This window comes from Gilliamella sp. B3892 (assembly GCF_026536305.1).
Classification (GTDB): Bacteria; Pseudomonadota; Gammaproteobacteria; order Enterobacterales; family Orbaceae; genus Gilliamella.
In genome coordinates, this window is the sequence record NZ_JAFNOK010000015.1 from 1 (window position 1) to 43,123 (window position 43,123).

The following is a 43,123-nucleotide window of genomic DNA, read 5'->3' on the forward strand; positions in this document are numbered from 1 at the left end:
TTAAAGTTGTTTTACCGTGGTCAACGTGGCCGATTGTACCAACGTTAACGTGGGGTTTTGTACGTTCAAATTTTTCTTTAGACATCTTAATGTTCCTTTATTAAATCACTTCCCTTTATCTTAAAAGGGAAGTGTTACTTTATTTATGTAAAAATTATTTCGCTTTACGAGCTTCAATAATTGCTGTTGCAATATTTGTTGGTGCTTCATTGTACTTCAAGAACTCCATTGAGTAAGAAGCACGACCTTGTGTTTGAGAACGTAGGTCTGTTGCATAACCAAACATTTCAGAAAGTGGAACTTGTGCTTTAACTGTTTTACCAGTTGCAGTATCTTCCATACCTTCGATCATACCGCGACGACGGTTTAAGTCACCGATAACATCACCCATATAATCTTCAGGGGTTTCAACTTCTACTTTCATAATCGGTTCTAAAAGCACAGGTTTAGCTTTCATAAAGCCTTCTTTAAATGCCATTGAACCGGCAATTTTAAATGCCATTTCTGATGAGTCAACATCATGGTAAGAACCATCAAAGATAGTGACTTCAACATCAACAATTGGGTAACCAGCAAGAACACCGTTTTTCATTTGTTCTTGACAGCCTTTATCAACTGCCGGGATGTATTCTTTAGGAACTACACCACCAACAATTTCATTGTTGAATTTGTAACCTTCGCCACCAGCTTCCAATGGTTTGATTTTTAACCATACATGACCATATTGACCACGACCACCAGACTGACGAACAAATTTACCTTCTTGTTCAACTTCGTTGCGAATTGTTTCACGGTATGCTACTTGTGGTTTACCAACATTTGCTTCTACTTTAAATTCACGTTTCATACGGTCAACGATGATTTCTAAGTGAAGCTCACCCATACCAGAAATAATAGTTTGTCCAGATTCTTCATCAGTGTGAACACGGAATGAAGGATCTTCTTGTGCTAAACGACCTAAAGCAAGACCCATTTTTTCTTGGTCAGCTTTAGTTTTAGGTTCAACTGCAACAGAGATAACTGGTTCAGGGAACTCCATTCTTTCAAGAATGATTGGTGCGCTTTCAGCACAAAGTGTATCACCAGTCGTTACATCTTTAAGACCGATTGCAGCAGCGATGTCGCCGGCACGAACTTCTTTAATTTCTTCACGTTTATTAGCATGCATCTGAACGATACGACCAAAACGCTCTTTTTTGTCTTTAACAGAGTTAAGAACAGTATCACCAGAATTAACCACACCCGAGTAAACACGGAAGAAGGTTAAGTTACCAACAAATGGGTCAGTGGCGATTTTAAACGCTAATGATGAGAATGGTTCATCATCACTAGAGTGACGCTCAGCTGGTTCACCGTCTGCTAGTTCACCTTTAATTGCTGGTACATCAGTTGGTGCTGGTAAATATTCAATTACCGCATCAAGCATAAATTGAACACCTTTGTTTTTAAAGGCACTACCACAAGTTACTAAGATGATTTCATTAGCAAGTACACGTTCACGTAATGCTAATTTAACTTCTTCTTCAGTTAACTCTTCACCACCAAGGTATTTTTCCATTAACTCTTCGTTAGCTTCTGCAGCAGCTTCCATTAAGTTTGCACGCCATTCTTCGACTTGCTCAACCATGTCTGCTGGTACATCTTCATAAGTAAATGTTACGCCTTGATCAGCATCATTCCAGTTAATTGCTTTACGTTTAAGTAAATCAACAACACCGGTAAATGCTTCTTCAGCACCGATTGGTAGAACTAAAGGAACTGGCACAGCTGCTAAACGGGTTTTGATTTGATCAACTACACGTAAGAAGTTAGCACCCATACGGTCCATTTTGTTTACAAATGCGATACGTGGAACTTTATATTTGTTTGCTTGACGCCATACTGTTTCTGATTGAGGTTGAACACCACCAACTGCACAGTAAACCATTACTGCACCATCTAAAACACGCATAGAACGTTCAACTTCGATTGTAAAGTCAACGTGTCCCGGGGTGTCGATGATATTGATACGGTGTGGTTCAAATTGTTGTCCCATACCTGACCAGAATGCAGTTGTCGCTGCTGAAGTGATAGTAATACCACGTTCTTGTTCTTGTTCCATCCAGTCCATGGTAGCTGCGCCATCATGAACCTCACCAATTTTGTGACTTACACCAGTATAAAACAAAATACGTTCGGTAGTTGTTGTTTTACCTGCGTCAATATGTGCACTGATACCGATATTACGGTAGCGTGCTATAGGGGTTGTACGAGCCATATTAATCCTCTATTTAGAATCGTTTGCTTAATAAAATATCATTTAGGTTGACTGACAGTAGATATGTGCTGTCAGTCTAATTTCAAGCCACTTAATAGCAGTGGAAAGATTACCAACGATAGTGTGCAAACGCTCTATTAGCTTCAGCCATACGATGAACATCTTCGCGTTTTTTCACAGCGGTACCTTTGTTTTCAAAAGCATCCATAAGTTCATTCGCTAGGCGTAAAGCCATTGATTTATCGCCACGTTTACGTGCTGCATCTACAATCCAACGCATTGCAAGTGCATTACGACGAACTGGACGCACTTCAACAGGAACTTGGTATGTAGAACCACCAACGCGACGAGACTTAACTTCTACAGTTGGTCTTACGTTATCTAGTGCAACTTCGAAAGCTGCTAAGTGGTCTTTTCCACTACGCTCAGCTAATTTATCAAGAGCTGAATATACGATTGATTCTGCGATAGATTTTTTACCATCTATCATTAAAATATTTACAAATTTCGCCAGTAAATCTGAACCGAATTTCGGATCAGGTAAAATTTTTCTTTGACCGACAACATGACGACGTGGCATTGGAATACTCCGTTTATATGTTATAAATTTTCAGGTTTACCCAAAACTCAAATGAGTTAAATGGAATTATTATAGTTTGGCCTTACTTAACGGAGTTCCATTAAGCTTTAGGTCGTTTCACACCGTATTTAGAACGGCTTTGTTTGCGATCTTTAACACCTGCGCAGTCTAATGCACCACGAACAGTGTGATAACGAACACCAGGTAAATCTTTAACACGACCACCGCGGATTAAAATCACGCTATGTTCTTGTAAGTTATGACCTTCACCACCGATATAAGAAGTTACTTCAAAACCGTTGGTTAAACGTACACGGCATACTTTACGTAATGCTGAGTTTGGTTTTTTCGGTGTAGTAGTGTAAACACGTGTACAAACACCGCGTTTTTGCGGGCATGCTTCAAGGGCAGGAACGTTACTTTTCGCTTCCTTTAGCGCTCTTGGTTTGCGTACCAGCTGATTAATTGTTGCCATTAATAAGCTCCTGATTAATTAAAATAAATTTAAAAATTGCTTTTTAGATACGTAATTAATAACTGTAGCCCAAAGCCTATGGATATAAGTTTTGGGTCGCAAGATTCTAGACCTCAACAGGCATAATGTCAAGTATTACCACAAGTTCATTATGTTATTTAATTAAACTATTTTTGGTTATCAAGCATCATCTTATTAAACAAAGTTTATCTTTTATTGATAAGTTATTGCTGAGGTTTTATGTATCACTTTTATCCCAATGATTATCCAATGCCGTAGATTGCCTAAGCAAATATTGAGTAACAATGTAGCTTAGGCATAGGGTAATGGTCATTAAGATAGGAGGAGACAAACGTTAGAAATTTAAGCTAAATTTTTATCAAAAAAAACGGTAATATGATACTGGTTAGTGGATAAATGTTGTGCGTAATTGTGATGAATGTAAAAAATGAACCTTATAAAGTTGTATTGTTATTTAATGCTAATAATATTTACGATCGTCAAATCTTAAAAGGTATTGGTGATTTTTTAAAGTCACATCATATTCATTGGAATATTTATATCTCTGAAACGCTGCGTTATGACACGACCACCTCTTTTCGTTTTGACTGCGATGGGATTATTGCTAATTTTGATGATCCGGATATTGCCGATTTGCTTAAACATGTTCAAATTCCAATAATTGGGGTGGGTAGCTCTTATCATGGTACATCGAGCTATCCTAATGTGCCTTATGTTGCTGCTGATAATTTTGCCATTATTGAAAGTGCATTTAATCACTTGTGCGCTAAGGGGATTAGTCAATTTGCTTTTTACGGTTTACCTTCTAACCGATATTGTCGTTGGGCTGGGGTGCGAGAAAACATTTTTAAGCAAATTTTAGCCCAAAAGGGCTATGAAGGATTTATTTATCAAGGCATGTCTACTTCGCTTGATAATTGGCAAGAAGGCTTAGATAAGCTCTCTAAATGGTTGCTCTCTTTGCCGATCAATACCGGTATTATTGCCGTCAATGATGCCAGAGCACACCATATTTTACAGGCGTGTGATAGAGCAGGCATAAAAATACCGGAAGAGTTATGTCTAATTGGTATTGATAATGAGGAAGTCATCAATGATTTATCAATGGTATCGTTATCGACCGTTAAGCAAGGTACGGAAGAGATGGGATTTAATGCGGCAAACTTGCTCCAAAAACGCTTTATGAAAGGTAACGTGCCGGTTTGTCCTTTACTTATAGCACCTAAAAAAGTGATTGCCAGACGTTCGACAGATTATCGCTCGATTCAAGATCCCTATGTTATTCAAGCCATTCACTATATTCGAGATCATGCCTGTAAGGGAATTAAAGTTGAGCAAGTGATCTCTCAGATGCAGATATCACGCTCCAATTTGGAAATCCGATTTAAATCGTCATTAGGTAAAACCATTCATGCCGTTATTCATGAAGAAAAATTTAATCAGGCTAAATACCTTCTGCTTGAGTCATCCTTATCCATTCAAACCATTTCTCAGCAATGTGGTTATCCGTCAGTTCAGTATTTCTATTTTCTGTTTAAGAAACGTTATGGTATGACCCCTAAAGATTTTAGACGGCAATTTACCACACTTAAGTCGGCGCCACTTTAACGTCATGAATAATAGGTAACATAAACAAAAAGGAAAAAGCTTAAATAATATTTTTCCTTTTCCTTTTTGATGCGTTTATTTGTCAACTGAACGAATTAAAAGTATGGCCGTGCCGCCAATCATGGCAAACACAAAAGAGACAATAAAAATAGCTGAAAAGCCCCAAAAAAGGATCACATATGCGGTAATAATTGGTGCAATTGCTTGAGTTATTGTGTTACCGAGATTATAGAACCCTAAAAAAAAGGCTACTTGATTCTTATCGGGGATGACTTGTAAATTCAATAAATTGTCGAGTGAATTCCATATTCCCATGCCGATTCCTGCGGAAAATGCATAAATTAACACGCCTATTTGATTTGGGCTTAGCAATAAGCTTAATGCACCAATGCCTAATAAGAGGGTAGATAACCCAACCGGTAGTTTGAGCACTTTTAATTTATCGCAGATTGGACCGGCAATAAATCCCATTAAAATGCCAAAAATTAACATAATTAAATTAAGGAGCTGGATGGCATTTTCTGTTTCAGATGGATTGCATTGTATAAAATCGGTCAAAATAAACAGTATGCAACCGATGATAGTAAAGTTACTGATGCCTTGAAAAAGTTTCCCAATTAATGCCAAATAATAGTCTCGCCCGATTTCCCATTTGGGAAAGATATCCAATGTATCTTGGAATTTTTTATCGCTTTTGGATAATTTGTTTTCCCTCGTTTGGTTAAGGTTTGAAGGCTCTTTTACAATCAATACCGACAGTAATACGCCAATGAATGTAATAATACCAAAAACGATAAAGCCAAATCGAAAGTTGCCTAGAAACATCGCAGCAAGTATTGTAAAACCGTTGTTACCTAACGCCATACCTAGTCCGCCATAAGCGCTCGAGGCCGTGCCTTTTCTCTCTTCAGCGGCAAAGTCTATCCAGGCTACCATAGGAGCAACAATAAAGTTTAAAGCAACTTGGCCGAGTAACCAACTACACAACAAAAAAGGAATACTGTTGGCCATTGAAGCTAATATCATGGATAACATAAAGGCGACAGCGCCGGCTACAATCCAAGGTGAGCGATTACCGAATTTGGAGCGTGTTCGATCCGATAAATAGCCTGCAAGCATATTTGACATCGCCGCAGCTATCATACCACTAGAAGAAAATAGCGCTAATAATTGGAACTTACTGTTTTCATCAATTTGTTGAATTAGCGCCGGTAAAAAGAGACTTGATGCGGCAATATAGGGACCTAACCACGATGCCGGGCCGATAATTAGTCCGGGAATAAGTCGAGTTAATGGAATTGTTGTTTTCATAATACTTTACCTAAAATATTAACCATTGTTGATCACGTAGTAATAATCAAAATCGGCATAAGATTGATGTTGGTAGCTATCGACAGCTGCAATAAAATTAAATAAGCCGGTAAATCCACCTATTTCCCCCGGTTCGCCATTGACGCCTTCATCCGATAAATAAAGGACATCAAGCGCTTGCATAATTGGTATCCATACGTCATCGAGTCGGTAAAGTAGCGCAACCTTGCCATGTTGGTAGGATAATTTCAGCTCCACAACTCCGTTTGGGATAGCAATACGGTGATTGACATATTCGATTCTGGTCCCCAGTTTTGCTTGTAGTAGGGTTAAAACCGGGGTCTTGAGATGTTCACTATAAGTTAAATGTAAATAGAGCCAATTATTTGAGTCATAATAAAGACCAACACCGGCGGTTTGTGAGTAGTGTTCCGGGTGGAATTCAACTTTAGTTTGAACGTAATAATCAAACGAAGTGGCCCGAGTTGCCATAATCGACGGCGTCACTTGAGAAAATAGCGAGTTTTGTCCATAAATTCGCAAATGACTATGGCGTTCATGGGTATTCACCCATTGGCTGGATTGATGTTGATAAGGCGTCATAAACGCCAATTGATAGCCATGATCGAACTCGTCAATCACGTCATGACTTATTTCGTCCTCAAGTGGTAGGGCAGAATCAAATTCCATTTTGGCTAAATTAGAGCCGTCTGCCATGACAATCCAACCGTCATCAGTCCACTGCATTTTTTGGATTGAGGTTTCTCGACCAAGCGGATTGAGTAGTGTGTCTTTTATTGGTCTGGACATCAGATGAGCAATATACCAATCGCCGTTTTGGCTCTCAACAAGTGAGCCGTGTCCAGCTTTTTGCATCAGTGAATTAGGATTGAACATTTCAAAATGGCCGGCATCGGGATCGCCTAATGAAAATAGATGATTAGGTGAGGAGGTGACAATCGGCTCACCGGACGGGTGGGGCTGATAAGGACCATAAATATCTTTAGCTCGACCGATTTCAATACCGTGCGCATAGCCCGTACCACCGGCGGCTATTATCAAATAATAGTTATCAAGCCTTTTATAAATCTGCGGCGCTTCAGCGCAACCTCGAGTTGTAAAACCTTGCGTTAATCGATGCCACGGGCTGACGAGCTTTCCTTCAGCAAGATCGACTTGAGCAATAACAATATGCCCTGGTGCTTGATAACCTTGTCGGGTTTCCCACTCTAAAATAGTTAAATAATGTTTACCGTCATCATCATGAAACAGCGCCGGATCGAATCCGATAGAGGTAAGATAAATTGGCGCTGACCAAGGCCCTTTAATATCCTCAGCGCAAATGGCATAAGTATCAGCATTAAACTCTCGCCCTGCCATGTTTTTCATATGCGAGTATATTAGCCAAAATTTTTTATTTATCGAATCATAAGATAAATGCGGCGCCCAGACACCGGCGGGGGTATTTGTTCCGGATAAATTGACCTCACCATGTTTAAATACATAATCAATGAGTTGCCAATTAGCGAGGTCTTTTGATTGAAAAATTTGAATGATTGGATTCCAATGAAAAGTGGATGAGGCGATATAGTAAGTATCGTTAACACGAATGATTGACGGATCAGGAGACATGCCCGGTATCACCGGATTTTTTATTTTAGGCATTTTTATTTTCTCTTAATGTTAGATTATGGATAAAAATACTTATCAAAAAAATAAGTTTTAAGGTTGTTTAGTCCAATATAATTTATCTATGCCTGTATTGTTATTATCAAATTTGATTTCAAATTTATGAAATCTTATTAATGAGATATGTGTCACACTCTGAGTAATAAAATTTTCCTATTCAATTAACATAATTAGAAAAAAAGGGGTTAGCCTAACAAGTCATCTATTGGCTAATGCGTGTTATTTTTAGAAAGCCAAAGATAAATAAAGATAAATAGTGATAAATTGTTTAATATCGTTAAGAAGGCAAAGAAAGCAAAAAAGGCAGGGTAACAGGTGCAGAACACCCTAACAGGGTATTCTGCAAGTCATAATTATGACATCAATGGTTTAAGTTGCTGATAAATATCTCTAAAAGTAGTGCGTTGTTGCTGATAATATTGGTAGAGATTGCTATCGGGCTGATGCGTTTGAACAATTGGCAATGGTGCAAGCAGTTCGCTTATCGCCGTATTGGGATGACAAGCGATTTGCGCCAGTTTTGCTGCCCCTAACGCCGGACCCACTTCGCTACCTTCACAATATTCAATGCGATAACCAGAAACATCGCTCAGCAATTGTCGCCAATAACGGCTGCGCGCTCCGCCACCAATGACCAAAATTTTATCGGGTGTGACGCCAGTTTGATGAACTGCATCGATGCCGTCGGCAAGGGCATAGCTAACCCCCAGTAATACCGCTTTTGCCAGATCGACTTTGTTGTGTTGATAAGTTAAGCCAAAAAATACACCTTTAGCTTCGGGATTATTGTGAGGTGTTCTTTCACCGGATAAATACGGTAAAAAATAGACCGAAGGTTTGTCATCGATCGGTTGCGCTTCAATTAGAGTCAGTAAGGTTGGGACATCTTCAATGTCCAGTAACTGACACGCCCAATCGAGGCAAGAAGCACAGCTCAACATTACCGACATTAGGTGCCAGCGGTTGGGTAAGGCATGGCAAAAACTGTGAATGGCTTGCTCGGGGTTGCTAATAAACTGATCGGTCACGGCAAAATAGACGCCTGAAGTACCCAATGAGAGCATCGCTTGCCCCGATTGATGTAAACCTACCCCAACCGCACCGGCTGCGTTATCACCACCGCCAGCAATCACCGCAATCTGATTAATGCCCCAACGTTTAGCGATTTCATCGGTCACATAACCGGTGATCTGATTGCCTTCAAATAGCGTTGGCATATGGTGTCGTGTTAAGCCACAGGCTTTTAGTAGTTCATCATTCCAATCACGCTTTCTTACATCAAGCCACATTGTCCCGGCTGAATCGGACATATCTGAAGCAAATTGATTGGTTATTTTAAAACGCAAATAATCTTTAGGGAGCAATACTTTATCGATCTGAGCAAAGATGTCCGGTTCATGCTGTTGTACCCATTTAATTTTAGGGGCGGTAAAACCTGCCATCATTAAATTACCGGTAATTTGGCGGGAAGTGGGCACCTGTTGTTCTAGTTGGTGGCACTGAATATCACAGCGTCCGTCATTCCAAAGTATTGCAGGTCTTAATACTTGTGATTGCTGATTGAGTAATACCGCACCATGCATTTGACCACTTAAACCTATGGCTTTTACCGATTGTAAATTATGTTGCTCACTAAGCTCACGCATTGCCGTATCGGTTGCTTGCCACCACTGCTCCGGATCTTGCTCTGACCATAATGGATGTGGGCGGGACACGGTGAGTGGTTTGGTTAATGTTGTGACAATATGTTGTTGTTCATCCATTAAAATCACTTTGACACCCGAAGTGCCTAAATCAATACCAATATACATACTCTTCTCCATTTTACTGCTGACTACCAAGGTTAACGATACCGTTAACCTGATTAGTTTACAACCAACAATTAGCTTAGCCAAAGATTAATCGATTAACTCGATTTTCTAACTTCTCTTGTTCACCACTGCAAGGTTTTGGTTGCAGATTATTGGCTAAACTATACTGCGCAATGTCTTGTAGCGTCATCTTGCCTTGTAGGATTTGTTGACCTAAGTTTTCTTCCCAAGCGGCATATCGTTGCGTGACTTTTTGCTCAAGAACGTTATCTTCTATTATTTTCGCTGCGCACTTCAATGATAATGCCATGGTATCGATTGCGCCAATATGCCCGTAAAATACATCATATTTATCAACACTTTGACGACGAATTTTGGCATCAAAGTTAAGTCCACCGGTTTTAAAACCGCCACTTTTGAGAATTTCGTACATGACAAGGCTATTTTCTTCTACACTATTTGGGAATTGATCAGTATCCCAACCTAGTTGCGGATCGCCTCGGTTAGCATCAAGTGAGCCAAAGATATCAAGTGCGATAGCAGAAGCAACTTCATGTTGGAATGAGTGACCAGCTAGTGTTGCATGGTTAGCTTCGATATTAACTTTAATCTCTTTTTCTAAGCCAAATTGTTTTAAAAAGCCATAAATGGTTGTGACATCATAATCATATTGATGTTTGGTTGGCTCTTGCGGTTTTGGCTCAATAAGTAACGCGCCTTTAAAACCGATTTTATATTTGTTTTCAACCACCAGTTGCATAAACTTGCCAAGCTGTTCACGCTCTTTTCTCAGATCAGTATTTAACAGTGTTTCGTATCCTTCACGTCCGCCCCAAAGGACATAATTTTGCCCACCTAATTGATGTGTTGCATTCATGGCGTGGACAACTTGTGTCGCTGCACAGGCAAATACTTGCGGATCCGGATTGGTGGCGGCGCCGGCAGCATATTTAGGATTGGTAAAGCAGTTGGCGGTGCCCCAAAGTAAGTTAACGCCGGTTTGTTGCTGTTTAGCCAGTAAAATATCAGTCATGATTGATAAATTATTGATATATTCTTGGATTGAATTGCCTTCGGGTGCGACATCAACATCATGAAAAGCATAAAAAGGCACATTCATTTTATAAAAGAACTCAAAGGCTATATCGGCTTTCGCTTTTGCATTAGCTAATGGATCTGAGCCAGTTTGCCATGGATAGTGAAATGCGCCTGAACCAAACATATCTGTCCCAGCCCAACAAAAAGTGTGCCAATAACAAATTGATAAGCGTAGATGTTCCGCCATGGTTTTACCCAAAATGATTTGGTTGGGATTATAGTGCCTGAATGCAAAAGGATTGTCTGTTTGTGTGCCTTCGTAGTTGATGCGTTCTATTTTGTCGTAATAATGACTCATAATTTACCTCTAAATTTGGTTAATAAGTGGTTGATTAATCGTTATTTCTTTAAATCCATTTTTAGATAGACTATCAATGGCTTAAGTGCTGTCATCAATATGCATGAATTTTTAACGCAACAACAATTATTAAATTTTGTACTATTTTTATGTTTTTTGGTTTTTGTGATGTAGATCAAACTCTATTGGTGAATTATTGGAATTGGAGATGAGCTGATGAGTGCAGAGCCTTGTTATGGCATGATGAAGATAATTTAAATAGCGGAAAATAAATTGGCAATCAGACAAAAACCACCTCTACCGCTGAGCACGGTAGAAGTAGTATTCAGCCATTAATGGTGATCAATAAAAATAAATTTCAGTGCAAATAACACGGCAAAAATAATGACACATAGGTTTAACTCTTTAAATTTACCGGTGAAGGTTTTTAATACCACATAAGAGATAAAACCGAGCGCCACACCTTCGGTGATAGCAAAGGCAAACGGCATCATTAAAGCAGTAATAAAAGCCGGTGTCGCATCGGTTAAATCTGACCAGTTAACTTTAACCAAACTTGATACCATTAAAATACCGACAAATATCAGGGCGCCAGAAGTAGCGTAACTTGGTACTAAGTGAGCTAATGGCGATAGGAATGTCATCATTAAAAATAAAATGCCCACAACCACAGCGGTTAAACCGGTGCGACCACCAACTGAAATACCTGCAGAGCTTTCAATGTAGGTTAAAACTGAAGAGGTACCAAATAGTCCGCCAAGTGACGAGCTGAAACTATCGATTAATAACGCTTGACGCATTTTAGGAAAACGCCCTTTTTCATCACAAATACCTGCTTTATCGGTGAGTGCCAAAATTGTGCCGGATGAATCAAATAAGCTGACAATCATTATTGAAAAGATAACGCCCATAATGCCCACATTTAGGGAACCGGCCAGATCGACATGACCAACAACACTGGTAACACTAGGTGGTACTGAAGCAATGCCTTGATAGGTGATATTAGGGTCAAGCCAAAGTGCCAATAGTGTGACTACAAAGATTGAAATTAGCACGGCAGCATGAAAGTTGCGAGCGGCTAAAATAATAATGATGAAAAAGCCTAATGAACCAAGTAATACTTTTAGCGATAAAATATTACCTAAGGTTAAGAGTGTTGCAGGCGAGCTAACTACAATGCCCATATTTTGAAAGCCCATAAACGCAATAAATAGTCCGATACCTGCACTGATACCGACTCGTAAACATTGCGGAATATGCTCAATTAGCCAATGGCGCACTTTAAATAACGATAATGCAAAAAAGACTAACGATCCCCAAAAGATTGCCCCCATACCAACTTGCCATGAGTAGCCCATTGCGCCACAAATACCATAGGCAAAAAATACATTAAGCCCCATAGCCGGTGCTAATGCGATAGGTAAGTTTGCAAATAAGCCCATTAAAATGGTTGCAAACGCAGTAACAACACAAGTTAACACAAATACGGCTGAGGTATCCATGCCGGTTGCCGATAAAATGGAAGGATTGACAAAGATAATATAGACCATAGTAAGGAAGGTGGTGCATCCAGCAATAATTTCGGTACCAATGGTGGTTTTCTTTTCTTTCAATTGAAATATTTTTTCGAATATTGAATTCATAAGTTAAGGCCCAATTTTGGTTATTAAGAATGATTGTTTATCTAATATGTTGCTGTTATTTTTACCCGCATCAGTGACAGATAAAAATAGAAAAGATGTCGCGAGACAGCGCGACATCTTACAATAAACAGATATCTCACTGCGTTATTATTGCTAGTTATTCAGTTTGGTCAAGCGTTATTCTAAAGGTTTGCGATTACCGATTCGAAGATTAGCAACTATGCGACTATCATTTTCGACCTGCTTTCAATTATTTGAAGGTGATGTTTTGATTTTATTTGAAATGGTGTTTTTGGCGATATTTTTATCTTATGTTTCAATATTGAGTGATAGCTAAATCGATTTGCTAATGTCGGCTTTCTCGGTTAATAGCACCTAGGGTGGCTTGTTTGATAAAGTCATCAATAGGGTTTTGCTACTAGTAAACTTTGTATCTTGTTTTGACGAGGCAGGATAAATTTTGCTTTTTAGCTCACCTTAGTGAGCTAAAAAGACGGTGAAAGTGATTAACCTAAATCGAGTTTGTTTAAGGTAATTTTCACTTTCAAAATCCGGTGACTTTCGATCTGTGCAATTTCAAAAAGATAATCACCAATTTGCATGGTTTCACCCACTTCGAGTAGATGCTGGGCTTTTTCCATTAATAATCCGGCTAAGGTGTGATATTCACGTTTATCATCAATTGGGATAGGTACAAATCGGACTAGTTCCTCGACCGGGATATAGCCATTGGCAATCCATGTATGGTCTTCAAGGCATTGAATGTCATGTTTGGCATCAATTTCCTCTTCTTCCGTCGGAAAATCACCGGCAATGGTTTCAATGATATCGGTGACTGAGACTACCCCTTGCATTGAACCAAATTCATCGACAACAAAAGCAAAATGGGTTTTCGCCTTTTTAAATTGCTCTAACGCAACCAGTAAAGAGACCGTTTCAGGAAAAATGAGCGGCTGTTTGATCAGTGATGCAATATCAATAGGCTCTTTGTTTTGGATGACGTCTTTTAACAGATCGTTAACTTGTATGATACCCAAAGGTTCATCAATCGAATCGTTATCGGTGACCACCAAACGGGAGTGAGGATTGTCGAAGATCTCTTTTAGTATCACTTCACGGTCATCATTAATGTTGACCATATCGACATTTAATCGTGAGGTCATAATACTACTGACTGAACGTTGAGCTAATCCTAACACACGTTCTACCATGCTAAGCTCTTGATCATTAAAAACCGACTCTTTTTTGTTGTTATCTGAATCATCATCTATCGAGCTGTTATCTGAATCTTCTTCAGTATCACCTTTTAATAAGTGTAAAATCGCTTCGGCAGTCCGTTCCCGCAATGGTTTTTTGTTGAGTGCTTTTTTACGGTTAAAGATTGCCAACTGATTGAAGAACTCTATCATTATTGAGAAGCCAATAGCAGCATATAAATAGCCTTTTGGTATGGCAAAGCCAAATCCTTCTGCCACCAGACTAAAACCAATCATTAATAAAAAGCTTAAACAAAGAATAACAATGGTTGGATGGGAATTAACAAAATAAGCCAGCGGTTTACTGGCAACCATCATGATGCAAATTGCAATACACACCGCAATTATCATAACCGGAATATTTTCAACCATGCCAACGGCGGTAATGACTGAATCGAGCGAGAATACCGCATCAAGTACCACAATTTGTGCCACGACTGTCCAAAAGTGCGAGGTCTTTTTTGGCTTACCGTCTTGATGAGAGGCGCCTTCTAACCGCTCGTTAAGCTCCATTGTCGCTTTGAACAGTAAAAATATCCCACCGATAAGCATAATCAATTGACGAGCATTAAAACTGATACCGGAGAGTGAAAACAGTGGGGTCGTTAAGGTGACTAACCAACCGGTAAACATTAATAGCACAATTCGCGTAATTAAAGCGAAAGCAAGACCTGTGACGCGTGCTTTATCTCGTTGGTTGGGAGGAAGTTTCTCGGCAAGGATGGCAATAAAAACAATGTTATCTATACCAAGGACGATTTCAAGTACAACCAGAGTGGATAAACCAATCCAGATTGTAGGATCCATGATCCATTCCATATGTCAGGTGATTACCTCTAATAAACACAGCACATGCTGCCCGATAATTCTGTCTGTAATTGGCTAAATAATCAATAAAATATTTGTAATTTTTAATTATTTTGACAAGAAGTTTCAGAAAATACCCATGTTTAAGTATAAAAAGTTTATCTATTATTTTAAAAGATACCAAACCAAATCTATTACTCAGCATCAATTACACTAAATCGTTCGCTATTTGTTAGTGATCAAAAATCACCATTAAATTAGTTTTCAATAGTATTGATTATCGTTTGACAAGAAGTTTCAGAAAATACCTATGTTTCAGTATAAAAACAGTTATTTATTAATTTAAAAGAAACCAAACCAAATCGATTACACAACATCAATTACACTAAATCGTTCGCTATTTGTTAGTGATCAAAAATCACCATTAAATTAGTGTTCAACAATGTTGATAATCGTTTGACAAAAAGTTTCAGAAAATGCCTATGTTTTAGTATAAAATTAACTTCGCCAGAAGGTTGGGGTAAATAAAACCAGGAGTGTGAAGATCTCCAGTCGGCCAAATAACATATCCACCACCATTACCCATTTCACAGGATCGCTGACATTGGCAAAATTATCGCTAACGCTACCAAGCCCGACGCCTAAATTATTGAGAGATGAAGCGACAATATAAAATGAGTCCGTTGCATCAATACCGGTTGCCATAATAATAAAAAGGCTGACTAAAAATACCAGCGCATAGGCAGAAAAGAATCCCCAAACTGATTCAATAATGCGTTCGGGTACTACCCGATTATTGAGTTTTAAGGTGTAAATGGCATTAGGGTGAATAAGGCGTTTTAGTTCTCGCGATCCTTGCATAAATAACAGCAGCACCCGTACCACTTTTAAACCACCACCGGTTGAACCGGCACAACCGCCAATAAATGAAGCACAAAGTAAAAATAGCGGTAATGAGGAAGGCCAGGTATTGATATCATCAACAGAAAAGCCAGCGGTTGCGGAGATAGACACCACTTGCAAGACAATTTTATCAATGCTCAGTCGATGTGGCTTATAGAAAAAGATAACAAAAGCGCAGATAGCAATGAGTATCAGCAAAATAAAAAGAAACGTTCTGAACTCTTGATCACGCCAGTAAACCTTGAGTGAAAACCCATTAAAGGCGGCAAAGTGGAGAGCGAAGTTACAGCCGGATAAAATAAGGAAAATAGTAACGATATAGTTAATTGTCGCACTATTAAAGTAAGCAAGGTTATCATCGTGGGTGGAAAATCCGCCCATAGAAATGGTTGAAAAGCTATGGGATATGGCGTCAAAAACATTCATGCCGGCAAACCATAAGCTTACGGCACATAATGTGGTCAGTAGGATATAAATAGACCACAGCGTTTTGGCTGTTTCGGCAATACGTGGGCGCATTTTACTGTCTTTTTGTGGTCCGGGAATTTCAGCACGATATAGCTGCATGCCACCGACCCCTAATAATGGTAATATGGCAACAGCTAACACGATAATACCCATACCACCGAGCCACTGGAGTAATTGCCGATAAAACAGTAGTGCTTTAGGTAAGTGATCGAGTTTGACAATGGTTGTTGCGCCAGTTGTGGTTAAACCGGAGAACGATTCAAAAAACGCAGTACTTAAATTGAGATTGATATGATTGTCAAAAATAAAAGGGAAAGCGCCAATCGTCCCTAACACTAACCAAAACAAGACAACAACAAAAAAACCTTCTCGGGTATTGAGCTCATGGCGATGATTACGATTAGGCCACCATAATAGGCAACCGAGTATCAAAGCTGCAAAAAATGAACGAACAAAAATCGCACCAGCGCCGTCACGATAAATTAATGCCACTAGAGCCGGCAGTAACATAAAGACTGACAGTAGTGCAATAAGTAGACCGATAATTCGAATAATTGAGCGCCAATGCATCATTGTTTTAATCTCTATTTAAATCCACGAGATGCTTTTATCAGATCATAAGCAGCTTGAATTTCTTGAGCTCGCTTTTTGGCTGCTTCAAGCATCGCTTTGGGTAAACCTTTTGAGACTAATTTATCCGGGTGATGTTCGTTCATTAATTTACGATACGCTCTTTTAATTACGGCTATTTCGGCATTCGGTTCAATGCCTAACGTTTTATAAGCGTTTTGTAAATCGGACTGCGCCGAACGTCCCTGATAACCACCATAATTATTGCTTTGTTGATATTGATTTTGCTGATCATAATAATTTTCTTGACGAAAATGATAACTGCCCATCATCATTTGAATATACATTGCCATTTGTCGGCGTGGAATGTTGAATTCATCAGCAACAATAAATAAGATTTGTGACTCTTTTTCGTCTAAAGTGCCGTCGTTCAAGGCTGCTTGTATCAGTTGTTCACAAAAGATATTAAGTACATTTCGTCGATATCGGTACTGCGTATATAACTCCCGTAAGCGTGATCTAAGTGGGTAATCACTTGCTTTGCCTCGATTGAATGACTCTTGCGCCAGTTGACGGCTGTTATTATCAAGCTGCAATCTGTCCATAAATTGGCGAGCAAGGTTGATGTCATCTTGGGTGACTACACCTTTAGATTTACTTAAATGACCCAATACTTCAAATACAACTGTCAAGTATAGGGTTGGATTGGCTTGGGTTCTTTGTTCAGTCAATTTATTACAGAATGCTTGATATAGCATTGGGCCAACAAAAAAACCGAACACATAGCCCCAACCTGATTTGAGTATACTGCTTAATATAACACCAGTAATAATAGCCCAAATTAAAGACATATTATTCGTTCACCTCTATTTTATCTATCTTTTGCAGTCCGCGAGGAAGAGACGTCCCTTTACGTGCTCGCTCTGCTCTAAATTTTTCTAAATCAGCCGGATAAAGTGTCAGTTTGCGTTTACCAACATATAGGGTTATCGACGTTTCTGGCGTAATTAACTGCAAATAAGCTAGGCTATCGTCAGCCCCGGACAGGGAGATTATTTTATTCCCTTTGCCTTTCGCCAGTTCCGGCAGATCTTTTACTGGGAATATTAGCATCCGACCAGCTTTAGAAATCGATAACAATAAGCTATCTTCATTGGTGATCTCAACTGGATCAAGCACATTTGCGTTATTTGATAGGTTGATAATCGCTTTACCGTTTCGGTTACGCGTTACTAAATCACTAAACCGACAAATAAACCCATAGCCGGCACTTGAAGCCAGTAAGAATTTCTGATTATCATTGGCTGACATAAGTACTTTTTCAACGGTAGCACCTGCCGGCAATGCCAGTTTTCCGGTAAGTGGCTCGCCTTGACCTCGTGCCGATGGCAAGGTGTTTGGCTCTACAGCGTAACTACGGCCGGTTGAGTCAATAAACACAACCGGTTGATTACTCTTACCTTTGGCTGCTGCCTTAAAGCTGTCGCCGGCTTTATAACTTAACCCGACTGGATCGATGTCGTGACCTTTTGCCGCTCTGACCCAACCCATTTCAGATAAGACAATGGTAACCGGTTCAGACGGTATTAATTCTTGTTCGGTAATTGCTTTAGCTTCGCTACGTTCAACAATTGGCGAACGGCGATCATCGCCATATTTTTCCGCATCTTGTTGTAACTCTTTTTTGATAAGGTTACTGAGTTTTCTTGGCGAAGATAACAGTGCTTGCAGTTGATCACGCTCTTTTGCCAGCTCACTTTGCTCACCTTTGATACGCATCTCTTCTAACTTGGCTAAATGGCGAAGTTTTAACTCTAAGATCGCTTCAGACTGGATTTCACTTAAATCGAAACGGCGCATCAGTTCGGCTTTGGGATCATCCTGATAGCGAATAATTTCAATTACTTCATCAATATTTAAAAATGCAATAAGTAGACCGTCTAAAATATGAAGGCGCTTTAATACCTTGTCTAAACGATAGTTTAAACGTCTGGTTACGGTATTGCGACGATAGGCTAACCATTCGGTTAAGATCTCAACTAAACCTTTAACCGACGGGCGATTGTCCAGCCCAATCATGTTCATATTGACCCGGTAGCTTTTTTCCAGATCGGTGGTGGCAAATAGGTGGTTCATTACCTGTTCTAAATCAACACGATTTGAACGGGGCACAATGACCAGTCGAGTTGGGTTTTCATGATCCGATTCATCCCGTAAATCTTCAATTAACGGTAATTTTTTGGCTCGCATTTGCGCAGCAATCTGCTCAAGAATTTTGGCACCGGATACTTGATGCGGTAAATCGGTGATGACGATGTCGCCGTCTTCTTTTTTCCACACCGCTCGCATTCGAATGGAGCCCCGACCTGTTTTATAGATTTTTTCAATATCTTGTGGTGGGGTAATGATTTCCGCTTCAGTAGGGAAGTCCGGCCCTTGTATGTGAGCCATTACTTCAGTTAAAGTCGCATTTGGATTATCTGCTAACATAATAGCAGCGTTTGCCACTTCACGGATATTATGTGGTGGTATGTCCGTTGCCATACCGACGGCAATACCGGTGGTGCCATTTAATAAGATATTGGGTAATCTTGCCGGTAACATTTTCGGCTCTTGTAACGTTCCGTCAAAGTTAGGCGTATAATCAACAGTACCTTGCCCAAGCTCGCCTAATAGTAATTCAGCATATTTCGATAGGCGTGATTCGGTATACCGCATGGCGGCAAAGGATTTTGGATCGTCCGGCGCCCCCCAGTTACCTTGACCGTCTACTAATGGATAACGGTAGGAAAATGGCTGTGCCATAAGTACCATTGCTTCATAACAGGCGCTATCCCCATGTGGGTGATATTTACCTAATACGTCACCGACTGTACGAGCAGATTTTTTAAATTTAGCCTGAGCATTAAGCCCCAATTCAGACATGGCATAAACAATACGGCGTTGCACAGGTTTTAAACCGTCACCGATAAACGGCAGTGCACGATCCATAATGACATACATTGAGTAGTTTAAATATGCGCTCTCTGTAAAAGTACGTAGCGACTGAACTTCTACTCCGTCATGAGTTATCTCACTCATTATTGTTCCTCTAAATCATTCTTTATGTTAGACATCAAGTTGGACTTGATCACCTTTTTCTTGCAACCATTCACGGCGATCTTCTGAACGCTTTTTAGCAAGTAACATATCCATTAACGCCATCGTTTCTTCTGAATTATCCAATGATAATTGTACTAAACGGCGAGTATTGGGATCCATGGTGGTTTCACGTAATTGCAGTGGATTCATTTCACCAAGACCTTTAAAACGTTGGACATTCGGTTTGCCTTTTTTCCGTTTAAGTTGATCTAAAATCCCTTCTTTTTCTTCTTCATCTAAGGCGTAATGTACTTCTTTACCCAGATCGATTCGATATAGTGGTGGCATAGCAACAAAGACATGCCCATGTTCAACCATGGCTTTAAAATGACGCACAAATAGCGCACAAAGCAGTGTAGCGATATGTAAACCGTCAGAATCGGCATCGGCTAATATACAAATTTTACCATATCGTAATTGGCTTAAATCATCACTATCCGGGTCAATGCCTATGGCAACGGAGATATCGTGGATCTCTTGTGAGCCTAATACTTCGTCTGATGAGACTTCCCAAGTATTTAAAATTTTACCTTTTAGCGGCATTATCGCTTGATATTCCCGATCGCGTGCTTGTTTAGCTGAACCGCCCGCAGAATCCCCTTCCACTAAAAACAGTTCTGTTCGGCTCAAATCTTGTGATGAGCAGTCGGCAAGTTTGCCTGGCAGCGCCGGACCACTGGTCAATTTTTTACGGATAACTTTTTTTGAGGCTCTAAGCCGTTTTTGTGCGCTTGAAATCACCATTTCAGCCAATAATTCAGCGACTTGTACATGTTGATTTAGCCAAAGGCTAAAGGCATCTTTAACAATGGCTGAAACAAAAGCCGCACTTTGTCGTGATGATAAACGTTCTTTGGTTTGTCCGGCAAACTGGGGCTCTTGCATTTTTACTGATAATACATAAGCACAACGTTCCCAAATATCATCGGCAGTGAGTTTTAAGCCTCGTGGTAACAAGTTGCGAAATTCACAAAATTCTCGCATTGCATCAAGTAGTCCTTGACGTAGACCATTAACATGGGTACCACCTTGCACCGTTGGGATTAAGTTAACATAGCTTTCCGTTAACAGCTCGCCTCCTTCCGGTAACCAAAGTAGTGCCCATTCAACTGCTTCGGTGTCGCCAGTATGGCTTCCGGTGAACGGCTCTTGAGGTAGTAGTGTGTAACCACTCACGGACTCCATGAGATAATCTTTTAAGCCATCTTGATAACACCAGCGTTGTTCGGTGTTGTTGATTTTATCTTTAAAGATAATCTCCAGTCCCGGGCAAAGCACCGCTTTAGCTTTTAGCAGATGAGATAAACGAGGCACCGAAAATCTTGGCGAATCAAAATATTTTTCGTCTGGCCAAAAATGGACTTTAGTACCGGTATTACGGCGACCACAAGTACCAATGACGTGCAAATCTTCCACTTTATCGCCATTTTCAAAAGCGATTTGGTACACTTGTCCGTCACGGTTAACCGTTACTTCAACGCGTTTTGATAAGGCATTAACCACCGAGATACCCACACCGTGAAGTCCACCAGAAAATTGGTAATTTTTATTCGAAAATTTACCACCAGCGTGCAAACGGCAGAGTAATAACTCAATTGCCGGCACACCCTCTTCGGGGTGAATATCAACCGGCATGCCACGTCCATCATCAATCACTTCCAATGAATTATCTTCATAAAGCGTGACTTTAACTTGACGAGCATGACCTGCTATCGCTTCATCAACACTGTTATCAATAACTTCTTGCCCTAAATGATTTGGGCGAGCTGTGTCAGTATACATACCCGGACGATGACGAACGGGATCGAGTCCTTTAAGGACTTCAATATCAACGGCGTTATAAGTGGATTGTGACATAATTTTTCTAATTATTCGATTAAATGGGCTTATTATACCAATGTTTCATTAAGATGTATGAATTTAAATTTATAATGAATGACAAATCAGCTGTAATGATCATCCATTAATTGATAATAATTCTTATTTCATTAATTTATTTTAAGTTAATGGCAATTTTTATGGTTTTTTAAGTTTAATTATTGTAACGATAGTATTATCATAACCCTATCCCAATAAGAAATAAGGGAACCAAATGAGCAAGTCAGAACATAAGATAACACGTCGTGATTTTTTACAAAAATCAATCGCTATTGGTAGCGTAGCTGCACTAACTAATACGATTCAATCGCCTTTCGCTTATGCCGAACCAAAGTTGGATGATAACAGTAACACGCCTAATCCCACCAATAAAGAAAAAATTTTTTACAGTGCCTGTTTAGTCAATTGTGGTAGTCGCTGCCCACTAAAAGTTCATGTTAAAAACGATATTATTACTAAAATCTCATCCGAAGACGGTATTAATGACCCTATCTTCGGTCAACATCAAATTCGCCCATGTTTGCGGGGGCGAGCGGTACGCTGGCGAACTTACGATCCGGAGCGTTTAAAATACCCTATGGTGCGAATAGGTAAGCGTGGTGAAGGTAAATTTAAACGTATTAGCTGGGATGAAGCAATAAATTTATTGGCGGATAAACTTAAATACACCATTAATCGTTATGGCAATGAAGCTATTTATTGTCAATATGGAACAGGTACCACTGGCGCAAATATCGCCGGACGCAGTGCTTGTAGACGGTTTTTAAGTACTATCGGTGGTTATCTAAATTATCATGGCGATTACTCAAGTGGACAGATAACTGCTATAAAGCCTTATATTTATGGCAATGCTAAAGAGTCACTTATCGATCAAATTAAACATTCAGATTTGGTTGTTATGTTTGGACATAATGTTGCTGAAACGCGAATGTCAGGCGGTGGGCAAGTAACGGAACTGTTTCATGCTTTAGCACAAAGTAAAGCCAGAGTGATTATTATCGATCCTCGGCGTAGCGAAAGTGTAGTTGGCTATAATGCCGAGTGGATCCCGATTATTCCCGGTACCGATGCGGCGTTAGTTGCCGCAATTGGCTATGCTTTACTGGAAGAAGATAAAATTGATGAGGCAATGCTTAATCAATATTGTGTGGGTTGGAATGCTGACTCATTGCCGGATAGCGCCCCCCCTTTTAGTGATTATAAATCTTATATTTTAGGTTTAGGTGATGATAGAACACCGAAAACGCCGGAGTGGGCTGCAAAAAAAACCGGTATTCCCGCTAAACAAATTCGTAAACTTGCCTTAGATATTGTTAACGCTAAAGCAGCATGGATTTCGCAAGGCTGGGGAGCACAACGTTGGCAAAATGGTGAGCATACTACAAGAGCAATTATGATATTGCCTATTATCACTGGTCAATTTGGTAAACCGGGCACCAATATTGGTACTTGGGGCGGAAGCGTGACTTATCCGGTTCCGGGTCTGAATTTATTAAATCCGATTAAAACCAGTATTCCATTTTTTTTATGGACTAAAGCGATCGAATCACCGCAGAGCATGACCGCGAAGAATGCTTATATACTCGGTAAAGATAAATTGGATGTCGGTATCAAGTTTATCTGGAGTTATGCCAGTAATGTAATTGGTAATCAGCATGCCGATCTCAATCGAACACACCAAATTTTACAAGATGAATCTCAATGCGAATTTATCTTAGTGTGGGATACTCATATGACCGCATCAGCACGCTATGCCGATCTGTTATTACCGGATGTGTCATCAGTGGAAAGTAACGATTTAATTAATAATTCTTATGCATCCGGTGCTTACCATTATGTTATTCGTATGCAACGGGCTATTAAGCCGCTTTGGGAAAATCGATCGTCTTATGATGTGTTAACTGAGTTATCAGAAAAAATGGGCGTTAAAGATAAATTTACTGAAGGGCGAACGCAAGATGAGTGGATAGCGTATAGCTATGAAAGAATGCGCAAGCAAAATCCTGATTTACCGCCTTTTGCTGACACTGACGGTAAGGGTATTGTCGATCGTAAATTAGCGGATAGCGATGCGCAAATTGCCTTAAAAGCATTCCGGGATGATCCGATTAATCAGCCATTAAATACCCCGTCTGGCAAAATTGAAATTTATTCAGAAGCGCTGGCAAAAATAGCGGGTGAATGGGAGATTGAGCCGGACGATAAACTCTACCCAATTCCTGCTTATTTGCCAGCTATTGAAGGGAGTGAGGATCAACAAAAACGCGATAAATATCCGCTGCAAATGATTGGATTTCATATTAAAGGGCATTGTCACTCCTCTTATAGTAATCTTCCCCAACTACGAGAAGCTGTTGCCAGTAGCGTTTGGATTAACCCAATTGATGCTGAGCAAAGACAAATTAAGCATGGGCAATTAGTTGAAGTATTTAATGATCGTGGTCGGCTTTATATTCCGGCTAAAGTCACGCCTCGTATATTACCGGGCGTGATCGCTATACCTCAAGGGCTATGGGCAAAAACTAATGCTGCTGGCGTGGATATTGGTGGTTGTATTAATCGTTTAACCTCATTGCGCCCGTCAGTGTTAGCGAAGTCAAATTCGCAGCATACTAATTTGGTTGAAATCAAACCATTATCAACTATGCCAGCGGCATCATAATTAAAAAGGGAGATGATTAAAATGCAATATGGATTCTTTATTGATTCTTCCAAATGTACCGGGTGTAAAACCTGTCAGTTGAGCTGTAAAGACGAAAAAGATAATGCGCTGGGCGTGCATTTTCGCCGAGTTTATGAGTATGGTGGTGGATCGTGGCAACAAGTGGACGGGATTTGGCAAAATGATACTTTTACTTACTATTTGTCAATCTCATGTAATCATTGTGAGCAACCAACTTGCGTGCAAGGTTGTCCAACTGGTGCGATGCATAAACGCCAACAAGATGGCTTAGTGGTTGTTAATCAAGATGTGTGTATTGGTTGCCGCTATTGTGAAATGCGTTGTCCATATGGTGCGCCACAGTTTGATCATCAAAAGCGGGTTATGTCAAAATGCGATGGTTGTTATGAGCGTGTAGCCGAAGGCTTAAAGCCTGTGTGCGTCGAATCTTGCCCACAGCGTGCTTTAGACTTTGACGAGATAGGGAAATTACGTGAGCGTCATGGTGATGAACGTAATATTGCCCCTTTGCCTAATGCAGAGTTGACTAAACCGAATATTGTTATCAAACCACATGCTTTGGCTAAAAGCTCAGGCGATACACAAGGAAAAGTGCTCAATCCGGAGGAGGTATAATATGCATGAATTACCATTGGTTTTTTTTACGGTATTTGGGCAATTATCTGCCGGAATGGTGCTGTTAAGCAGCTTATCTTGCTTAATGAATTGTTCACAAGCTAATCCCATAATTCGTCAAAAAATTAATCTGTTAGCACTGGTTTTTATGGCTATTGGTATGTTGCTTGCCTCATTCCATTTAGGGCATCCTTTGCGGGCGTTAAATGTGATCTATGGGATTGGACGTTCGCCGATGAGTAATGAGATTTTCACTTTTGGTGTGGTATTTGGTGTTACATTCGCCTCAGTATTAATCCACTACTTTTCTCTCAATCCGGATAGCCAAAAACTGAAATTGATTAAACCGCTTTGTTTAAAGATTAATCGCTTTCCCTATATCAACCAGCTGATAGCCATCATCTTAATCCTACTGAGTTTAGTTTTTGTGTGGACGATTGTTCTAACTTATATGCTACCCACAGTGAAAACATGGGATACCAACTATACTGCAATTCAAATGTATACAGCGATGCTGGCGTTGGGTGGAATTGCTAGCGCAATGCTTGGGTTATATCGTTTAGGTAACGCAGCTTTTCTCATTGGTAGTGTATTGATTATATTATTAAAAATTCCCTATTATAATTTAATGACGACCATAAGCCCGGAGCTGGCTTGTGCGCAAGCAAGTTGGATGATTGCCGAGTGCATGTTAATCATAGTGGCACTACTATTGGTTGCTTTTAACATTTACCGTTCCAAACATAATGCAATAATTTATCTTACTGCTTTTGCTTGTGTGTTTATTGCTGAAGTTTGTGGTCGTATTGCCTTTTATAATTTATGGATGATACCGCTATAATTAACAATATAACTGACCGACAACAAGTAACGTCAATGAATAAAGAGAAAAGATTCGATAATCTCACTTGTGCGACCCTGGCAAAAGTACTGGGTGCTTTTTTTTATTATCCGCCTAATAGCCAAACCGTTGAACCGTTGCATGAGGCTTTATTGCACATTGACCAACTGGCGGATTGGCAAAATCCGGAACTCATTAGCCAGCAATGCCAGATATTGGCAACCCAAATCAGCCATGTCGATCTGGATTATCAATTCTCGTTATTGTTTGAAGGGCAAGGCAAAATGCCCGCCCCGCCATGGGGGTCAGTCTATTTGGATCAAGAAAAACTATTAATGGGGGAATCGCAAGAGCGCTATCGTCAATTTTTACAGCAGCATGGTTTAACGCTTAATACCGGTATGAATGAGCCGGAAGATCAGTTTGGTTTAATGCTAATCGCTTATGCGATATTGCTGGAAAAACAAAAAACGCAAGCGGCGAATCAACTGATAGATGAACATTTAACGCCTTGGTCATCAGCTTATCTGGATCAATTAAAACATAATCAAGTTAGCCAATTTTATCGGGCGTTAGCCGTGGTGGCAGAGCAGTATTTACTTTTGTTGTAACGCTTTATTACCACAATTAATCGCTTTACTTAGATTAACCGTTTTGGATGTGACACGTATTAGGTAAATTGATTTGATTGCTTACACATCCAGCAGCGCCAAATAGAAACGGTATTTATCCGCATTGCAGCTTTAACAAGATCAGGTATAATCCGCCCATAATAATTGAGGACAGATATACGTTATGTTAGCTTATATACAACTGATGCGATTAGATAAACCTATCGGCATTTTACTGCTACTTTGGCCGACTTTGTCGGCAATATGGCTTGCTGATCCTCATCCTTCGGTTGGGCTTGTCGTTATTTTTGTGCTAGGTGTCATTGTTATGCGATCAGCCGGTTGTGTGATAAATGATTATGCGGATCGCCATTTTGATGCGCATGTCGAGCGAACGCAAGATCGTCCATTGGCACGTGGTGCCCTGACAGCCAAAAACGCCTTATATACTCTTTTGATATTGTTGTTAATTGCGGCCGGTCTATTGATGACATTAAATCGGCTGTCATGGCTTATTGCCGGCTTTGCCTTGTTAACCGCCATGATCTATCCGTTTATGAAACGTTATACTCACTTTCCGCAAATTATTCTGGCAATCGCATTTAGCTGGAGTATTCCAATGGTTTATGCGGCAACTATAGCTGAGTTTCCGTTAACTTGCTGGCTACTATGTTTAGCAAATATTTGTTGGACTATTGCTTATGATACTCAGTATGCCATGGTCGATCGAAGCGATGATATGAAAATAGGCATTAAATCAACCGCTATTTTATTTGGTCATTATGATACCTTAATCATTGGTTTATTAAAGATAGTTGCGGTTTCTTGCATGGTGATACTTGGTTTAACAAACGATTTTAATTCAGTCTATTTTACCATTTTATTGATTGCTTCATTGCTATTTATCTATCAACAATGGTTAATTAAAGACCGTGATAGAGCGAAATGCTTTAAAGCCTTTATGAATAATAATTATGTTGGATTTTTTGTGTATTTGGCAATATTGATAAAGTAAATTTGGAATATGCCTAGTCATCAAAAGCCAGCTAATTTTAAAAATCTTGTTAGTTTAATGATAAACAAATCTACTTGTTAATTTTCTAGCCTAATCTGCTTTAACCGATTGATATAAAATGGTGCTTTGCTGAAAAATCATCGTTTTTATACTCAAACGTATACATTTTCTGAAACTTTTTGACAAAGCTGTGGCGCTTACCCAATTTCTTATTCTCCTATTTGCTTAAGTGATGACTGTACGCTAATCGCTCGTCATAGCTGAGGCAGTTTGTCTAAGGCGATGACTCAAATGATATGTCACAGAAATTCACTATTAGCGATAAGTCACCGGTGTGCGACGAAGAAGTCCGCATTGGTATATATGACAACAACAGGGAAAGCATCAAAACTTCTCCACATCCCAATCTGGTTTGCCTACTGTAACAACTCCAGAATGAGTAATAAGCTCAGCCATGAAACTGATGTAAATAAGCCAGAAAAACAGCGCTTAAAAAGGTCCAAAAAATCAGTAACTATATGGAAATATTCAATGATTTTGCTTTTCTTGTTTACCTTTCTTAACAAATTTTTCAGCTAAAAAGTTCGGTAATTTTTTTAAAACATTATATCATTAAAATTGTAACGGTTTAGCTGTAATAAAAGCAGGCTGTTATATAAAAAGGAATAAAAACAATAAATTACACGAATATAGGGATTGCTATGCAATATCATAATGAAAACTCGAAGACGCCTTTCTTAAGTTCTCTTAATCGTCGCCTTAATCAGAACAATAACTTAAGCTTAAATTCACCGACAAATTTTAACTCAAATAACGCTAATAAGCCGCATTTTTTCAAAAAAACATTAACATGCCTATTAATGTTTCCTTTAATGTATGCATTTAATGCACAGGCATTAACATCAAACACCACAGCTCAAGCAATCAATGGTTCAGCACCTTATTTAACATTTGATAATGGTCAAACTAAAAGTGATAACACCCGAGCGTTATTATGGTTGCGTTTTAATGATGGTAACCAAGAAGTCAAATATGATGCTCCTCCTAAGGATAATAATAATAATCCCGTGATTATAACTATTCCAGCGGCAGTGAACACCTTTGAAGATATCCAAACAGTCGTGTCAGCTAATACTCCTATTATTGATGGTGTCCAATCAATTGATTTTAGCACAATACTACAAGATCCGAATAATTATGCCAGAGATGATGACGGTGATGTGGTTGTTTCAGCAACGGGTAAAATAGCGATGACTATTTTAGACTCGACAGAGCAGAAGGTTAGACGGACAGATGCTATTGATACCTGTTCGGCTCCTTATATTATCAATCTGAAGATAGATGACAGTGAAATTAAAACACAATATGGTATACCTGATTCGACATCCTATAGTAGTCTTGAAGACAACTATTACTTAGCTATGAATTCTGCTACTCTTTATACTTGCTTTGTACAACCAGCAAAAACGGTTATTAGGGGTAATGAGAATGGTGAATCTGGTCAGTGGGATAATAATAAACAAATATATTTCATGCAAAATCTCAATCAACCTGAATTAAACTTTCCAGCAACGGGTGCTCATAATCTATATTTTAAGTTAATTATTGCTGGGCTGAAAAACATTAATCAACTCAGTTATACCAAAGAGCCAAGCAATTCAAATATTGATTTAGAGTTTGGAGAGTTGAACAAGACTCCGATAGTAAGATTAAAAGGCCCAACCTCCAATTCTACCTCATGGAAAATTCCTTTTGTTCCAACAACATTTACTATTTATGCTGACACAGCAAAAACCAGGCCTATATATAGCTTTAAATTACAACACTGGTTTATTCCTCACACGGATATACATGGCTATTCATACTTAGAAAATAATCATAATAATGCAGTAAATTATTGTTCCACTTTATCGGGTTATCGATTGGCAAATGTATCTGAGCTGAGTAATGCTAATGCTAATGGAATAGTTGGTAATCCAAATGCCAACGCTATGTACCCGATAAGGCAAATAAATGGAGGATTGTTTTCAGAGTGGGGTGGGATTTCGGGTAGCTATTCTCAAGATAAGCAATGGTCTGGATTTGCAGCCTGGACTGCTACACCTAGCGTTACGCCGGGACAGTTTTATACTGTGTCTTTAGAGTCTGGTATAATCCATTCATTTAGAAATCAACTTACTCAAACCGTTTGTGTATCACCTTAATCGCCATTAAATATAATCGCATTAAAGTGTGATTGAGGTAAAAACGAAACTATAATTTGGGCTCAATATTGAGCCCTTAATTATATAATTACTAATCTAATATTCTTCTTTAACCTGCTTTAAAAAGCTTTTTCTACAATTATCCAGAGTTGGTTGATATGCAATGGTTAGATAAGCAGCTTTTTTCAGATATTAATCTCAACCTTGTTCAGCTAATGTTGCTTGCACAATCCGTAGGGCATCAAATGTCTGTTTAACATCATGTACCCGTATAATGTGTGCTCCTTTCATCGCCGCAATGACAGCGCAAGATACACTACCAAGCATTCGTTCTTGCGGCGGAACATTTAATACTTGTCCAATCATGGATTTACGGGACATACCAACTAATAGCGGTAAATTGAAATGATGAAATTTTTCCAAAGTTGCCAGTAATCGGTAGTTGTGTGATAGTGTTTTACCAAAGCCAAAACCTGGATCGAGTATGATTTTTTCACGATTTATACCGGCTTTAATGCAGCGATTAATATGTTGGTCAAAAAAAGTGTCTACTTCTTGATAGATATCTTGATTGTAGTGTGGCGCATTTTGCATGGTTTGAGGATCGCCTTGCATATGCATAATACAAACAGGCAGTCCGGTTTTTGCCGCAGCGGTCATTGCGCCGGGCTCAGTTAGTGCTCGAATATCGTTAATTAAGTGGGCGCCGGCTTTCGCCGATTCAGTCATTACCTCAGGTTTAGAGGTATCTACCGAAATCCATATATCAAAATAACGGGCAATTTTTTCAACTAAAGGTATTACCCGTTCTAACTCCTCTTCAACCGATACTTCAGCTGCGCCAGGTCGGGTTGATTCTCCTCCGACATCAATAAATGTGGCACCGGCTTGAATCATACTATCAACTCGACGCATTGCATCATCGAGGTTGTTGTATTTACCGCCGTCGGAAAATGAATCTGGCGTCATGTTCACAATGCCCATAACTTGTGGAAAAGAGAGATCCATAACTTGATTTTGAAAATGAATTTCCATAAGGGTAGTCCTATTTGATAAACAGTTTTTAAATAAATGCATTAGCTATTTAGTTACGGTTAAATGTTTAGCTTAGCCGTAAAGGTTATATTTACCACTGAGTCTAATTATGATGAGATTATATCTTCATTTTGTCGATAAAAAACGCGCCGAAGCGCGTTATTTATTTATATCATTTTAATCGTCTGATTGAGGCGGAATATCCGTTCCCTCATTTGGAATCTCTTGTGCTGCTTTTTCGTCGCTCTCTGTCCAGTCGTCCGGTGCATTGATAGGTCGACGTGCAATTAAGTCCGCCACTTGATTTGCACCAATGGTTTCATATTTCATTAGCGCATCTTTCATTGCATGAAGCACATCCATATTTTCCGTCAAAATTTTTCGTGCTCGTTCAAAATTGCGGTCAATAATCGCTTTAACTTCTTCATCGATAATGCGAGCAGTTTCATCTGAGATATCTTTAGGACGTCCATAAGCTGAATTATCATCCATTTCATAAAATAGTGGTCCTAGACGTTCAGAAAAGCCCCATTGGGTAACCATAGCTCTGGCGTATTGCGTGGCAACCTTAATATCATTCGAGGCGCCGGTTGATACTTTTTCAGCACCATAGATCAGTTCTTCCGCCAGTCTTCCACCATAAAGGGTCGCAATATCGCCTTCTAGTTTTTCACGGCTTTCACTCACTCTGTCGCCTTCAGGTAAGAAGAAGGTGACGCCTAAAGCACGTCCGCGAGGAATGATCGTGACTTTATGAATTGGATCATGATCAGGCATTAAATAACCAACAATAGCATGACCGGCTTCATGATAAGCAGTTGATATCAATTGTTCTTGGGTCATCGTCAATGAGCGTCGTTCAGTGCCCATGTTGATTTTATCTTTAGCTTCTTCAAACTCGTCCATTGTCACTAATCGTTTGTTACGACGAGCCGCAAATAACGCCGCTTCATTGACTAAGTTTGCTAATTCAGCACCAGAGTAACCCGGTGTGCCACGTGCTAAGACTGACAAATTAACATCAGAGCCCAAAGGTACTTTACGGACATGAACAGCAAGAATCTGCTCACGACCTTTCATATCTGGTAGGCCAATTTGTACTTGGCGGTCAAAACGACCGGGGCGCAGTAATGCCGGATCTAAAATATCAACCCGGTTAGTGGCTGCAATAATGATTATTCCGCTATTCGCTTCAAAACCATCCATTTCAACTAGCATTTGGTTCAAGGTTTGTTCACGTTCGTCATGCCCGCCCATTGAACCAGCGCCTCGTTTACGACCAACGGCATCAATTTCGTCAATAAAGATGATACACGGTGAATGTTTTCGAGCTTGTTCAAATAGATCACGTACACGTGAGGCACCCACACCGACAAACATTTCAACAAAGTCAGAGCCGGAAATACTGAAAAATGGAACGTTAGCTTCACCAGCAATCGCTTTTGCCAGTAGGGTTTTACCTGTACCCGGTGGTCCAACCATTAAAATCCCTTTTGGAATACGTCCACCCAATTTTTGGTATTTACCCGGATCGCGTAAGAAATCAACCACCTCGGTAACTTCTTGTTTCGCCTCTTCGCTACCGGCGACATCGGTAAATTTTGTTTTGACTTGATCAGGGGTTAGCATTCGAGCTTTACTTTTACCGACCGACATTGGTCCGCCTTTACCACCACCTTGCATTTGGCGCATAATAAAGATCCAAAAGCCAATGAGTAAAATGATAGGGAACCAAGAAACTAAAATCGCACCTAATAAGCTCGGTTTTTCATCAGCAGTACCATAGACAGGTACTTTATGACTTAATAAATCATCAATGAGTTTTTCATCAAAATAAGGGATATAAGTTACGTAATTGCTATTATCGTTTCTGGTAGCAACTATTTCTCGTCCGTTAATATGCACTTCTTTGAGCTTGCCATCGGCGATATCTGAGTTAAATTTATAATAATCGATTTGAGGGCCGCTAGATACTGAGCTGAATTGATTAAATACCGCAATCAATACTACCGCAATTATTCCCCATATCAGTAGATTCTTTACCATGTCGTTCAAAAGAAAAACCCCTCATAAAAATTAACAGTTACGACTAAAATTAACCAAGTATGGTACTACAAAATTATACAACTGGCTACTTCATACCCATAGCAACAATATAAACTTCTCTTGACCTTGCACGTGAAGCTTCCGGTTTGCGTATTTTGACCGTTTTAAAAAGTGATCTTACTGCTTTAAGATACTCTTCAAATCCTTCGCCTTGAAAGACTTTCACAATAAAATTGCCATTCGGTGCCAGAACATCTCGGCACATATCTAATGCCAGTTCAACTAAGTACATGGCTCTAGGAATGTCAACCGCCGGTTGCCCACTCATATTAGGCGCCATGTCGGACATAACCACTTGCACTTTGTCTTCTCCAACACGCTCGAGGAGCGCATTGAGCACAGCTTCATCTCGAAAGTCACCTTGCAGGAAATCTACCCCAACGATAGGATCCATTGGGAGCAAATCACAAGCGATGATCCGGCCTTTATTGCCGATAAGTGATGCGACATATTGTGACCACCCCCCAGGCGCAGCGCCTAAATCGACAACGGTAATACCGGGTTTAAATAGTTTGTCACTTTTTTGAATTTCTTCTAATTTGAACCAAGCTCGCGATCGTAGACCTTTTTTTTGTGCTTGTTGCACAAAGCGATCTTTAAAATGTTCATTAAGCCAACGCGTCGAGCTAGCTGAGCGTTTTTTGTTACTCACAGCGAATAAATCCTTAACGTAAAGAGTTCACTTCATTGATTAGTCATATATATAAGGGTAGAATAGCAAAATTACAACTTAATGTGATAAAAAATTAATGAATTTATCGAATAAACAAAAACAGTACCTAAAGGGTGAAGCTCATCACTTAAAACCAATCGTGATGATTGGTGCTAATGGGTTTACTGAAGGCGTTTTAGCTGAAATTGAAAATGCCTTGAACTTTCATGAGCTAATTAAAATTAAAGTGTCTGCTGAAGATCGCGAAACAAAAAAACTTATTTGTGATGCGATTATTCGTGAAACTAAAGCGATACCTGTTCAGCAGGTTGGCTCTATTTTTACGGTGTTTAGACCGAGTGAAGAGAAAAAAATCTCTTTACCAAAATAATCAATGAAAAACAGGGCATATTGCCCTGTTTTTTTATCGAGAGTGATTATTGATGCAAATTGACATTAAATATAGTCAACTTTAATGATATCAAACTCAACATCACCACCAGGCGTTTTAATTTGAACAGTATCGCCGTCTTCTTTACCAATTAAACCACGGGCAATTGGTGAGTTAACTGAAATTAAATTTTGTTTGTAATCGGCTTCATCATCACCAACAATACGGTAGGTTGTTTCTTCGTCAGTATCTACATTTACAACGGTGACAGTGGCACCAAAAATAATTCTTCCGGTATTTTTTACTTTGGTAATATCAATGATTTGTGCTTGCGATAATTTACTTTCAATTTCCTGAATGCGACCTTCACAAAATCCTTGTTGTTCTCTTGCGGCATGGTATTCGGCGTTTTCTTTCAAATCTCCGTGCGCTCTTGCTTCAGCTATAGCTGCTGTAATTTGAGGTCTTTTGACATTCTTCAGTTCTTCAAGTTCGGCACGTAACAATTCGGCTCCCTTTACCGTCATTGGGATTTGTTTCATCTCTGTTTTTTCCTATTTATCTATCGTAAATAAAAAAAGAATAACAATCCTTCATCTTAATCAAAAGAGAGGGCGTAATTAATTTAATTTGTTATTCTAACGTCATAATTTTGGCTTGTTATATATTAACTGGAAAATCGGTTTAACAACAGATCATTTATATCAAAATCGAGTGCTATTTTAGTTAAAATCGGTTATCGTAATGTAATATCTAATTATTTATTGTTACTATTTAGTTTTTGTTATGCGAACGATTCGATTATTACTGATTACTTTTTTAACAATTGTCTGGATTTTAATTTTGCTGGCTTACTTTGCTGTACAGACTAATTACGGCGCTAAATTTATTAGCCAACAATTATCAAAATTAAGCTCATATTCTATTTCAATCGGTAAAGTTAATCATTCTTTAGCTAACTTTTATGAAATATCTGTTGAAGATCTGACGATCAAAGATGAAAATCAACATGTTACTAAAATTGCTAAATTGATAATTGGATTTGATAAAAACGATTTGTGGCAGCTAAAGCATTTCAATTATATTGTTGTGGTCAATGGTGAGTTAGACGGTAGCAAAATTGAACAAGCTTCTATTTCAGCTAATGTCCTTAAATTGGTTGATTCGACTGTCAACGTTTCACTTAATGACGGAAAAGATTCGTTAACTTTTCGGCAAATAAATGGTGGCATTAAACCATTTAATGTATCTGATCAACAATCGTATCAATTTGAATTATCATCACAGCAAGTTTCGTTTAATCATTTTCTGGTCGATAAAGTGTTGCTTCAAGGTTTTCAACGTGAAGGTACCATTTATATTACAAATTTAGGTGGTAACATTAACGACGGATTTTTTGTCAGTAAATTAAAAATACTAGCGGATAAGAGTTTGGATGTTGAGCAATTGAAACTTAATAACATTCACGTTCAATCTAAAGATAATCAATATTTTGCGCAATATCTGGATAAATTACCCAAAACGACTTTTCGTCAACTTTCAATGTTGAATAGTAGTATCCAATTGCCTGACTATACAATTGAAAAAGGCAATATTGAAACAACCAATATTATTTATGACAAGCAGTGGCACTTTAATCAAAGTGCGTTAGTTTTTAATGCCGATAATATCGTATGGAATGAGAAACCGTTTTCTTCTGTTTTGCTGCAATTAATGCTTAAAAATGAGCATGATATAGCCATTGAAAAAGCTATCGGTATTTGGAATCAAGGGCGATTAAGTTTAAATGGAGATTGGAAAGATAATAATTTGCATATAGATAAATTATTAGTGACTGAAATTGATTTTAAGCTACCTAAAAAAATTGAACAGATTGTACTGCCTGAATCGTTAAAACAGATTGATATTGATCGATTATCGATTTTGAAAGGTGGAATAATTAATACCAATCCTGACTATCCGTTTAATTTTGTCGATTTTCAAGCCTCCGGTAGCAAATTGCGTTTGGTTGAAAATAGAAAGTTAGGGCTGTTTAATGGCCAATTATTTGTTAAAGCCAATAATGGAACAGTTAATAAAATTGGAATGATTTATCCTGATTTTTCCGTTAAATTTAATGATCAGCATCAAGCCTTATTGGCGTTTACTGCATTAGTTAATGGTGGCATGCTTGAATCGAATGCAATTGTCAATCCTTCGCTAGATAAATTAGAATCATTACATCTTAAGGCCTATGGGGTAAGTAGTATCTTTCTTGAAAAGTGGAAGTTAGTGAAACAGCTTCCTAATGCTTCTCATTATACTCTTGATTTACATGGCGAGATTGCTCCTTATAGCCTATCCGGTACATTTTTCGCAAATGGCAATCGTTATAACATCGAGCCTCAGCATTGATATTTCTAAAAACAACCTTATATAATTCGCTAAGATGTTCTAAGCTTTATTTTTTAACTGCAATAAAATGAGCTTGATTAGAGAAGTGAAATGAGGAAGTCATGGAAAGTGTAAGATTAGATAAGTGGCTTTGGGCTGCCAGATTTTATAAAACACGTTCACTTGCACGTGAAATGGTCGACGGTGGTAAAGTCCATTATAATGGTCAACGGACTAAGCCTAGTAAAATAGTCGAAATTGGTGCAATGTTGACACTTCGTCAAGGTTTTGACCAAAAAACAATTCAAATCTTAGCTATTAGTGAGCAGCGCAGGCCAGCGGCAGAGGCTCAATTACTCTATCAAGAAACGCAAGAAAGTATCGCAAAACGTGAAATGGTGGCGCAAGCACGTAAGCTTAATGCATTGACAATGCCGCATCCGGATAGAAGACCGGATAAAAAAGAGCGGCGTAATTTGATTCGATTCAAAAATGAAAGACAACAAGGCGACAACTATTAATATGGATACTCTAAATCGATTTTTATTTGATAATCACCCAATTCGGGGTGAAATTACCCGTCTTGAACAGACATATGAAGCTATTTTAGAAAATCATACTTATCCTGTAGCAGTACAAAATTTACTGGGTGAGTTATTGGTTGCAACCAGTTTATTAACTGCGACTTTAAAATTTGAAGGGGATATCGCTGTGCAGTTGCAAGGTGATGGTCCATTATCACTAGCGGTTGTAAATGGTAATCATCAACAGCAATTACGTGGTGTAGCACGGGTTAACGGTGATGTTGCTGATAATGCAACGCTTAAAGATATGGTTGGTAATGGTTATATTGTCATTACTATTACGCCTAAAAATGGCGAGCGTTATCAAGGTATTGTTGGGCTTGAAAAAAATACCTTAATTGGTTGTATTGAAAATTATTTTATGCAATCCGAACAGTTACCTACCCGATTGTTTGTCAAAACTGGGGTATGTAATAATAAGCCAATGGCGGCCGGCATTTTATTACAGGTACTTCCGGCAAACGAAGGTACTGACGAATCTTTCGAGCACCTTTGTGCGTTAACGGAAACGATCACACGTGACGAACTATTCCAACTTTCAACTGACGAGATTTTATATCGCCTTTATAATCAAGAAGAAGTTCGACTGTTTGAAGCGCATCCTATTATTTTCAAATGTAGCTGTTCGCGCGAGCGTTGTGAAGATAGTTTAATGACGCTACCCGCTCATGAAGTTGATGAAATTTTAAAAGAAGAGGGCGGTAAAATCGATATTCATTGTGATTATTGTGGCAAACATTATCTGATTGATGCAATTGATATTGCTGAGATGAGAAGAAAACAGAATTTGAATTATCATTAATCTACATATAAAAATACCACTAAGATCGTGAAGAATTTTAGTGGTAAAGTGAAATATAGGGAATTAAACCCATATGTAATTTACCAGAATGACTTAAATTTTCAATTAATTTTATATACAATCGATAACAATTTTGTAAATCCTCTTTACAAAAGTCAGCCATTTAATTAGTTAGCTTTTTATACAACTCTTCAATCTATTATCGTTATTTGGTCAACTATCGCGTGTTGATTAATAATTCTTCCTTTGATATTAAAATGATATAAAGTCAAGCCAAACTCTTGTTCCGTTTTATCTTTGCGCTTATAAGCAGGTCTTGGGTCTTGTGATATTACTTGAGAGATTAACGTTGCCAACTGAGGATAATCTTGTTTTTGTCGCTCTAAAAATTGCTGTACAAACGGTGAAAATGTAACGGTTAATACGGTTTCGGGCACTGTCTGGGCATAGCTAGCTTTGGCTTGTGGATAACTATCACAATAAGGGATATAAGGTTTGATATCGATAATTGGTGTGCCGTCGACTAAATCAAGGCTGCCCAGTTTTAAAATGACTTGTTTTTGAACAACGGTAATATCTTTTAATTCTACCGCAGAAAGACCAATATGATTAGGTCTAAATGGCGAACGAGTGGCAAATACGCCTAAAGTTTTATTACCGCCTAAGCGTGGAGGGCGCACCGTTAAGCGCCATTTTTCAGGATCGATATGGTGGAACAGAAATAACAGCCACAAATGTGAAAACTGCTCTAAACCTTTCACACTATTAGGATCGTTATAAGGTGCTAATAAATGCAGCTCCCCTTGACCTGCCGAAACGAGATTAGGTTGCCTTGGTACAGCAAATTTTTCGCTGTAAGGTGAACGTATTATGCCAATAGGATTAATTTGCCGATTCATTATCTTTTATGATGTATTGAGCCATTTGAAGGTAATTATTATATCACTCGATAGATAAATTTAATTCAGATGTTTACCGCCGACATAAAGTCGGCGGAATAGTGATCAATAGCTGTTTGTGAGTGGATTATTACCAACCACGAATTGCCCCGCCATTAAAGATTTCATCAGCTTTTTTAGCAACGGCATCTGTTTGATAAGCTTTAACAAAGTTTTTAACGTTTTCATTATCTTTATCAGCTTCACGCGATACGATAATGTTCACATATGGAGACTCTTTATCTTCTACAAAAACACCATCTTTGCTTGGCGTTAAATTTGCTTGTCCGGCAAAAGCATTATTAATGATTGCCAAATCTACCTGAGCATCGTCTAAAGAGCGAGGTAGCATTGGTGCTTCAAGTTCAACAATCTTATAGTCATAAGGATTGCTGGTAATATCAAGTACAGTTGGTGATAACCCTTTTGCTTTATCAACGGTTATTAACCCTTCGTGTTGCAATAATAGTAATGCACGACCTAAGTTTGTTGGATCATTCGGAATAGCAATGGTTGACTTAGCTGGAATAAAAAAGGTTTCACCACGAGGTGATTTAACTTTTACCCCTTCGCCAGTTTCGGCAGAAGCGTCAATTGGTTTAAGTTTATGAGTATAACTTGCGATTGGATATACAAAAGAGTTACCAACAACAGCAAGTTTATATCCACGTTCTTTAATTTGCTCATCTAGATATGGTTTATGTTGGAAAGCATTAACATCAATTAAACCGTCATTTAAAGCTTGATTTGGTGTAACGTAGTCATTAAAAATAACTAACTCAACATCAATATTATAAAGATCTTTAGCCTGCTTCTTAACTACTTCTGCCACCTCCTGTTCTGGCCCTGAAATCACCCCAACTTTAAGTGAGCTTACTTTGGTTGGTTCAGCTGGTTTGTTTTCGGTTGTTGATTGTTTGTTATCACAACCTGTTAAAAAAAATGCACTCACCAAGGTGGTGACTAGTGCTAGCTGTTTAATTGACATAATTTTCTCCAAAATTAATGATGAGTAACACGTTTAACAATACTATTGCCAATAAACTGAATAATAAAGACAATAATGATTAAGATAACCAAAACCGTATTCATTATAGCAGGCTTATAACCGTTGTAACCATATTGAATTGCCAGTTGTCCAAGACCGCCAGCACCGACCGCACCAGCCATCGCAATATAGCCAGTCAAGGTGATGAGTGTAATGGTCATACTATTAACAATAACCGGCAGTGATTCGGGTAATAGCACCTTATAAATTATTTGTAATGGTGTGGCGCCCATTGAACGAGCGGCTTCAATAAGTCCTTTGGGTACGTCAAGCAAGGCATTTTCAATCATACGAGCAATTAATGGTGATACGCCAATACTTAATGGCACTACTGCTGCTTGTTTCCCAATAAAAGTTCCCATTAAAAAGGTCGTAAAAGGTATTATCCAAACAATTAATATAATAAAAGGAATAGAGCGAAAAATATTGGTAATAAATGAAATAACACTATTGGCGGCATAACAATCTAAAATTTGCCCTTTACGAGTGGTGTAAAGCAATATTCCTATTGGTAAGCCAATCACTGTACCCCAAAAGCCTGATAAAATGACCATATAAAGTGTCTCATCAGTGGCTTGTGCCATTTTAAATAGCATCGCTTCATTAAAGCCATTAAATGATGAGCAAAATGAGACAAAATTTGCCCAAAAGTCGGAGCTGGCTAAAAATCGAAATAATGATTCAAATGGTTTAAAGGACGGAATAAAATTAAACATAGCCCAGCACCTCTACTTTGGTGTTATTTTTTTCTAAAAATTGTATTGCTGATAATGTACTATTTGGTTTGCCTTTCATTTCAGCTAGCATCAACCCGAATTTGACACCACCGGCATAATCCATTTGCGCACTGATAATGTTACTATCAATATCAAATTCTTTGGCAATTTGCGAAAGTAAAGGTAAATCAACCGATACGCCACTAAATTCTAAACGTACTAACGGATTGAGTCCTTCTTTATGTTCTGGCGTAAGGCGAATTAAGTAATCATCTGGTATGGTCAAATGTAACGTCGATTGAATAAATTGTCGGGCAATTTCGGTTTTAGCATGCGAAAACATTTCACCGACTGAAGATTGCTCGACTAATTCACCATTACTGATCACAGCAACTTGATCGCAAATCTGTTTTACCACATCCATTTCATGGGTAATTAATAAAATGGTTAATCCCAATTTTTGATTAATGTCTTTGAGTAATGCCAAAATCGAACGAGTAGTTTCAGGATCGAGCGCACTGGTGGCTTCATCACACAATAATACTTTAGGGTCACTAGCCAATGCTCTTGCAATAGCTACACGTTGTTTTTGTCCGCCGGATAAATTTGCCGGGTAGACATTTGCTTTTTCGGTCAAACCAACTAACGCTATTAGTTCATTGACTTTTTGTTTAATCTTCGCTTTCGGTGTCTTATTTAACTCAAGCGGAAAAGCGATATTATCAAATACCGTCCGAGAAGATAAAAGGTTAAAATGTTGAAAAATCATACTGATTTTGCGACGTACTTCAATTAGCTGTCGGTTAGATAAATCGGTGATATCTTGATTATCAAAGAAAATTCTACCACTTGTTGGTTTTTCTAATAGATTAACGCAGCGAATAAGTGTACTCTTTCCGGCGCCGGATTTACCTATAACACCATAAATCTTGCCTTGCGGAACATGGATTGTTATATTTTTTAAGGCATGAATTACCGTTTTATTCTGTTCAAATACTTTCGAAATATTTTGTAGTTTTATCATAATATATAAAGATAAAGTTTGGATAATTGAATATTAAGACGTCTAGACATCTAAGTCAATCGATAATATGCTATGCAAATTTGAGCGATATGTAAGCAAAGGAATACAAATAAATATGAAACCAGCTATTTTTTTAGATCGAGATGGTACGATTAATATCGATTACAATTATGTACATACTATTGATAAATTTCATTTTATTGATGGCGTAATTGAAGCAATGCAAGAACTCAAAAAAATGGGCTTTTTGTTAGTTATCACCACTAACCAATCAGGTATTGCAAGAAATAAATTTACTGAAGAGCAATTTCATACCTTAACAGAGTGGATGGATTGGTCATTACAAGACCGAGGTGTCGACTTAGACGGTATCTATTATTGCCCGCACGATCCTTTAGTTGATCATTGTGAATGTCGAAAACCAAATCCCGGTATGATACAAACAGCAGCGAAAGAGTTAAAAATTGATATTGCCAACTCTTATATGGTGGGTGACCGAGTATCGGATTTATTGTCGGGTAAAAAGGCAGGCGTTAAAAAAACAGTTTTGGTGAAAACCGGTGATGCCATTACAGAAGAAGCGTTAGCGCAAGCTGATTGGGTAATTGATAGCTTGGCGGATTTACCCAATAAAATAAAAGCAGAATCATAATTTTCTAATAATACTAGCCTAATACGGCATTTAAAATTAATGCCGTATCATTCTCACGATAAGCCCTGATAATATTAACCCCAAAAATAGAGCATTAATAAAGTTCACCACACTTTGACCAAAGGTATGAATAGTATTGGTGAAAAAAAGAGAAAAACAACTTAAAGAAATCAAAAATACTAACCCCCAATATAGAATGCTAATTTTATTTGTCTTATCAACCAAGATCGGTAATCTGAGAATAAAGAAGCATATTAAACTCAATCCTACCAAAATACTTCCATGTTGGAGTAATTGGTAGGTAGGAATATTTGTATTTTTTAATGATAGAGTCTGTTGTAAAAAAGGCAGGTGTTGTACAAAAAAGCCAGTCAAGTGAGTAAAACTATCCAAATCTAAATGAGACAGTGCGCCAATTAATGCACAAGTTATGACAATAAACCAATGATGGTAGCAATATTCACTCCAATTAAAATTTAGGTAATGAGCAAATCGTTTATAAAGAAAATGAGGCAAATTGTTGATCAATTCATTACGAATAATAAAGTGAAAGATAAAGCAATAATTAATGTTATGGGTAGATCAAAATAAAAGATGCCTAATAAAGTGTGGCTCATATCACTTTTTATTTTCATCCTAAGAAAATATTCAAAGTCAGGTGACATACTACCTATAATTAAAGTTGTCGTGGAAAAAAATTTAGGCTTTTTGTAAAAAGGTAAAACAATTGCTGGATGTGCAAAAGTAAAAGGCATATAAAAAAACCAGTTAAAAAGTTAGATTGAAATAGAAAACTATAATTATATGATCACTAATAAATAAAGAAAGTTTGTAAAATTTGTATAGGATTAGTTTATTTTCACAGCGTCATGTGTAAAAAAAACACAATCGGAAATAAATTTGCAATAATCGCTTGCATGATTTTTCTAAGGCTCTATAATGCGCATCCACTGACACGGCGTCAGCGAAAGCAGACGGGAAAAGTGATTAGTGAGCAAGATCAAATTTTTTAAAAAAAG

General features: G+C 38.5%; 35 protein-coding genes. 12 read left to right on the plus strand and 23 right to left on the minus strand.

What is annotated here, in order from left to right; genetic code table 11:
- The 4 genes from J3U74_RS11415 to rpsL all read right to left on the minus strand — a co-directional run.
- Positions 1-85 (minus strand): GTP-binding protein (locus tag J3U74_RS11415; protein ID WP_010312103.1); only part of this gene is annotated, 85 nt, incomplete at its 3' end.
- A gap of 69 nt (positions 86-154) precedes the next feature.
- A complete protein-coding gene (gene fusA, locus J3U74_RS11420; protein ID WP_220218323.1) occupies positions 155-2,257 on the minus strand; it encodes an elongation factor G in 2,103 nt (700 codons plus the stop codon).
- Between the two features lie 109 nt (positions 2,258-2,366).
- The gene (gene rpsG / locus J3U74_RS11425) at positions 2,367-2,837 is read right to left on the minus strand and encodes a 30S ribosomal protein S7 (protein ID WP_034883788.1); all 471 of its coding nucleotides are present in this window, start codon (positions 2,835-2,837) and stop codon (positions 2,367-2,369) included.
- 100 nt (positions 2,838-2,937) lie between these two features.
- The gene (rpsL, locus tag J3U74_RS11430; RefSeq protein ID WP_034883792.1) at positions 2,938-3,312 is read right to left on the minus strand and encodes a 30S ribosomal protein S12; all 375 of its coding nucleotides are present in this window, start codon (positions 3,310-3,312) and stop codon (positions 2,938-2,940) included.
- Positions 3,313-3,747: 435 nt separating this feature from the next.
- Here rpsL and J3U74_RS11435 point away from each other — a divergent pair, with 435 nt between their 5' ends.
- A complete protein-coding gene (locus tag J3U74_RS11435) occupies positions 3,748-4,941 on the plus strand; it encodes a XylR family transcriptional regulator (RefSeq protein ID WP_267329195.1) in 1,194 nt (397 codons plus the stop codon).
- 75 nt (positions 4,942-5,016) lie between these two features.
- On the opposite strand, the gene J3U74_RS11440 is transcribed toward J3U74_RS11435, so the two are convergent.
- The 10 genes from J3U74_RS11440 to parE all read right to left on the minus strand — a co-directional run bounded on the left by J3U74_RS11440 (position 5,017) and on the right by parE (position 21,793).
- Positions 5,017-6,252, minus strand: a complete 1,236-nt coding sequence (locus J3U74_RS11440) for an MFS transporter (RefSeq protein ID WP_267329179.1) — start codon at positions 6,250-6,252, stop codon at positions 5,017-5,019.
- A gap of 18 nt (positions 6,253-6,270) precedes the next feature.
- Entirely contained in the window at positions 6,271-7,917 is a 1,647-nt protein-coding gene (locus J3U74_RS11445; RefSeq protein ID WP_267329180.1) for a family 43 glycosylhydrolase, read from the minus strand.
- Between the two features lie 377 nt (positions 7,918-8,294).
- Positions 8,295-9,752 carry a xylulokinase gene (gene xylB / locus J3U74_RS11450; RefSeq protein WP_267329181.1) on the minus strand — a complete coding sequence of 486 codons (1,458 nt, stop codon included), beginning with the start codon at positions 9,750-9,752 and terminating at the stop codon, positions 8,295-8,297.
- 76 nt (positions 9,753-9,828) lie between these two features.
- Positions 9,829-11,148 (minus strand): xylose isomerase, encoded by a 1,320-nt coding sequence (gene xylA, locus J3U74_RS11455; protein ID WP_267329182.1) that lies wholly within the window; start codon positions 11,146-11,148, stop codon positions 9,829-9,831.
- A gap of 332 nt (positions 11,149-11,480) precedes the next feature.
- Positions 11,481-12,791 carry an NCS2 family permease gene (locus J3U74_RS11460; RefSeq protein ID WP_220218318.1) on the minus strand — a complete coding sequence of 437 codons (1,311 nt, stop codon included), beginning with the start codon at positions 12,789-12,791 and terminating at the stop codon, positions 11,481-11,483.
- Positions 12,792-13,297: 506 nt separating this feature from the next.
- Positions 13,298-14,866, minus strand: a complete 1,569-nt coding sequence (locus J3U74_RS11465; protein WP_366518726.1) for a TerC family protein — start codon at positions 14,864-14,866, stop codon at positions 13,298-13,300.
- Between the two features lie 486 nt (positions 14,867-15,352).
- Positions 15,353-16,795: a TrkH family potassium uptake protein gene (locus J3U74_RS11470; protein WP_220219663.1), complete on the minus strand. Its 1,443-nt coding sequence runs from the start codon at positions 16,793-16,795 to the stop codon at positions 15,353-15,355.
- A 14-nt stretch (positions 16,796-16,809) separates the two neighbouring features.
- Positions 16,810-17,646: a co-chaperone DjlA gene (djlA, locus tag J3U74_RS11475; RefSeq protein WP_220218316.1), complete on the minus strand. Its 837-nt coding sequence runs from the start codon at positions 17,644-17,646 to the stop codon at positions 16,810-16,812.
- A 1-nt stretch (position 17,647) separates the two neighbouring features.
- Positions 17,648-19,876 carry a DNA topoisomerase IV subunit A gene (gene parC / locus J3U74_RS11480; protein WP_220218315.1) on the minus strand — a complete coding sequence of 743 codons (2,229 nt, stop codon included), beginning with the start codon at positions 19,874-19,876 and terminating at the stop codon, positions 17,648-17,650.
- A gap of 27 nt (positions 19,877-19,903) precedes the next feature.
- Positions 19,904-21,793 carry a DNA topoisomerase IV subunit B gene (gene parE, locus J3U74_RS11485; protein WP_220218314.1) on the minus strand — a complete coding sequence of 630 codons (1,890 nt, stop codon included), beginning with the start codon at positions 21,791-21,793 and terminating at the stop codon, positions 19,904-19,906.
- 235 nt (positions 21,794-22,028) lie between these two features.
- Between parE and J3U74_RS11490 the strand changes: the two genes are divergently transcribed.
- From J3U74_RS11490 to J3U74_RS11515, 6 genes are all read left to right on the plus strand, one after another.
- Complete coding sequence (locus tag J3U74_RS11490) at positions 22,029-24,476, plus strand: DMSO/selenate family reductase complex A subunit (RefSeq protein WP_267329183.1); 2,448 nt, start codon at positions 22,029-22,031, stop codon at positions 24,474-24,476.
- Between the two features lie 21 nt (positions 24,477-24,497).
- Positions 24,498-25,112 (plus strand): DMSO/selenate family reductase complex B subunit, encoded by a 615-nt coding sequence (locus J3U74_RS11495; RefSeq protein ID WP_267338058.1) that lies wholly within the window; start codon positions 24,498-24,500, stop codon positions 25,110-25,112.
- A gap of 1 nt (position 25,113) precedes the next feature.
- Complete coding sequence (locus J3U74_RS11500) at positions 25,114-25,953, plus strand: dimethyl sulfoxide reductase anchor subunit family protein (RefSeq protein ID WP_267329184.1); 840 nt, start codon at positions 25,114-25,116, stop codon at positions 25,951-25,953.
- Positions 25,954-25,988: 35 nt separating this feature from the next.
- Positions 25,989-26,564 (plus strand): TorD/DmsD family molecular chaperone, encoded by a 576-nt coding sequence (locus tag J3U74_RS11505; RefSeq protein WP_267329185.1) that lies wholly within the window; start codon positions 25,989-25,991, stop codon positions 26,562-26,564.
- Between the two features lie 184 nt (positions 26,565-26,748).
- Entirely contained in the window at positions 26,749-27,579 is an 831-nt protein-coding gene (gene ubiA / locus J3U74_RS11510; RefSeq protein ID WP_267329186.1) for a 4-hydroxybenzoate octaprenyltransferase, read from the plus strand.
- 701 nt (positions 27,580-28,280) lie between these two features.
- A complete protein-coding gene (locus J3U74_RS11515; RefSeq protein ID WP_267329187.1) occupies positions 28,281-29,783 on the plus strand; it encodes a hypothetical protein in 1,503 nt (500 codons plus the stop codon).
- A 198-nt stretch (positions 29,784-29,981) separates the two neighbouring features.
- Here the strand turns inward: J3U74_RS11515 and folP are convergent, their stop codons facing one another.
- From folP to rlmE, 3 genes are all read right to left on the minus strand, one after another.
- Positions 29,982-30,818 (minus strand): dihydropteroate synthase, encoded by an 837-nt coding sequence (folP, locus tag J3U74_RS11520; RefSeq protein WP_220218307.1) that lies wholly within the window; start codon positions 30,816-30,818, stop codon positions 29,982-29,984.
- Positions 30,819-30,995: 177 nt separating this feature from the next.
- Complete coding sequence (gene ftsH, locus J3U74_RS11525; protein WP_416379771.1) at positions 30,996-32,873, minus strand: ATP-dependent zinc metalloprotease FtsH; 1,878 nt, start codon at positions 32,871-32,873, stop codon at positions 30,996-30,998.
- A gap of 76 nt (positions 32,874-32,949) precedes the next feature.
- Positions 32,950-33,576: a 23S rRNA (uridine(2552)-2'-O)-methyltransferase RlmE gene (rlmE, locus tag J3U74_RS11530; RefSeq protein ID WP_220218305.1), complete on the minus strand. Its 627-nt coding sequence runs from the start codon at positions 33,574-33,576 to the stop codon at positions 32,950-32,952.
- A gap of 97 nt (positions 33,577-33,673) precedes the next feature.
- On the opposite strand from rlmE, the gene yhbY reads away from it, so the two are divergent.
- Entirely contained in the window at positions 33,674-33,967 is a 294-nt protein-coding gene (gene yhbY / locus J3U74_RS11535; protein WP_220218304.1) for a ribosome assembly RNA-binding protein YhbY, read from the plus strand.
- 65 nt (positions 33,968-34,032) lie between these two features.
- Here yhbY and greA read toward each other — a convergent pair whose 3' ends face one another.
- Entirely contained in the window at positions 34,033-34,509 is a 477-nt protein-coding gene (greA, locus tag J3U74_RS11540) for a transcription elongation factor GreA (RefSeq protein WP_220218303.1), read from the minus strand.
- 244 nt (positions 34,510-34,753) lie between these two features.
- On the opposite strand from greA, the gene J3U74_RS11545 reads away from it, so the two are divergent.
- The 3 genes from J3U74_RS11545 (at position 34,754) to hslO (ending at position 37,726) form a co-directional block, all read left to right on the plus strand.
- Positions 34,754-36,361 carry a hypothetical protein gene (locus tag J3U74_RS11545; protein ID WP_267329188.1) on the plus strand — a complete coding sequence of 536 codons (1,608 nt, stop codon included), beginning with the start codon at positions 34,754-34,756 and terminating at the stop codon, positions 36,359-36,361.
- Between the two features lie 101 nt (positions 36,362-36,462).
- Positions 36,463-36,861, plus strand: a complete 399-nt coding sequence (gene hslR, locus J3U74_RS11550; RefSeq protein WP_267329189.1) for a ribosome-associated heat shock protein Hsp15 — start codon at positions 36,463-36,465, stop codon at positions 36,859-36,861.
- Position 36,862: 1 nt separating this feature from the next.
- The gene (gene hslO, locus J3U74_RS11555) at positions 36,863-37,726 is read left to right on the plus strand and encodes an Hsp33 family molecular chaperone HslO (protein WP_267329190.1); all 864 of its coding nucleotides are present in this window, start codon (positions 36,863-36,865) and stop codon (positions 37,724-37,726) included.
- 191 nt (positions 37,727-37,917) lie between these two features.
- Here hslO and tsaA read toward each other — a convergent pair whose 3' ends face one another.
- The 4 genes from tsaA to metN form a co-directional block, all read right to left on the minus strand.
- Entirely contained in the window at positions 37,918-38,628 is a 711-nt protein-coding gene (gene tsaA / locus J3U74_RS11560; RefSeq protein ID WP_416379772.1) for a tRNA (N6-threonylcarbamoyladenosine(37)-N6)-methyltransferase TrmO, read from the minus strand.
- 127 nt (positions 38,629-38,755) lie between these two features.
- On the minus strand, positions 38,756-39,652 hold the full coding sequence (gene metQ, locus J3U74_RS11565; RefSeq protein WP_267329192.1) for a methionine ABC transporter substrate-binding lipoprotein MetQ: 897 nt from the start codon (positions 39,650-39,652) through the stop codon (positions 38,756-38,758).
- Between the two features lie 14 nt (positions 39,653-39,666).
- The gene (locus J3U74_RS11570; protein ID WP_366518728.1) at positions 39,667-40,308 is read right to left on the minus strand and encodes a methionine ABC transporter permease; all 642 of its coding nucleotides are present in this window, start codon (positions 40,306-40,308) and stop codon (positions 39,667-39,669) included.
- A gap of 112 nt (positions 40,309-40,420) precedes the next feature.
- Entirely contained in the window at positions 40,421-41,452 is a 1,032-nt protein-coding gene (gene metN, locus J3U74_RS11575; RefSeq protein ID WP_220218296.1) for a methionine ABC transporter ATP-binding protein MetN, read from the minus strand.
- Between the two features lie 115 nt (positions 41,453-41,567).
- Here metN and gmhB point away from each other — a divergent pair, with 115 nt between their 5' ends.
- Positions 41,568-42,104, plus strand: coding sequence for a D-glycero-beta-D-manno-heptose 1,7-bisphosphate 7-phosphatase (gmhB, locus tag J3U74_RS11580; RefSeq protein WP_267329194.1), 537 nt, complete (start codon positions 41,568-41,570; stop codon positions 42,102-42,104).
- A 36-nt stretch (positions 42,105-42,140) separates the two neighbouring features.
- Here the strand turns inward: gmhB and J3U74_RS12585 are convergent, their stop codons facing one another.
- Positions 42,141-42,674, minus strand: coding sequence for a DUF4184 family protein (locus J3U74_RS12585; protein WP_416379773.1), 534 nt, complete (start codon positions 42,672-42,674; stop codon positions 42,141-42,143).
- Positions 42,675-43,123 lie beyond the last annotated feature (449 nt).

Coding starts and splice junctions, on each gene's coding strand:
- fusA (WP_220218323.1), bottom strand. CDS start 2,257: ATGGCTCGTACAACCCCTATAGCACGCTACCGTAATATCGGTATCAGT.
- rpsG (WP_034883788.1), bottom strand. CDS start 2,837: ATGCCACGTCGTCATGTTGTCGGTCAAAGAAAAATTTTACCTGATCCG.
- rpsL (WP_034883792.1), bottom strand. CDS start 3,312: ATGGCAACAATTAATCAGCTGGTACGCAAACCAAGAGCGCTAAAGGAA.
- J3U74_RS11435 (WP_267329195.1), top strand. CDS start 3,748: ATGAATGTAAAAAATGAACCTTATAAAGTTGTATTGTTATTTAATGCT.
- J3U74_RS11440 (WP_267329179.1), bottom strand. CDS start 6,252: ATGAAAACAACAATTCCATTAACTCGACTTATTCCCGGACTAATTATC.
- J3U74_RS11445 (WP_267329180.1), bottom strand. CDS start 7,917: ATGCCTAAAATAAAAAATCCGGTGATACCGGGCATGTCTCCTGATCCG.
- xylB (WP_267329181.1), bottom strand. CDS start 9,752: ATGTATATTGGTATTGATTTAGGCACTTCGGGTGTCAAAGTGATTTTA.
- xylA (WP_267329182.1), bottom strand. CDS start 11,148: ATGAGTCATTATTACGACAAAATAGAACGCATCAACTACGAAGGCACA.
- J3U74_RS11460 (WP_220218318.1), bottom strand. CDS start 12,791: ATGAATTCAATATTCGAAAAAATATTTCAATTGAAAGAAAAGAAAACC.
- J3U74_RS11465 (WP_366518726.1), bottom strand. CDS start 14,866: ATGGAATGGATCATGGATCCTACAATCTGGATTGGTTTATCCACTCTG.
- J3U74_RS11470 (WP_220219663.1), bottom strand. CDS start 16,795: ATGCATTGGCGCTCAATTATTCGAATTATCGGTCTACTTATTGCACTA.
- djlA (WP_220218316.1), bottom strand. CDS start 17,646: ATGTCTTTAATTTGGGCTATTATTACTGGTGTTATATTAAGCAGTATA.
- parC (WP_220218315.1), bottom strand. CDS start 19,876: ATGAGTGAGATAACTCATGACGGAGTAGAAGTTCAGTCGCTACGTACT.
- parE (WP_220218314.1), bottom strand. CDS start 21,793: ATGTCACAATCCACTTATAACGCCGTTGATATTGAAGTCCTTAAAGGA.
- J3U74_RS11490 (WP_267329183.1), top strand. CDS start 22,029: ATGAGCAAGTCAGAACATAAGATAACACGTCGTGATTTTTTACAAAAA.
- J3U74_RS11495 (WP_267338058.1), top strand. CDS start 24,498: ATGCAATATGGATTCTTTATTGATTCTTCCAAATGTACCGGGTGTAAA.
- J3U74_RS11500 (WP_267329184.1), top strand. CDS start 25,114: ATGCATGAATTACCATTGGTTTTTTTTACGGTATTTGGGCAATTATCT.
- J3U74_RS11505 (WP_267329185.1), top strand. CDS start 25,989: ATGAATAAAGAGAAAAGATTCGATAATCTCACTTGTGCGACCCTGGCA.
- ubiA (WP_267329186.1), top strand. CDS start 26,749: ATGTTAGCTTATATACAACTGATGCGATTAGATAAACCTATCGGCATT.
- J3U74_RS11515 (WP_267329187.1), top strand. CDS start 28,281: ATGCAATATCATAATGAAAACTCGAAGACGCCTTTCTTAAGTTCTCTT.
- folP (WP_220218307.1), bottom strand. CDS start 30,818: ATGGAAATTCATTTTCAAAATCAAGTTATGGATCTCTCTTTTCCACAA.
- yhbY (WP_220218304.1), top strand. CDS start 33,674: ATGAATTTATCGAATAAACAAAAACAGTACCTAAAGGGTGAAGCTCAT.
- greA (WP_220218303.1), bottom strand. CDS start 34,509: ATGAAACAAATCCCAATGACGGTAAAGGGAGCCGAATTGTTACGTGCC.
- J3U74_RS11545 (WP_267329188.1), top strand. CDS start 34,754: ATGCGAACGATTCGATTATTACTGATTACTTTTTTAACAATTGTCTGG.
- hslR (WP_267329189.1), top strand. CDS start 36,463: ATGGAAAGTGTAAGATTAGATAAGTGGCTTTGGGCTGCCAGATTTTAT.
- hslO (WP_267329190.1), top strand. CDS start 36,863: ATGGATACTCTAAATCGATTTTTATTTGATAATCACCCAATTCGGGGT.
- metQ (WP_267329192.1), bottom strand. CDS start 39,652: ATGTCAATTAAACAGCTAGCACTAGTCACCACCTTGGTGAGTGCATTT.
- J3U74_RS11570 (WP_366518728.1), bottom strand. CDS start 40,308: ATGCTATTTAAAATGGCACAAGCCACTGATGAGACACTTTATATGGTC.
- metN (WP_220218296.1), bottom strand. CDS start 41,452: ATGATAAAACTACAAAATATTTCGAAAGTATTTGAACAGAATAAAACG.
- gmhB (WP_267329194.1), top strand. CDS start 41,568: ATGAAACCAGCTATTTTTTTAGATCGAGATGGTACGATTAATATCGAT.